General features: G+C 68.3%; 53 protein-coding genes (2 of these 53 running past the window's edge). 27 read left to right on the top strand and 26 right to left on the bottom strand.

Annotation, left to right across the window (positions count from 1 at the left end):
- From J2X20_RS26950 to J2X20_RS26905, 10 genes are all read right to left on the bottom strand, one after another.
- Window positions 1–940, bottom strand: the 5' portion of a protein-coding gene (locus tag J2X20_RS26950; protein WP_310272379.1) for a tripartite tricarboxylate transporter substrate-binding protein. Its footprint begins 29 nt before the window's first position; 940 of the gene's 969 nt are visible here — the first part of the coding sequence; the start codon lies at window positions 938–940; the stop codon falls past the left edge of the window.
- Window positions 941–1082: 142 nt separating this feature from the next.
- Window positions 1083–3494: a CehA/McbA family metallohydrolase gene (locus J2X20_RS26945; RefSeq protein ID WP_310272376.1), complete on the bottom strand. Its 2412-nt coding sequence runs from the start codon at window positions 3492–3494 to the stop codon at window positions 1083–1085.
- A gap of 142 nt (window positions 3495–3636) precedes the next feature.
- Window positions 3637–4872 carry a phenylacetate--CoA ligase family protein gene (locus tag J2X20_RS26940; RefSeq protein WP_310272373.1) on the bottom strand — a complete coding sequence of 412 codons (1236 nt, stop codon included), beginning with the start codon at window positions 4870–4872 and terminating at the stop codon, window positions 3637–3639.
- The gene (locus J2X20_RS26935) at window positions 4869–5168 is read right to left on the bottom strand and encodes a hypothetical protein (protein ID WP_310272370.1); all 300 of its coding nucleotides are present in this window, start codon (window positions 5166–5168) and stop codon (window positions 4869–4871) included. The genes J2X20_RS26940 and J2X20_RS26935 overlap by 4 nt, the downstream gene beginning before the upstream one ends.
- Window positions 5165–5971, bottom strand: a complete 807-nt coding sequence (locus J2X20_RS26930) for an ABC transporter ATP-binding protein (protein WP_310272367.1) — start codon at window positions 5969–5971, stop codon at window positions 5165–5167. Before J2X20_RS26930 ends, J2X20_RS26935 begins: the two co-directional genes overlap by 4 nt.
- 6 nt (window positions 5972–5977) lie before the next feature.
- On the bottom strand, window positions 5978–7294 hold the full coding sequence (locus J2X20_RS26925) for an ABC transporter substrate-binding protein (protein ID WP_310272364.1): 1317 nt from the start codon (window positions 7292–7294) through the stop codon (window positions 5978–5980).
- Between the two features lie 29 nt (window positions 7295–7323).
- The gene (locus tag J2X20_RS26920) at window positions 7324–8388 is read right to left on the bottom strand and encodes a branched-chain amino acid ABC transporter permease (RefSeq protein ID WP_310272362.1); all 1065 of its coding nucleotides are present in this window, start codon (window positions 8386–8388) and stop codon (window positions 7324–7326) included.
- 3 nt (window positions 8389–8391) lie between these two features.
- Window positions 8392–9321, bottom strand: a complete 930-nt coding sequence (locus J2X20_RS26915; protein WP_310272359.1) for a branched-chain amino acid ABC transporter permease — start codon at window positions 9319–9321, stop codon at window positions 8392–8394.
- A complete protein-coding gene (locus J2X20_RS26910; protein WP_310272355.1) occupies window positions 9321–10100 on the bottom strand; it encodes an ABC transporter ATP-binding protein in 780 nt (259 codons plus the stop codon). Before J2X20_RS26910 ends, J2X20_RS26915 begins: the two co-directional genes overlap by 1 nt.
- Window positions 10097–12046: an AMP-dependent synthetase/ligase gene (locus J2X20_RS26905; RefSeq protein WP_310272352.1), complete on the bottom strand. Its 1950-nt coding sequence runs from the start codon at window positions 12044–12046 to the stop codon at window positions 10097–10099. The genes J2X20_RS26910 and J2X20_RS26905 overlap by 4 nt, the downstream gene beginning before the upstream one ends.
- Before the next feature lie 123 nt (window positions 12047–12169).
- On the opposite strand from J2X20_RS26905, the gene J2X20_RS26900 reads away from it, so the two are divergent.
- Window positions 12170–12889 (top strand): Crp/Fnr family transcriptional regulator, encoded by a 720-nt coding sequence (locus tag J2X20_RS26900; RefSeq protein WP_310272350.1) that lies wholly within the window; start codon window positions 12170–12172, stop codon window positions 12887–12889.
- Here the strand turns inward: J2X20_RS26900 and J2X20_RS26895 are convergent.
- Window positions 12876–14021: an NAD(P)/FAD-dependent oxidoreductase gene (locus J2X20_RS26895; RefSeq protein WP_310272347.1), complete on the bottom strand. Its 1146-nt coding sequence runs from the start codon at window positions 14019–14021 to the stop codon at window positions 12876–12878. The genes J2X20_RS26900 and J2X20_RS26895 overlap by 14 nt on opposite strands.
- Before the next feature lie 114 nt (window positions 14022–14135).
- Between J2X20_RS26895 and J2X20_RS26890 the strand changes: the two genes are divergently transcribed.
- Entirely contained in the window at window positions 14136–15431 is a 1296-nt protein-coding gene (locus J2X20_RS26890; protein ID WP_310272344.1) for a peptide MFS transporter, read from the top strand.
- Here J2X20_RS26890 and J2X20_RS26885 read toward each other — a convergent pair.
- Entirely contained in the window at window positions 15418–16137 is a 720-nt protein-coding gene (locus J2X20_RS26885; RefSeq protein ID WP_310272341.1) for a helix-turn-helix domain-containing protein, read from the bottom strand. The genes J2X20_RS26890 and J2X20_RS26885 overlap by 14 nt on opposite strands.
- A 169-nt stretch (window positions 16138–16306) precedes the next feature.
- Between J2X20_RS26885 and J2X20_RS26880 the strand changes: the two genes are divergently transcribed.
- Genes J2X20_RS26880 through J2X20_RS26870 form a run of 3 tightly spaced genes read left to right on the top strand, consistent with a single transcriptional unit; the run spans window position 16307 to window position 21934 of the window.
- Complete coding sequence (locus J2X20_RS26880) at window positions 16307–18532, top strand: TonB-dependent receptor (protein WP_310272337.1); 2226 nt, start codon at window positions 16307–16309, stop codon at window positions 18530–18532.
- 14 nt (window positions 18533–18546) lie between these two features.
- Window positions 18547–20445, top strand: coding sequence for a serine hydrolase domain-containing protein (locus J2X20_RS26875; protein WP_310272335.1), 1899 nt, complete (start codon window positions 18547–18549; stop codon window positions 20443–20445).
- Between the two features lies 1 nt (window position 20446).
- Window positions 20447–21934 carry a M81 family metallopeptidase gene (locus J2X20_RS26870; RefSeq protein ID WP_310272333.1) on the top strand — a complete coding sequence of 496 codons (1488 nt, stop codon included), beginning with the start codon at window positions 20447–20449 and terminating at the stop codon, window positions 21932–21934.
- Here J2X20_RS26870 and J2X20_RS26865 read toward each other — a convergent pair.
- Together J2X20_RS26865 and J2X20_RS26860 are read right to left on the bottom strand one after the other, a co-directional pair.
- Window positions 21931–22491 (bottom strand): GNAT family N-acetyltransferase, encoded by a 561-nt coding sequence (locus J2X20_RS26865; protein WP_310272330.1) that lies wholly within the window; start codon window positions 22489–22491, stop codon window positions 21931–21933. The genes J2X20_RS26870 and J2X20_RS26865 overlap by 4 nt on opposite strands.
- 173 nt (window positions 22492–22664) lie before the next feature.
- The gene (locus J2X20_RS26860; RefSeq protein WP_310272327.1) at window positions 22665–23561 is read right to left on the bottom strand and encodes an AraC family transcriptional regulator; all 897 of its coding nucleotides are present in this window, start codon (window positions 23559–23561) and stop codon (window positions 22665–22667) included.
- Between the two features lie 118 nt (window positions 23562–23679).
- Between J2X20_RS26860 and J2X20_RS26855 the strand changes: the two genes are divergently transcribed.
- Window positions 23680–24423, top strand: coding sequence for an SDR family oxidoreductase (locus J2X20_RS26855; RefSeq protein WP_310272324.1), 744 nt, complete (start codon window positions 23680–23682; stop codon window positions 24421–24423).
- A 22-nt stretch (window positions 24424–24445) separates the two neighbouring features.
- On the opposite strand, the gene htpG is transcribed toward J2X20_RS26855, so the two are convergent.
- A complete protein-coding gene (htpG, locus tag J2X20_RS26850; RefSeq protein WP_310272321.1) occupies window positions 24446–26326 on the bottom strand; it encodes a molecular chaperone HtpG in 1881 nt (626 codons plus the stop codon).
- A gap of 246 nt (window positions 26327–26572) precedes the next feature.
- On the opposite strand from htpG, the gene J2X20_RS26845 reads away from it, so the two are divergent.
- Window positions 26573–27556 (top strand): hypothetical protein, encoded by a 984-nt coding sequence (locus J2X20_RS26845; RefSeq protein ID WP_310272318.1) that lies wholly within the window; start codon window positions 26573–26575, stop codon window positions 27554–27556.
- On the opposite strand, the gene J2X20_RS26840 is transcribed toward J2X20_RS26845, so the two are convergent.
- Both J2X20_RS26840 and J2X20_RS26835 read right to left on the bottom strand, forming a co-directional pair.
- Window positions 27519–27830: a hypothetical protein gene (locus J2X20_RS26840; RefSeq protein WP_310272315.1), complete on the bottom strand. Its 312-nt coding sequence runs from the start codon at window positions 27828–27830 to the stop codon at window positions 27519–27521. The two genes, J2X20_RS26845 and J2X20_RS26840, sit on opposite strands and share 38 nt — an antisense overlap.
- A 14-nt stretch (window positions 27831–27844) precedes the next feature.
- Window positions 27845–28969, bottom strand: coding sequence for a 3-deoxy-7-phosphoheptulonate synthase (locus J2X20_RS26835; protein ID WP_310272312.1), 1125 nt, complete (start codon window positions 28967–28969; stop codon window positions 27845–27847).
- Window positions 28970–29228: 259 nt separating this feature from the next.
- Between J2X20_RS26835 and J2X20_RS26830 the strand changes: the two genes are divergently transcribed.
- Entirely contained in the window at window positions 29229–29999 is a 771-nt protein-coding gene (locus tag J2X20_RS26830) for a fumarylacetoacetate hydrolase family protein (protein WP_310272308.1), read from the top strand.
- On the opposite strand, the gene tldD is transcribed toward J2X20_RS26830, so the two are convergent.
- Window positions 30000–31463, bottom strand: a complete 1464-nt coding sequence (gene tldD / locus J2X20_RS26825; RefSeq protein WP_310272304.1) for a metalloprotease TldD — start codon at window positions 31461–31463, stop codon at window positions 30000–30002.
- A 135-nt stretch (window positions 31464–31598) separates the two neighbouring features.
- On the opposite strand from tldD, the gene J2X20_RS26820 reads away from it, so the two are divergent.
- Window positions 31599–31916 (top strand): hypothetical protein, encoded by a 318-nt coding sequence (locus J2X20_RS26820; RefSeq protein ID WP_310272301.1) that lies wholly within the window; start codon window positions 31599–31601, stop codon window positions 31914–31916.
- 206 nt (window positions 31917–32122) lie between these two features.
- Window positions 32123–33301 (top strand): PQQ-dependent sugar dehydrogenase, encoded by a 1179-nt coding sequence (locus J2X20_RS26815; RefSeq protein ID WP_310272300.1) that lies wholly within the window; start codon window positions 32123–32125, stop codon window positions 33299–33301.
- On the opposite strand, the gene rsmI is transcribed toward J2X20_RS26815, so the two are convergent.
- Complete coding sequence (rsmI, locus tag J2X20_RS26810) at window positions 33279–34199, bottom strand: 16S rRNA (cytidine(1402)-2'-O)-methyltransferase (protein WP_310272297.1); 921 nt, start codon at window positions 34197–34199, stop codon at window positions 33279–33281. The two genes, J2X20_RS26815 and rsmI, sit on opposite strands and share 23 nt — an antisense overlap.
- Here rsmI and J2X20_RS26805 point away from each other — a divergent pair.
- The 3 genes from J2X20_RS26805 to J2X20_RS26795 are packed head-to-tail and all read left to right on the top strand — an operon-like array spanning window position 34192 to window position 35807.
- Window positions 34192–34584, top strand: coding sequence for a YraN family protein (locus J2X20_RS26805; protein ID WP_310272293.1), 393 nt, complete (start codon window positions 34192–34194; stop codon window positions 34582–34584). The genes rsmI and J2X20_RS26805 overlap by 8 nt on opposite strands.
- A 16-nt stretch (window positions 34585–34600) precedes the next feature.
- A complete protein-coding gene (locus J2X20_RS26800) occupies window positions 34601–35179 on the top strand; it encodes an SIS domain-containing protein (RefSeq protein ID WP_310272290.1) in 579 nt (192 codons plus the stop codon).
- Between the two features lie 19 nt (window positions 35180–35198).
- A complete protein-coding gene (locus J2X20_RS26795; protein ID WP_310272287.1) occupies window positions 35199–35807 on the top strand; it encodes a BON domain-containing protein in 609 nt (202 codons plus the stop codon).
- Window positions 35808–36031: 224 nt separating this feature from the next.
- On the opposite strand, the gene J2X20_RS26790 is transcribed toward J2X20_RS26795, so the two are convergent.
- The 3 genes from J2X20_RS26790 to J2X20_RS26780 all read right to left on the bottom strand — a co-directional run bounded on the left by J2X20_RS26790 (window position 36032) and on the right by J2X20_RS26780 (window position 39297).
- A complete protein-coding gene (locus tag J2X20_RS26790; RefSeq protein WP_310272283.1) occupies window positions 36032–36922 on the bottom strand; it encodes an NAD(P)-dependent oxidoreductase in 891 nt (296 codons plus the stop codon).
- A 118-nt stretch (window positions 36923–37040) separates the two neighbouring features.
- Complete coding sequence (locus tag J2X20_RS26785; RefSeq protein WP_310272281.1) at window positions 37041–38177, bottom strand: PilT/PilU family type 4a pilus ATPase; 1137 nt, start codon at window positions 38175–38177, stop codon at window positions 37041–37043.
- Between the two features lie 76 nt (window positions 38178–38253).
- Window positions 38254–39297, bottom strand: a complete 1044-nt coding sequence (locus J2X20_RS26780; RefSeq protein ID WP_310272278.1) for a type IV pilus twitching motility protein PilT — start codon at window positions 39295–39297, stop codon at window positions 38254–38256.
- A 24-nt stretch (window positions 39298–39321) separates the two neighbouring features.
- On the opposite strand from J2X20_RS26780, the gene J2X20_RS26775 reads away from it, so the two are divergent.
- From J2X20_RS26775 to J2X20_RS26755, 5 genes are all read left to right on the top strand, one after another.
- The gene (locus J2X20_RS26775) at window positions 39322–39999 is read left to right on the top strand and encodes a YggS family pyridoxal phosphate-dependent enzyme (RefSeq protein WP_310272567.1); all 678 of its coding nucleotides are present in this window, start codon (window positions 39322–39324) and stop codon (window positions 39997–39999) included.
- The gene (locus tag J2X20_RS26770) at window positions 39996–40685 is read left to right on the top strand and encodes a c-type cytochrome (protein WP_409034207.1); all 690 of its coding nucleotides are present in this window, start codon (window positions 39996–39998) and stop codon (window positions 40683–40685) included. Before J2X20_RS26775 ends, J2X20_RS26770 begins: the two co-directional genes overlap by 4 nt.
- Complete coding sequence (locus J2X20_RS26765) at window positions 40682–41962, top strand: c-type cytochrome (RefSeq protein WP_310272273.1); 1281 nt, start codon at window positions 40682–40684, stop codon at window positions 41960–41962. The genes J2X20_RS26770 and J2X20_RS26765 overlap by 4 nt, the downstream gene beginning before the upstream one ends.
- 211 nt (window positions 41963–42173) lie before the next feature.
- Complete coding sequence (locus J2X20_RS26760) at window positions 42174–43721, top strand: methyl-accepting chemotaxis protein (protein WP_310272271.1); 1548 nt, start codon at window positions 42174–42176, stop codon at window positions 43719–43721.
- A gap of 29 nt (window positions 43722–43750) precedes the next feature.
- Window positions 43751–44068, top strand: coding sequence for an energy transducer TonB (locus tag J2X20_RS26755; RefSeq protein WP_310272268.1), 318 nt, complete (start codon window positions 43751–43753; stop codon window positions 44066–44068).
- A gap of 163 nt (window positions 44069–44231) precedes the next feature.
- Here the strand turns inward: J2X20_RS26755 and J2X20_RS26750 are convergent, their stop codons facing one another.
- Window positions 44232–44630, bottom strand: coding sequence for a cold-shock protein (locus J2X20_RS26750; protein ID WP_310272265.1), 399 nt, complete (start codon window positions 44628–44630; stop codon window positions 44232–44234).
- Between the two features lie 109 nt (window positions 44631–44739).
- On the opposite strand from J2X20_RS26750, the gene ylqF reads away from it, so the two are divergent.
- The 7 genes from ylqF to J2X20_RS26715 all read left to right on the top strand — a co-directional run bounded on the left by ylqF (window position 44740) and on the right by J2X20_RS26715 (window position 51779).
- On the top strand, window positions 44740–45693 hold the full coding sequence (gene ylqF / locus J2X20_RS26745) for a ribosome biogenesis GTPase YlqF (RefSeq protein ID WP_310272263.1): 954 nt from the start codon (window positions 44740–44742) through the stop codon (window positions 45691–45693).
- 65 nt (window positions 45694–45758) lie between these two features.
- Window positions 45759–47150, top strand: a complete 1392-nt coding sequence (locus tag J2X20_RS26740; RefSeq protein ID WP_310272260.1) for a wax ester/triacylglycerol synthase domain-containing protein — start codon at window positions 45759–45761, stop codon at window positions 47148–47150.
- A 9-nt stretch (window positions 47151–47159) separates the two neighbouring features.
- On the top strand, window positions 47160–47711 hold the full coding sequence (locus J2X20_RS26735) for a HutD/Ves family protein (RefSeq protein WP_310272257.1): 552 nt from the start codon (window positions 47160–47162) through the stop codon (window positions 47709–47711).
- Between the two features lie 9 nt (window positions 47712–47720).
- Complete coding sequence (locus tag J2X20_RS26730; RefSeq protein WP_310272255.1) at window positions 47721–48875, top strand: acyl-CoA dehydrogenase family protein; 1155 nt, start codon at window positions 47721–47723, stop codon at window positions 48873–48875.
- A 96-nt stretch (window positions 48876–48971) separates the two neighbouring features.
- Window positions 48972–49319: a YciI family protein gene (locus J2X20_RS26725; protein ID WP_310272253.1), complete on the top strand. Its 348-nt coding sequence runs from the start codon at window positions 48972–48974 to the stop codon at window positions 49317–49319.
- Window positions 49265–50533 (top strand): RNA polymerase sigma factor, encoded by a 1269-nt coding sequence (locus J2X20_RS26720; RefSeq protein WP_310272251.1) that lies wholly within the window; start codon window positions 49265–49267, stop codon window positions 50531–50533. The genes J2X20_RS26725 and J2X20_RS26720 overlap by 55 nt, the downstream gene beginning before the upstream one ends.
- 43 nt (window positions 50534–50576) lie before the next feature.
- Window positions 50577–51779, top strand: coding sequence for an acetyl-CoA C-acetyltransferase (locus tag J2X20_RS26715; RefSeq protein ID WP_310272249.1), 1203 nt, complete (start codon window positions 50577–50579; stop codon window positions 51777–51779).
- On the opposite strand, the gene J2X20_RS26710 is transcribed toward J2X20_RS26715, so the two are convergent.
- Complete coding sequence (locus J2X20_RS26710; RefSeq protein WP_310272248.1) at window positions 51780–52112, bottom strand: hypothetical protein; 333 nt, start codon at window positions 52110–52112, stop codon at window positions 51780–51782. It lies immediately after the preceding gene.
- A 40-nt stretch (window positions 52113–52152) separates the two neighbouring features.
- Entirely contained in the window at window positions 52153–52332 is a 180-nt protein-coding gene (locus J2X20_RS26705; protein WP_310272247.1) for a hypothetical protein, read from the bottom strand.
- Between the two features lie 237 nt (window positions 52333–52569).
- Between J2X20_RS26705 and J2X20_RS26700 the strand changes: the two genes are divergently transcribed.
- Window positions 52570–52821: a hypothetical protein gene (locus J2X20_RS26700; RefSeq protein WP_310272244.1), complete on the top strand. Its 252-nt coding sequence runs from the start codon at window positions 52570–52572 to the stop codon at window positions 52819–52821.
- A 63-nt stretch (window positions 52822–52884) separates the two neighbouring features.
- On the opposite strand, the gene J2X20_RS26695 is transcribed toward J2X20_RS26700, so the two are convergent.
- Window positions 52885–54060: a YbfB/YjiJ family MFS transporter gene (locus J2X20_RS26695; protein WP_310272242.1), complete on the bottom strand. Its 1176-nt coding sequence runs from the start codon at window positions 54058–54060 to the stop codon at window positions 52885–52887.
- A 79-nt stretch (window positions 54061–54139) separates the two neighbouring features.
- On the opposite strand from J2X20_RS26695, the gene J2X20_RS26690 reads away from it, so the two are divergent.
- On the top strand, window positions 54140–54792 hold the 5' portion of the coding sequence (locus J2X20_RS26690) for a M90 family metallopeptidase (RefSeq protein ID WP_310272239.1). 169 nt of this gene lie beyond the right edge of the window; 653 of the gene's 822 nt are visible here — the first part of the coding sequence; it begins with the start codon at window positions 54140–54142; its stop codon lies off the right edge, out of view.

The following is a 54792-nucleotide window of genomic DNA, read 5'->3' as shown; positions in this document are numbered from 1 at the left end:
TGACGGGACTGAGCTTGTTGATCTCCGCCTCGACGAACTTCTTGTGCTCGGCCGGCGCCAGGCGGGCGTCGTTGATGATGACGGCGCCCAGGGCCTCCTCGCGCTTGTGGAAATCGGCGTCCTTCAGCGCCACGCGCAGGGCCGCGTTGACCTTGTCGATGACGGCCTTGGGCGTTCCCTTGGGCGCGTACAGGCCGTGCCAGACCGCCAGGTTGAAGCCCTTCAGGCCGGATTCGTCGGCCGTCGGCAGCTTGGCCAGGGCACCGCTGCTCAGGCGCTTGGACGACATCACCGCATAGGCCTTGACCTTGCCGGCCTCGATCTGGCCGGTGGTGTTGGTGGTCTGGTCGCACATGATGTCGACCTGGCCGCCGAGCAGGTCGTTCATGGCCGGCGCCGTGCCCTTGTAAGGCACGGTCGTCATGTCGATCTTGATGGCTGACTGATAGAGCAGGCCGCACAGATGCGAGGCCGAACCGACGCCGGCGTGGGCCAGGTTGATGTTGCCCTTGTTGGACTCCAGCCACTTGCTGAGTTCGGCGTAGTTGTTGGCCGGCAGGTTGGGCCGGCCGATCAGTGTCATCGGCACCTCGTTGATCATGCCGAGGTACTCGAAGTCCTCCAGCGTCTTGTAAGGCAGGGTGCGATACAGGGCCGTGGCGCTGGCGATGCCGATGTGGTGCAGCAGCAGGGTGTAGCCATCGGGCGCGGCCTTGGCCACCTTGTTGGCGCCCAGGGTGCCGCCGACGCCGCCGACGTTCTCGATGATGATGGTGGCGCCCAGCGGTTTGCGCAGGGCTTCGGCCAGGTCGCGAGCGACCTTGTCGGTGGGGCCGCCGGCTGCAAACGGCACGATCACCGTGACGGGCTTCTCGGGATAGTCGGCGGCAGCGGTGCTGGCGGCGAGCAGGGCCGCCAGGGTGATCAGGGTCGTGCGCATGGGCTTGTCTCCAGGGTGCGTGTGCGCGCGATCTTAGGCAAAGCGCCACACACGGCATCCCCGGGATGGCCCCAGGCCGATTCGATCCAGTTCCGGCGCGCGCGGGGCATGTCGGGTGGTCTGGACGAGGTCCTGCTTCAGCTCAGGGGTAGCTCAGCGTCAGCGTGTAGGTCTGGGTGCTGCTGCTGCCCGAGTAGGCGCCCACGCGGATGTAGACGGCCAGGGCCGAGCTGCCGGTGTTCTTGTAGCTCATGGACTCGGTGCAGGTCGCGCTCTCCGACGAGGTCAGCGTCGTGCCGCTGGCGTTGTGCAGATAGATGTCGTAGTCGAACGCGGCCGGGCAGGCCATGTCCACGCGCAGCGTCTTGCCCGCGGCCAGCGTGACCTTGAAGTAGTCCTTGTCGGTCGTGCTGCCCATGGTGCCGATGAGGGTCGTCTGGTTGGTGACGACATTGGCCGTGGCGATGGTGCCGTTGGACTCGGTCTCGTTCAGCGTCGCGCTGGCATTGCTGATGCTGAAGTTGACCGCCGACGAGGCGCCCGAGTTGCCGGCCGCGTCATAGGCGCGGGCCACCAGGCTGTGGCTGCCGTTGGCAAGCGTCGTCGAGTCCAGCGTCATCGAATAGGGCGAGCTGGTGTCGCTGCCCTTGATGACGCCATCGACGACGAAGTCCACGCGAGCCACGCCGACGTTGTCGCTGGCCGTGGCCGACAGCGTGATGGCGCCAGCCGTGCCGGCCTCGCTGGCCGTCGCGGTGGGGGGCGTGGTGTCGACCTGGCTGTTGGACTGCGTGACCCACACGGGCGCAGTCCATAGCATCTTGCCGTCGTTCTGCGTGATCTTGGCGTAGTAGAAATGCTCGCCGACGGCGGGCGTCGTGCTAACCGTGCCGCTGCTGGCCAGCAGGGTGACGGTGCCATTGCGCTTGGGAACGCCCTCGTAGATCTGCACGCTGGCAGCCGTCTTGCCGCTGGTGCTGGCATAGCCGACGCTGAGGTTGAGCACGCCGCTGTTGCTGAAGCGCTCGCCCATCACATGGCCGTTGGCCGTCAGCGCGATCTGGCCGGTCTTGTCCATGGTGGCGAAGACGCGGCGGGCCTTGATGGCGTCGATGAAGCTGGTCTTGCTCAGGGCCGTGCCATTGGGGATGAGGACGCCGGTACGGTTGGTGTAGGACTTGCCCCAGTTGGCGCAGTGGTTGTCCTGGTTGCTTGCGGGCGCCACGTGGAATCCGCGCTCCAGCAGCTTGTTGAAGGCATCCTCGAAGTTGGACAGGCCCGTCTCGGTCTCGGTGGTGTTGGACGAGAAGGCCGAGCTGTTGAGGATCTCGGTCAGCACCATGACCTCGTCGCCATCGGCGCTGTAGCCGAGGTCGGTGCCGCCGACGAGGAACTGGCCCGTCGTGTCGGGGTGGTTGAACTGGCCGACCAGGCCGAGGGAGCGCATGGTGGCGTAGAGGGCCGCGTAGTCGCTCTTGGCCGTGAAGCGGTCGCCGAAGAGCTGGTTGCTGCTGTTGTATTCCCAGGCGAACAGCTCCGTGCTGTTGAAGATGTTCATGTGGCCGCCATTGCTGATGACGCCCCATTCCATGCCGTAGAGGGCGAGATAGTTGGACGTCGTCGCGGCGGTGGCGGCGGAAAGGCCGGCCTGGTAGCGGCTTTTGGCCGTGGCGGCGCTGCCGCCGGCGTTGGTGCTGGAGGAGCCGTCGAAGTAATGGTTGTGCTCGGAGGACATCAGGATGTCCAGGCCGGCCGTCTTGCCATAGGCAAAGGCATCGGCCGGGCCGTAGGCACCGGTCTGCGCCGGCTGGGACGACGAGCAGCTGCCGATGGCGCCGCCGCCATCGGAGTCATTGGTCTGGCTGTGCAGATTGGCGAAGTAGACCGTGTAGGGCAGGCTGTTGATGGCCGGTGCCGACTGGGTCCTGGCCATGCCGCGATCGGCGGCCGTGGGCATGGCCTTGAAGGGCGGCAATGCGACGGCCGCGGGCTGGCCCAGAGCGATGGGCCAGCGCTGCTCGGCGTGGTCCAGCGCCGCTGCGGCGGCCAGCAGGCGTTCGGCTCGGCCCGTCGTCGCGCCCTGGCTCAGCGCCGTCCCGGCGTCCAGGCTCGCGGCTTCGAGCTTGAGCTGGTAGAGGCCATCGGCCAGCGCCGTGCCGCCCGTGCCGCGGCCGGCCCAGCGCACGCTGGCCGTCACCGGCGCGCCGGCGTAGCGGGATTCACCGCTCCAGCGCTGCAGCACCTGGCCTCGCTCATCGACCAGGCTCAAGATCCAGGCAAAGACCTGGCCATCGGCGCTGCCGGGGTGGTCCATCTGCACCGTGAAGACGCGCTCACCGCTGGCCGCCGTGACGGCGAAGGGGGCGGACAGCGTGGCCGAGAACTCGTGGTGGTCGGGGTCCTTGGCACGCGGGCGGGCGGCCGCGGTCTTGGTCAGGTCGCCACCCTCGGCCTGGGCCTGGGGCGTGGCCTGGGGGTCGTTGCCGTTGCCACCGCCGCAGGCGGCGAGCAGCAGCGTGAGCAGGGCGGGCGGAAGATGGCGGGCAAGGGTCATGACGCGTCCTCGGCTGACGCCGGCGGTGGCCGGCTGTCCTGGCGAAAGGGGCGGACTGTGGTGGCCTCGCCCGGACGAGTCCATGCGGGGCTTCCTGTCACCAATTCAGGTTCAGGTCGGCCCCGATGTTTTCAAACCCGCGTCACACGCTACGGCGATCCTCGATGACCCGGCCGTCGTTGGGCAGGCTGCCCGGCGCGACGAGCTCGACGTCGCCACGCAGCTTGGTGATGTCGCGCAATGCCGACCGCAACTGCTCGCCCAGGCCGGCCGGCTGGCCTTCGACCTCGAGCTGCAGGCTCATGCGGTCATTGGCCAGCTCGCCATCGACGATGAGGCGGGCCCGGCCGCGCTGGCCGCAGCGCGCCAGCACCTCGGCCACCTGGCCGGCATGCACGAACATGCCGCGCACCTTGGCCGACTGATCGGCCCGGCCCAGCCAGCCGCGCAGGCGCTGGTTGCTGCGACCGCAGGGGCTGGGGCCCGGCAGCACGGCGGAGAGGTCGCCGGTGGCGAAGCGGATCAGCGGGTAGCCCGGCGACAAGGTCGTCACGACGACCTCGCCGACCTCGCCATCGGGCAGCGGATCTCCGGTACCCGGCCGCACGATCTCGACGATGACGCCCTCGTCGACGACCAGGCCTTCGCGCGCCGGGGTCTGGTAGGCGATCAGGCCGAGGTCGGCCGTCGCATAGCACTGGTAGGCGTCGACGCCGCGCTCGGCGAACCAGCCGACCAGGGCCGGCGGGCAGGCCTCGCCGCTGACCAGGGCGCGCTGCAGATAGGGCAGCGCATGGCCACCCTCGGCCGCCTTCTCGAGCAGGATGCGCAGAAAGCTGGGCGTGCCGACATAGGCCTCGGGCTGCAGATCGAGCAGGGCCTGCAATTGCAGCTCGGTGTTGCCGACACCCCCAGGGAAGCTCGCCGCGCCGAGGGCCCGCAGGCCCGCTTCCATCATGGCGCCGGCGGGCGTCAGGTGGTAGCTGAAGCTCACATGAGCGAGTTGGCCGGCACGGATGCCGGCCGCATGCAGGGCCCGGGCCGCGCGCCAGGGGTCGACGCCATCGGCATCGGGCTCGGGCTCGTACAGCGGTCCCGGAGACTGGAAGACGCGCCGCGGCATGCCGGCGGCGAAGCCACCCAGGCGCAGCGCGCGCCGCGCGGCCTGGGCTGCGGCCAGGCTGCTCTTGCGCGTCAGCGGCAAAGCGGCGAGCGACGCTCGCGACGTGATGCTGGCGGCGTCAACGCCAGTCAGCAGCTCGGTATAGGCCAGGCTGCTGGACTGCGCGTGGGCGATCTGCTCGGGCAGGGCCGCCATCAGCGCGGCCTCGCGCTGCGCGGGAACGCGCGTTTCGAGCGCGTCGTAGAACTCCGTCACTCGTCGTCCTTCCAGCGCGTCAGCCGGCGCTTGATCTCGTCCTGAAGCTTGCGCAGCTCGGTGGCCGACTTCAGCGTGAACGTGTCCCACTCGGGCGTACGCGCGGGCCGCTTGGCCAGCTGCACCTTGACTGTCGCGCCGTCAATGGCGAGCTTGAGCACCACATCGGCACCCATCAGCCAGCCCTCGCTGCGCTCGGCCAGTACACGCTGGTCGCGGGCAAAGCGCTTCATGGTCTGCAGGGCCGAATCCGCGTTGAAGGGTGGCGGGGCGATGTCCCAGCTGTCGTCACTCATGCCAACCACCTCTTTCTGCGCTTGTAGGACTTGACGTCCTTGAAACTGCGCCGCCCTTCCCCACCGACGCCGAGATAGAACTCCTTGACGTCCTCGTTCTCGCGCAGCTCGGCCGCGGCGCCGTCCATGACGACGCGGCCGTTCTCGAGGATGTAGCCATAGTCGGCATAGCGCAGGGCCATGCTGGTGTTCTGCTCGGCCAGCAAAAAGGTCGTCCTCTCCTTGGCGTTGAGGTCGCGCACGATCTCGAACACCTCCTCGACGATCTGCGGCGCCAGGCCCATGGACGGTTCGTCCAGCAGCACCATCTTCGGGTTGGCCATCAGCGCGCGGCCGATGGCGCACATCTGCTGCTCGCCGCCCGAGGTGTAGGCCGCCTGGCTGCCGCGGCGCGTCTTCAGGCGCGGGAAGTAGTTGTAGACCTTGTCCAGGGTGTCGCGCACCGCGGCCTTGCCATCCTTGCGCGTGTAGGCGCCGGTCATCAGGTTCTCTTCGATGGTCAGGTGGGCGAAGCAGTGCCGGCCCTCCATGACCTGCACGACGCCGCGCTCCACCATGGCCGCCGTCGACAGTTTCTCGATGCGCTCGCCACGCAGCTCGATGCTGCCCTTGGTGACCTCGCCGCGCTCGCCTTCCAGCAGGTTGGAGACGGCGCGCAGCGTGGTGGTCTTGCCAGCGCCGTTGCCGCCCAGCAAGGCCACCACCTGGCCCTCGGCCACGCGCAGGCTCACACCCTTGAGCACGAGGATGACGTGGTTGTAGATGACCTCGATGCCGTTCACATCGAGCAGCGGCTTGTCCATGTCAGATCAGCTCTGGCAATCGGCCGACGTGCGGCGGGTGAGTTTCTTCTCGCCGGCGTACTTGTCGGCCGCCGCCTTGACCATGGGCTTGATGATCTGCTCGTCCGCCTGGTACCAATCGCTGCTGAAGTTCCATTTCGCGCCGTCCCAGGTGTGCACGCGCACCGAGGTCGAGCCCTGGTGGTCGAAGCAGCTGGTGCTGATGGGGCGGATGACGCCGGTCAGGCCCAGGGCGGCGAGCTTCTTGTCGTCCAGCGCCAGGTTCTCCAGGCCCCAGCGCACCTGCTCGCCGGTCATGACCTTGCCCTTGCCGAAGCGCTCCTGCGCGCGGCGCACCGCCTCGACGGCCAGCGCCTGGATGACCAGGCCACGGGTGTAGAGCACCGAGCCGACCTCGTCCTTGGGCCCCGTACCCTGGCCCTTGTCGTGCACATGCTTGAGGATGTCCTGGATGACCTTGGGCGACTGGCCCGAGGTGTTGAGGTTCAGCGCGTTGTAGCCCTTGGCGCCCTCGCCCACGTCCTTCACGTCGGGCTCGGCGCCCGACCACCAGACGCCGTACATCTTCTCGCGCGGATAGCCGGTGGCCTGGGCCTCCTTCAGCGCGGTGGAGTTCATGACACCCCAGCCCCACAGCAGCACATAGTCGGGCCGCTGCTTGCGCACTTCCAGCCAGGCCGACTTCTGCTCCACGCCGGGCGCCGTCACCGGGATCTTGATGAGCTCGAAGCCATGCATCTTCTGGCGCTCCTCCAGCATGGGAATGGGCTCCTTGCCGAAGGGGCTGTCGTGATAGACCAGGGCGATCTTCTTGCCCTTGAGCTTGTCCAGGCCGCCTTCCTTCTTGCCCAGGTGCTGGATGAGGGCGTCGGCCGCCGTCCAGTAGCTGCCCATCAGCGGGAAGTTCCAGGCGAACACGCCACCGTCGGCCGAGGCCGACAGGCCATAGCCCAGGGTGATCAGCGGGATCTTGTCGTTGGGCACCTTGTCGGTCAGCGCGAAGGTGATGCCGGTGGCTTGCGGGTCGAAGACGCTGGCGCCCTTGCCCTTCAGGCGCTCGTAGCACTCCACGCCCTTGTCGGTCGCGTAGCCGGTCTCGCATTCCTCGAAGGTCAGCTTGACGCCGTTGACGCCGCCGTCACGGGCATTGATGAGCTTGATGTAGTCCTGCTTGCCATTGGCCCAGGGCGTGCCGTTGGGCGAATAGGGCCCGGTGCGATAGACCAGCAACGGGAAGAACTGCTCCTTGGCCTGGGCCACGGCGGCAGGGGCCGCGAAGAGTTGCAGGGCGGCGAGGGCCGCGCAGGTGATGAGAGTCTTCATGGGGCTGTCTCCTGTCGTCGTTGTGGGTATCAGTGAGGGAAGGGCCAGAGTCTGAGCTTTTCCTTGGCGGTCGCCCAGAGTCGCGCAAGTCCGTGTGGTTCCTTGATGAGGAAGAACACGATAAGGGCGCCGAAGATCATCAGTGCCAGATGCGAGGCGGTGGCCGTGTCCATGGGCAGGCCGGTCCAGTAGGGCAGCTTGTCCAGCACCAACGGCAGCACGACGATGAAGGCCGCGCCGAAGAAGGCGCCCGAGATCGAACCCAGGCCGCCGATGATGACCATGAAGAGCAGGTCGAAGCTGCGTGTGATGCCGAAGGCCGCCGGCTCCCAGGAGCCCAGGTGCACGAAGCCCCACAGCGCCCCGGCCACGCCGATGATGAAGCTCGACACGGCAAAGGCGCTGAGCTTGGCCTGCATGGGCCGGATGCCGATCACGCTGGCCGCCACGTCCATGTCGCGCATGGCCATCCACGAGCGGCCGATATGGCCGCGCACCAGGTTCTTGGTGCCCAGCGCGAACACGACGACAAAGGCGAGGCACAGCAGATAACGCGACGCCGGCGACTCGACGCTGAAGCCTGCGAGGCTCAACCCCGCCACGCTGACCGAGCCCGACGATGAGCCGTTGGTGACCCAGGGCAGGCGCAGGCAGGCCCAGTCGACAAAGAACTGCGCCGCCAGCGTGGCGACGGCAAGATACAGGCCCTTGATGCGCAGCGACGGCAGCCCAAAGGCCACGCCCAGGACTGTGGCACCCAGGCCGCCCGCCAGCAGCGACACGATCAGCGGCATGCCTTCGAAGCGAGCCTGGCAGTTGTAGGCCACGTAGGCGCCCACGGCCATGAAGGCGCCCGAGCCCAGTGAGATCTGGCCGCAATAGCCGACCAGCACGTTCAGGCCCAGCGCGGCCAGGGACAGGATCAGGAAGGGGATGAAGATGGCGCGCAGCAGGTACTCGCTACTCAACAACGGGATGACGACAAAGGCGGCGATCAGCATCAACGCCATCGCGATGCGGTCCTGGCGGATGGGCAGGATCTGGCTGTCCGCCGGGTACGAGGTTTTGAACTGACCGTTCTCTCTGTACAGCATGGTTCAAACCCGATCAATGATCTTCTCGCCGAAGAGCCCTTGGGGCCTCACCAGCAATACGACAAGCACAAGCACGTAGCCGAACCAGTACTCGATCCCGCCCCCGAGCATCGGCCCGAGGTAGGCCTCCGACAGCTTCTCCCCCACGCCGATCAGCAGCCCACCGACGATGGCACCCGGCACGCTGGTCAGCCCACCCAGGATGACCACCGGCAGCGCCTTCAGCGCCACCAGCGACAGCGAGAACTGCACGCCCAGCTTGCTGCCCCAGATCATCCCGGCGACGAGTGCGACAAAGCCGGCGACGCTCCAGACGATGACCCAGATGCGCGACAGCGGGATGCCGATGCTTTGCGCGGCCTGGTGGTCGTCGGCGACCGCGCGCAGGGCGCGGCCGGTCGCGGTCTTCTGGAAGAACAGGCTCAGGCCGGCGACCAGGGCCGCGGCGATCAGCGCCGCATAGAGGTCTTCCTTGCTGACGAGGATGCCGCCTTCAAAGGTCTGCTCAAACAGGAACATCGGGTCCTTGGGCAGGCCGATGTCGATCTTGTAGATGTCGTTGCCGAACAGCATCTGGCCCGCGCCTTCGAGCAGATAGGCGATGCCCAGCGTGGCCATCAGCAGCGTGATGCCTTCCTGGTTGACGAGCTTGGACAGCGCCAGCCGTTCGACCAGCCAGGCCACGACCACCATGACGGCCAGCGCACCCACAAAGGCCAGCACATTGACCAGCACCTTGCTGTCCATGCCCGTGAACTTGGGCAGCCACTCGGCAAAGCGCGCCATCGCCAGCGCCGCGAACAGCACCATGGCGCCTTGCGCGAAATTGAACACGCCACTGGCCTTGAAGATCAGTACAAAGCCCAGCGCAATCAGGGAATAGAGCATCCCCGCCATCAGGCCGCCGATCAGGGTTTCGAGAAACGGGCCCATCAGTGTCCTGCCCCCAGGTAAGCCTTGATCACGTCTTCGTTGCTGCGCACCTCGTCCGGCACGCCGTCGCCGATCTTCTTGCCGTAGTCCAGCACGACGACGCGATCGGAGATGTCCATGACGACGCCCATGTCGTGCTCGATCAGCACGATGGTGGTGCCGAACTCGTCATTGACGTCGAGGATGAAGCGGCACATGTCCTGCTTCTCTTCCACATTCATGCCGGCCATGGGCTCGTCCAGCAGCAAGAGGCTGGGCTCCATGGCCAGCGCCCGGCCGAGATCCACGCGCTTTTGCAGGCCATAGGGCAGGCGGCCGACCGGCGTCTTGCGGTAGGCCTGGATCTCGAGGAAATCGATGATGCGCTCCACCGCCGCGCGCTGCTCGGTCTCCTCGCGCCGCGCCGGGCCGACATGCAGGGCCTGCCAGAACAGGCCGCGCTGCATGCGCAGGTTGCGGCCGGTCATGATGTTGTCCAGCACGCTCATGCCCTTGAACAGGGCCAGGTTCTGGAAAGTGCGGGCCACGCCCATCTCGGCAACCTGGCGCGGGCTCATGCCGTGATAGGTCTTGCCGCGCAGCGTGATGAGGCCTTGCTGGGGCTGGTAGACGCCGTTGATGCAGTTCAGCATCGAGCTCTTGCCCGCGCCATTGGGGCCGATGATGGCGCGGATCTCATGCTCGCGGACATCGAAGCTGATGTCGGTCAGCGCCTTCACGCCGCCAAAGGCCAGCGAGATGTTCTTCACGTCGAGGACGACGTCGCCGATCTTCTTCATGCGGCAGCCCCCTTCACTGACGGGAAGGTGCGGGCCTCCACGATGCGCAGATCGGCCGCGATCATGGACGTGCGGCCATCCTCGAACTTGACCTGGGTCTGGATGTACTGCGAGACCTTGCCTTCGTAGAGAGCCTCGATGAGCACGCCGTATTTGTCGGCGATGGCACCGCGCCTGACCTTGCGCGTGCGGGTCAGCTCGCCATCGTCGGCATCCAGCTCCTTGTGCAGGATGAGGAAGCGGCTGATCTGGCTGCCGGCCAGCAACTCGTCCTGGGCCAGGTCGGCGTTGACCTTCTCCACGCAGTCGAGGATGAGGTCGTAGACCTCGGCGCGCTGGGCCAGGTCGGTATAGCCGGCATAGGGCAGGTTGCGGCGCTCGGCCCAGTTGCCGACGGCCTCGAAGTCGATGTTGATGAAGGCGCAGACCTTGTCGCGCTTGTCGCCGAAGCAGACCGCCTCCTTGATGTGCGGAAAGAACTTCAGCTTGTTCTCGACGTACTTCGGCGCAAACATCGCACCGTCAAAGGTACCGCCCATCAGGCGGCCGACATCCTTGGCGCGGTCGATGATCTTCAGGTGGCCGCCGGGCGTCAGGAAGCCCGCGTCGCCGGTGTGGAACCAGCCGTCGGCCGTCAGCGCCTCGGCCGTGGCCGCATCGTTCTTGTAATAGCCCTTGAGCAGGCCAGGCGAGCGCACCAGCAGCTCGCCGCTGTCGGTCAGCTTGATCTCCACACCCTCGATGGGCACACCCACCGTGTCCGAGCGGGCCTCGTGGTCGGGCTGCAGGCAGACGAAGACGGCCGTCTCCGTCGAGCCGTAGAGCTGCTTCAAGTTGATGCCGATGGCACGATAGAAGCTGAACAGGTCGGGGCCGATGGCCTCGCCCGCCGTGTAGGCGACACGCACGCGCGAGAAGCCCAGGGTGTTGCGCAGCGGCCCATAGATCAGCACATCACCCAGCGCATAGGCCAAGCGGTCCAGCAGGCCGACGGGCTGCTTGTCCATCAAGCGCGGGCCGACGCGGCGCGCCAGGCTCATGCAGCGCTCGAACAGCCAGCGCTTGATCGCCGAGGCATCCTCCATGCGGATCATCACCGTCGTCAGCAGACCCTCGAAGACGCGAGGCGGCGCGAAGTAGTAGGTCGGGCCGACCTCCTTCAGGTCGATGCTGACGGTGGAGGCCGACTCCGGGCAGTTGACGACATAGCCCACGGCCAGCCACTGGGCATAGCTGAAGATGTTCTGGCCCACCCAGGCCGGCGGCAGATAGGCCAGCACCTCTTCATGGTCGCTCAGCTTGTCGAAGCGCTGGCCGGCCTGGGCGCGATCGATCAGCGTCGCATGCGTATGCATGACGCCCTTGGGGTTGCCCGTCGTGCCGGAGGTGAAGAACAGCGCCGCGACGTCGCCGGGCTGGCCGGCGGCCACCTCGGCGGCAAAGAAGTCGGGCCGTTGGGCGCGGGCCGCGTGGCCCTGCTCGATCAGTGCATCCAGCGAAACCAGGCCCGGCTCGTCATAGTTGCGCAGGCCGCGCGGGTCGTCGAACCAGATGCTTTTCAACTGTGGGCATTGCTCGCGCAGCTCCAGCAGCTTGTCGACCTGCTCCTGGTCCTCGACGACGGCAAAGGCGATCTCGGCGTTGTTCAGCGGGAAGACGAATTCGGCGGCAACAGCGTCCTGATACAGCGGCACCGGCACGGCGCCGAGGGACTGTGCGGCCAGCATGGTCGCGTAAAGGCGCGGGCGGTTCTCGCCCACGACAACCAGGTGCTCGCCACGGCGCAGGCCGGCCGCGGCCAGACCCAGGGCCAGGTCTTGCACCAGGGCGGCGAGCTGCGCCCACGACAGCGTCTGCCAGACGCCAAAGGCCTTCTCGCGCAAAGCGGGCGCGTCGGGCCGTTGGGCGGCATGGTCGAGCAAGAGCCGAGGGAAGGTCGCGGTCAAGCCAGTCTCCGTTGCAGGGACTCAAGCCCCTGTCTGTGAGCGCATTCTGGTCAGGACTTTGACGCCCATCTGTCGGTACGACGACAATTTAGGGGCTTTCACGACCCAGACTTTCCCGCCCCCATGGTCGACACGTCCCTGCCGCTCAGACAGCGCACCCGACGGCCGACGCCGGCCGAGCTGGACGCCATTCCCTGGCTGAAGCTACTGGATGGTCCCATGCGGGAACGCGCCGTCACGACGCTGGAAGTGGGCGACGCCGAGCCCGGCGAGCGGCTGTGCCGCATCGGTCGGCCGGCAACGCTGTGGTTCGGCGTCGTCGATGGCCTCCTCAAGATGAACAACGACGACTCGCTCGGCCAGGCCGTCACGTTCACCGGCATCCCGCCGGGCGGCTGGTTCGGCGAGGGGACGTTGCTCAAGCGCGAGGTCTACCGCTACAACATCCAGGCCCTGCGCCCCAGCGTCGTCGCCGGCCTGCCCATCGACAGCTTCCATGCGCTGCTGGACGGCAGCATCGCCTTCAACCGCTTCGTGCTGGACCAGCTGAACGAGCGCCTGGGCCAGTTCATCGCCGCCCGGGAGACCGACCGCATCCACGACCCCGACGTGCGCGTGGCCCGCAACCTGGCCGCCCTCTTCCACCCGACGCTCTACCCGGGTGTAGGCAACTGGCTGCGCATCACGCAGCAGGAGCTGGGCTATCTGGTGGGCCTGTCGCGTCAGCGTGTGAACCAGGCCCTGCATTGCCTCAGCGAGGCCAAGCTGATTCGCATTGAATACGGCGGGCTGAGGGTGCTGGACCTGCAGGGGCTGAGGCGCTTCGAACCTAGCCCGGCCTGAAGCGCTGCGGCGACAGCTGCTGGGCTGTGACGCCCATGTCGGCGAGGTCTTGTGGCAACGCGTGCCCCAGCACCAGTGCAGCGGCCACACGTCCCAGGGCCGGCGAGGTCTGGATGCCGTAACCGCCCTGCCCTGCGCACCAGAAGAATCCCGGCGCTGAAAGCTCGAAGCCGACGACGGGCGAGCGATCGGGGCTGAAGACGCGCAACCCCGCCCAGCGATGGCGCACGCGGCGCACCGGCTGGCCGGTCAGGGTCTCGAAGCGGTCCACGGCGATGGCCACATCCAGCTCCTCGGGCTGGGCGTCGCAGGGCGGGCTGGGCGTCTCGTCGGCGGCCGAGATCAGCAGCAGGCCGGCATCAGGCTTGAAGTACTGGCTCTCGTCGATGGCGACGACGGCCGGCCACAAGCTGGCGTCGACGCCTGCGGGCAGATCGATGAGGACGGCGGTGCGGCGCAGCGGCTGCAGCGGCACGGGCGCGATGCCGGCGAGTGCCGCCACATCGTCGGCCCAGGCCCCGGCCGCATTGATGACGACGCCGGCGCGAAAGCTGCCAGCGGCCGTGTGGGCCAGCCAGTTTGAGCCTTCGCGCTCCAAGCCCAGCAACCCGCTACCCAGATGCAGGTCCGCACCCGCTGCGCGCGCCTGGCGCAGAAAGCCCTGGTGCAACAGGTCGACATCGATGTCGGCCGAGGTCGAGTCCAGCAGGGCGCCGGCAATGCGGTCGCGCTGCAGCACGGGCACGCGTGCCAGCACCTCATCAACGCTCAGCGTGGTCGTGCGTTCGCGCACATCCGCATCGGCCGTGAAGCTGGCGACGAGATCGAGCTGACCGGCGCCAACCAGGAAGAGGGTGTGCCGTTCTCGCAGCAACGCCTCCTTGACCATGCCCTGGGACGGCGTCAGCAAGTAGTCATGGCTGGCCCGCGTCAGCGCGCGGATGGTGGCGTTGCCGTAGAGGGCCGAGTACAGGGCCGCCGAGCGGCCGGTGGAGTGGTAACCCGCATGGGGCTCGGCCTCCAGCACGGCCACACTCGCGCCGCCAGCCAGCGAGGCCGCCACCGAGGCCCCCGCGATGCCGGCACCGATGACGATGCAATCCACTTTCTTCGTCGTTGTCTGTTGGCCCATGGCTCGCTGCATGCAATTTTCCAATTTGGAAAATAACTGTACCATCACGAAAATCGTTGGGCAATGCTGAAATCAGCCCGTCCGACGCCCATTGGAAGGTTCTGAGGAGGTCGAGTGGACGTTTCCCTGCAAGCCCGCGCTCCCGCGCAGTGGTTCGGCCAGCCGCGTGGCCTGGTGGTGCTCTTCCTGACCGAGATGTGGGAGAAGTTCTCCTTCTACGGCATGAAGGCCCTGCTGATCTATTACATGATCCGCCACTTGCAGTTCCCGCAGGCCGACGCCTCGCTCATCTACGGCGCCTACACGGGCGGCGTGTATCTCACGCCCATCTTCGGCGGCTATCTCGCCGATCGCTGGCTCGGCCGGCGGCGCGCCATCCTCATCGGCGGCTCGCTGATGGCCCTGGGCCATTTCACGCTGGCCTTCGAATCGGCCTTCTTCCCCGCCCTGCTGCTGATCGCGCTGGGCAACGGTCTCTTCCTGCCCAACCTGCCCAGCCAGGTCGGTGACCTCTACGAAGAGAACGACCCGCGCCGCGGCGGTTCGTACAACATCTACTACGTCGGCGTGAACCTGGGCGCCCTGCTGGCGCCGCTGGTCTGCGGCACCTTGGGCGAGGTCTACGGTTGGCATTTCGGCTTCGGCGCCGCGGGCATCGGCATGTGCGTGGGCCTGGCCATCTATGTGCTCGGCGCCCGCCATCTGCCGCCCGACCGGCCGCGCTCCGCCGAGCCTGCCATGGCCACCTCCAGCGGCTTCTCGGCCGCGAGCATCGTGCCGTTGCTGCTGGTGGGCCTGGCTGTCGTCGTCTTCCGCAGCGGCTACGAGCAGAGCGGCAACACCCTGGCGGTCTGGGCCGAGGCCGGCGTGGATCGTGCCCTTGGCAGCTCGACGGTGCCCGTCACGTGGATGCAGTCGCTGAACCCCCTCTTCGTCTTCCTGTTCACGCCCTTCGTCGTGGCCGGCTGGCGGCGGGCGGCCGAGCGCGGCAACGAGCCCTCGTCACTGGCCAAGATGTCGATGGGCGCGGCCGGCGTGGCCCTGTCCTATCTGATGCTGGCCCTGCTCGCCTCCACGCATGGCAGCACACCGGTCAGCATGTTGTGGGTGGTGGCCTTTTTCGTCGTCTACACGGTGGCCGAGCTCTACATCCTGCCGGTCGGCCTGGGCCTGTTCGCGCGGCTGGCGCCCAAGGGCATGGGCGGCACTTTTGTCGCGGCCTGGTTCCTCGCCTCCTTTGGCGGCAACCTGCTGTCGGGCGTGGTGGGGCGCCACCTGGGATCGATGGGGCCGGCCAACTTCTTTGTGCTGCTGGGCGTGATCACCGGCCTCGCCGCGGCGGCGCTGTTCGCGCTGCGGCCACAACTCAAGCGCGTGGAGGACGCCAGAAAGGCGGCTAGCGCCGCGTAGCTTTTGCCTTGGGCTTGGCGGCAACCTTTGCCGCCTTGGCCGGCGCGGCCGGCTCCGGCGCCGCGAGGCGCTGCGACGCCTCGACAAAGTGCTGCGTCATCACGTCGCCGTGCCCGTTGCGCGGCGCGCAGGTGGCCACCAGCCGGCAGGTGCCTTCTGAAGCCTTCAGGTAGGCGTGGCCCATCTCGCTGTCGAAGAAGATCGAGTCGCCGGGCTTCAGGATAACGGGCGCGTACAGCTCGGAATGGAAGGCCACCTCGCCCTCGATGACGAAGGCGAACTCCTCGCCGGGATGGCGGATCAGGTCGCCAAACTCGGCCTTGAACTCGTCCAGCGTGCGTGCGCGCACCTCGGCGATCAGCGGCGTGAAGCGCTTGTTCAGCAGCTCGGCCGCCAGATAGGTCTGCTTGTAGCTCTGGGTGTCGACCACCTGGCCGTCGCCGGCGCGGTGCACCACGCGCCGCCCGCCGCCACTGGCCGCGGGGCGCGCGCCTTGCGCGTCGTGCAGCAGCTCGGCCATGTCCACGCCCAGGCCGCGGCTGAGCAGCATCAGCTTGTCGTAGGACAGCGAGACATTGCCTTTTTCCAGTTTGGACAACGTGGACACCGCCATGCCGGTGCGCTCACCCACCTGGGCCAGGGTCAGGCCCAGGCGCTTGCGCACGCTGCGGATGTGGTCGCCGGGAGAGGTGCTGGAAGGGGCCATGTCTCTGGGGAGGGAGTCGTTTCATCTTAGGCCATGCCTGCCTGCGGGCCGCCTGCTCGCTTGCCCTGAGTTGCATTCGGCCTTTCATCTAAGGTTTACACCAATGGGAAAGATTTTTCCAAATTGGAAACTTCATGGATCAAACAACCTTCCCGATCCTGGAGCTGCCATGAGCCGGTCTTCCCGCTGTTCCTCTCCTCTCGGCGCACACCACAGGCCCGCCAAGCTCGCGGCGCTGCTGGTGCCCGGTCTGGCCGCGCTGTGCGCCTCGCCGCTGTGGGCGCAGACCCAGGCCGCTGCGGAAGGCAGGGCCGAGGTCGAGAAGCTCGACGTCGTGACCGTCACGGCCACGCGCCGCCGCGAGCCGGTGCGCGACGTGCCGCTGCGCGTCGAGACCCTGGGCGCCGAGCCCATGGAGCGCGCCGGTGCCACGTCGCTGAGCGACTACGTGGGTGGCCTGCCCGGCATCGACGTGAAGACCTCGGGCGGCCCGGGCCGCAACGCCGTCACGATGCGCGGCGTCAGCGTCGGCGAGCAGCAGATCGCCACCGTCGGCATGTATGTCGATGAGGTGGCCTTCGGCTCCAGCAGTGCCTTCGTCGGCGGCGCCAACACGGCGCTGGACCTGGCGCTGCTGGATCTGAAGCACATCGAGGTGCTGCGCGGCCCGCAGGGCACGCTGTACGGCGCCGGCGCCATGGGCGGCCTGCTGAAGTACGTCACCAACGAACCCGACAGCTCGCAGTTTTCCGGCAAGGTCGGCGTTAGCGCACGCCAGAGCCGCGGCGGCGCCATGGGCCACACCGAGAACGCGGTCCTGAACGTGCCACTGAGCCAGGACGTGGCCGCCCTGCGCGTGGCGGCCTTCAACGACCATGAAGGCGGCTATATCGATGCGGTGGGCAAGGCCGCCGGCGAGCACATCAACGACGGCAACACGCGCGGCGCGCGGGTGTCCCTGCTGGTCGAGCCCATGTCCAAGATGAAGATCCGCCTGGCCCACACCCAGCAGGACATCCAGCGCAACGGCCTCAACGTCATCGAGTACGACGCCGCCAAGGGTCAGCCCATCTATGGCGACCTGACCCGGCATCTGGACACTGGCGAGGCCTACAAGCTCAAGACCCGACTGACGTCGGGCGACTTCGAATACGACTTCGGCTGGGCACGCCTCAACGCGATCGCTTCCTCGCAGCGCCTGGACAGCGCCACCGGCCAGGACGCCACGGCCCTGCTGGGCGGCAACCCGGCCTTCGACTTCGTCTCGCTGGACAACGCCTTCGGCCTGCGCAAGCAGACCCAGGAGTTGCGCCTGACCTCGCAGCGCGGCAGCGTCGAATGGCTGCTGGGCTACTACCACACCAAGGAGACCGGCCACGTCGGCCAGCGCCTGTGGGCCCAGGTGGCGGGCGGCGGCGGCGACATGACGCTGACGACCACCGGCCAGCCCTCCGAGTACCGCGAGCGCGCCCTCTATGGCGATCTGACCTGGAACATCGGCCCGACCTGGTCGTTGACCCTGGGCGCCCGCGTGGCCAAGAACGAACAGGTCTACACCGTCTTCGTCAACGAACAGCTGAACTCGTCGGCGCCCAGCGACGACACGGCCAAGACCTATCTGGCCACGCTGCGCTATGCGCTGGACAAGACCAGCAACGTCTACTTCCGCGCCGCCAGCGGCTACCGGCCCGGCGGCCCCAACTCGCCGGCCATCGACGCCAACGGCCAGGTCATCCCCGGCACACCCGCCACCTTCGGCCACGACACGCTGTGGAGCTATGAGCTGGGCTACAAGGCCGATCTGCTGGACAAGCGCCTGAACTTCGAGGCCGCCGTCTTCAACATCGACTGGAAGGACCTGCAGCAGCCCAAGGCCGTAGGTGCCAGCACCATCGTCGTCAACGCCGGCAAGGCGCGCGTGCGTGGCCTGGAGCTGGCGGCGCACTACAAGGTCGACGCCCACTGGCACCTGGACGGCAGCCTGGCCTGGACGGACCCCAAGCTGACCGAGGGCTCCACGGCCCTCGGCCCCTCGGGCTCGCGCCTGCCCAACACCGCCAAGCTGGCCTTCACCCTGGGCGCTCGCTATGCCTTCAATCTGGCCGGCAACCCCTCCTATGCCGGCCTGAATGTGCGCCGCGTCGGCCAGCGTAATGCCGGCTATGACTCGGTCGGCAGCTCGGTGCCCAACTTCAGCCAGCCCAGCTACACGCTGGTGGATGCGCAATGGGGCGTGGAGATGGGCCGCTGGCAGCTGGCCACCTTCGTGCGCAACCTGACCGACAAGCGCGCCATCCTAGGCGCCGATACCGCGCTGACGGCCTTTGGCCTGCCGCTCAACGTCACGACGGTGGCCCCGCGCACCGTGGGTGCCAACCTGACCTTCAATTTCTGACCCTGGAAGACTTCATGAAGCAGTTGCTCAATCGCCTGCGCGTCGCCGCGCTGGCCCTGTGCGTCGGCGCGCTGCCGGCCGCCTTCGCCCAACCCAAGCCGGCCGCGCCGCTGACAGCCGTCGACGCCGAGGCCTTCATCGACGGCCTGATGCCCAGCGCCCTGCGAGCCGCGCGCGTGCCGGGCGCTGTCGTCGTCATCGTCAAGGACGGCCAGCCCCTGCTGCAAAAAGGCTATGGCCTGGCAGACTGGGACAAGAACATCCCGGTCGACCCGCACAAGACGCTGTTCCGGCCCGGCTCGGTGTCCAAGCTGTTCACGTGGACGGCCGTCATGCAGCTGGTCGAGCAGGGCAAGCTCGACCTCGATGCCGACCTCAACAAATACCTGGACTTCAGCATCCCGGGCCGCAACGGCAAGGCGCTGACGCTGCGCCATGTGATGACGCACACGACGGGCTTCGAGGAGACGGCGCGCGACCTGCTGACCTACGACAGCGCCGGCCCCGACCTCGGCAAGGTGCTCAAGGCCTATATCCCGCCCTATGTCTACGACCCCGGCACGACACCCGGCTATTCCAACTACGCGACCTCGCTCGCCGGCTACATCGTGCAGCGTGTCAGCGGCAAGTCCTTCGACGACTACATGGATCAGAACGTCTTCGGCCCCTTGGGCATGAAGCAGTCGACCTTCCGCCAGCCCCTGCCCGAGGCGCTGAAGGGCCAGATGTCGCAGGGCTATATGAGCTGGGACGACAAGCCCAAGGGCTTCGAGGTCATCAGCATGCCGCCGGCCGGCAGCATGTCGGCCCCCGGTGCGGATATGGGCCGCTTCATGTTGGCCTTCCTGCAGCAGGGCACATTGGATGGCGTGCAGATCCTCAAGCCCGAGACGGTCAAGCTGATGCACACCCAGCTCACGCGGCCCCTGCCTGGCCTGTCGGGCATAGGCCTGGGCTTCTACGAGCAGAACATCAACGGCCACCGCGTGCTCGCGCATGGCGGCGACACCGTGCTCTTCCACAGCGACCTGCTGCTCTTCGTCGACGACGGCATCGGCCTGTATGTGTCGGTCAATGCCGCTGGCCACGAGCGCCAGGGCGCCTGGCTGCGCGACAAGCTCTTCGAGTCCTTCGCCGACCGCTATCTGCCCGACCCGCGCCCGGCCACCAAGCCGGAAGTGGACGAAGCCACCGCCAAGCAGCATGCCCAGCAGATGGCCGGCAACTACCGCAACACCCGCCGCGAGGACTCGACCTGGCTGTCGGTGCTGCAGCTGCTGAGCCCGGTCAAGGTCCAGGCCCTGGAGGACGGGCGCCTGTCCATCGAGCTGGCCGGGTCGCGCAGCAACTACCGCGAGGTCAAGCCCTATTTCTGGGAAGAGGAACACGGCAAGCGCCGGCTGCAGGCCGTGGTCGAGAACGGCAAGGTCAAGCACTGGGGGCTGGAGCCCTATGTCTTCGCCTTCATCTTCGAGCCCGTGCCCTTCATGGCCAGCACGACGGTGCTGGTGCTGATGGGCGGGGCCATCGCCACGCTGCTGCTGACCACGCTGCTCTGGCCCATCGCCGCCGTGCTGCGCCGACGCCACCATGTGGCCGTGCCGCCACCCAGGCAGGTGACGTGGGTACGCGGCGCCAGCGTGGGCGTGATGGTGGCCCTGGGCCTGTGGGGCGTGGTGGTGTCGCTGCTGGAAAGCCTGGGCGACACGACGCTGCTGCTGCCGCTGGCTCAGCTGGCGCTGGCGCTGTCGGCCATCGGCGGCCTGGTAGTGTCAGGGCTGCATGCGCGCAGCGTGTTGAAGGTGGGCGACCAATGGAGCAAGGCGCTGGCTATCGTCTGGGTTCTGGCGTTCGCCATCCTGCTCATCGTCAGCCTGAACCACCACCTGATCAGCTTCAACCAGTGGTACTGACATGAGCACCAGGCCCATGCGGCTCTTCCTCGGCGGGCTGGTGCACGAGACCAGCAGCTTCTCGCCCCTGCCCACCAGCGTGCAGTCCTTTCGCGAGGGCGTGCTGATCCACCGCAGCGACCCGCGGGCCTTGCAGCAGGTGACCTCCCAGCCGAACCTGATGGGCGTCATCGCGGCCGCAGCGCGCCATGGCGACACGCTGCTGCCGGGGCTGTATGCCGAGGCCCAGCCGTCCGGACCACTGTCACGAACCGACTACGAGGCGCTGCGCGACGAGCTGCTGGCCGACCTGCGGGCCTCGGGGCCCGTGGACGCCGTGCTGTTGGTGCTACATGGCGCCATGCTGGCCGAGGGCTATCACGACTGCGAGGGCGACCTCTTGACGCGAGTCCGTGAAGTCATCGGCCCTGACGTGCCGCTGGGCGCCCTGCTGGACCTGCACTGCAATCTCAGCCCCGCCATGCTGGAGTCGGGGGCTGCACTGGTCGCCTGCAAGGAGTACCCGCACATCGACTACGCCGCGCGCGGCGAGGAGTTGCACGCCATGCTGGGTGCGATGGTGCGCGGCGACCTCGCGATCAAGGCCCACTGGAAGCGCGTGCCGCTGCTGGGCATCTTCGGCACCACCGTCGCGCCGATGAGCGACTTCGTCGCACGGTTGAAGGACAGCGAAGAGCGGCTGCCGGGCATCCTGTCGGTGTCGGTGCTGCATGGCTTCCCCTGGGCCGACACGCCTCACACCTGCGCGGCCGTGCTGGTGCTGGCCGAGGACTCGCCGGCCGCGGCGGGCGTGGCCTCAGGCCTGCTGGAGGAACTGGCCGAAGCCTTCTACGGCATCCGCGAGACGGCCGCCGCCAAGCGACTGCCGCTGGAGGAAGCGCTGGATCTGGCCGAGACCGAAATGCGCCTGGCCAAATCCGGTCCCGTGGTGCTGGCCGACACGGCCGACAACGCCGGCGGCGGCGCGGCGGGCGACAGCACCTTCGTGCTGCGCGAGCTGCTGGCGCGCGGCATCCGCGATGTCGCCTTGGGGCTTATCTGGGACCCGCAAGCCGTGGCCATCGCGACCTCGGCCGGCATCGGTGCGCGGCTGCCGCTGCGCATCGGCGGCAAGGTGGGGCCGATGTCGGGCGATCCGGTGGACCTGGAGGTCGAAGTGCTGGCCTGCCGCGACGACGCCCGCCAGCGCAGCCTGACGCCCGGTGGCAGCGACCCCCTCGGTCCTTCAGTGGCGGTTCGGGCAAACGGCATCGACATCGTGCTGAACAGCATCCGCCAGCAGGTGTTCTCGGCCGAATGCTTCACCCAGCTGGGTATCGACCCGGCGGCCAAGCGGCTGGTGGTCGTCAAGTCGACCCAACATTTCCGCTCGGGTTTTGATGCGATGGCAGCGGCGGTCGTCTATGCCGACTCGCCGGGCAGCCTGCAGGCCAATATCGGCAGCCTGCCGTTCAAGCACCTGCCGCGGCCGGTCTGGCCGCTGGATTAAGCGGCGAAGGCGATCGCTTCGGGTTCGCCGCGCGGCAGCGTCGCCCAGCGGTCGGCGCTCAGCTCGTAGAGTAGGGCCGCGGCGCTGCCGGGGCCGTCGGCCAGGGTGCCCTTGAGGCGCAGGCCCAGGCATTCCAGCGTCTTGCGCGTGGGGGCATTGCTGGGCAGCACGGCGGCGACGACGGCGCCTTCATGGTGCTGCTCGAAGGCCTGGCTCATGGCGTACTGCGCCATCTCGGACGCCAGCCCACGGCCCCAGGCCTGGGGCGTGATGCGGTAGTAGAGGTAGAGGCCCGAGTGACCGGCGACGCTGCGATGCATGAGGCCGCCAAAGCCGATCAGCGTATCGGGCTGGTCGCGCTCGGCGATGGCCCAGTGGCCGAAGCCGCGTGTCTGCCAGTGGTTGATCCAGGCTTGCAACTGTGCCTGGATCGCCTCGCGGCCATGCGGCGTGGCGGCAGCACAGAAGCGATTCACGGCCGGGTCGGCGTGCAGCGCCGTCAGGGTGTCCAGATCGCTGCCCCGGGGTGGGCGCAACATCAGACGTCGGGTGACCATGGCTGCCGGAACAGGTGCAACAGGCTCGCTGAACTCAAACTGGACCATCTAGTCAGAAACTCGGTAAAAACCCGTAGGAGAGTAGCGGCGAGCCGGCCTGGACGGAAGTCCCGCGATGGCGGGTGTTGTCGCAAAACCGTCACAAAACCACGTAAAGACGGACGCCGGCTCGCCTAAGCGGCATGCGCCCAGCGGCTGGGCGACTGGCCGACATGCCGCGAAAAGGCTGTGCTGAAGGTGCTGGTCGACCCATAGCCCACGCGCTCGGCCACCTCGGCCACGGCCAGGCCCTCATGGCGCAGCAGGCCCTTGGCAATCTCCATGCGCCAGCTCAGCAGATAGGCCATCGGCGTGGCGCCGACCGTGCGGGTGAAGCGGTCAAAGAAGGCCGAGCGGGACAGCGCCGCCACGCCGGCCAGCTGCCCCACCGTCCACGCATGGTCCACCCGGGCATGCAGCTGCTTGAGCGCCGGAGCCAACCGCTCGTCGCCCAGCCCGCGCAGGAGCCCGGGCGGCGCGCTGCCGGCCGTCGTCCAGCGCATGGCCTCGATGAGCAGCATGCCGACCAGGCGCGACAGCATGTATTCATTGCCCGGAAGCTGGGCTTCGTACTCTTCGCCCACCAGGCGCACGAGTTGGGCCAGCCGCCCGGAACCCTGCACATGGACGACGCGCGGCAGCAGCGAGATCAGCAGACCCGGGTCGGCACCGTCGAACAGGAATGCCCCGCCAAGGGAGCGCATGTCCGGCTCGCCGTCCATGTCGCCGTGGCGCCGCTCGCCGTTGCCGCCGGGCACCAGCTTGGGGTCGATATGGATGGCCGGCGCGGGGCCGAAGCTGGAGATGGTGAACGGCGGCGTGCTGGGCAGCAGCACGAAGTCGCCGGCACTCAGCGTCACCGGCTCGTGGCCGTCGACGGCCAGCAGGCAGCTGCCCTCCAACATGATGCAAAAGCTGGGCTGCCCGTACTCGGCATAGCGGACCGCCCAATCGCCTTTGCCGCTGATGAGATTGGCGAAGACAGCCCGCGGCTGCATCAGACGGACAACTTCGGTGAGCGGGTCACTCAAGGCCTGATCCCCTTGCGGATTGGACTTTGGCAAAACAAATGTGGACTATCTATTATTCATAGTCCTACCTCCGCTCGATATCGTGAGGTCCTCTCTAGCTACCTTGAAAGGACTCCTCATGAAAACCGTGCTCATCACCGGCTGCTCCTCGGGCTACGGCCTGGAAACCGCGCGCCACTTCCTGGCCCGGGGCTGGAAGGTCATCGCCACCATGCGCACACCGCGCGAAGACCTGCTGCCCCGCTCGGACCGGCTGCGCGTGCTGGCCCTGGACGTGACCCGGCCTGACAGTATCGCCGCGGCGCTCTGGGCTGCCGGACCCATCGACGTGCTGGTCAACAACGCCGGCATCGGCGTCGTCGGCGCCTTCGAGGCGACCTCCATGGACACGGCGCGCGAGGTCTTCGAGACCAACACCTTCGGCGTCATGGCCATGATGCAGGCCGTCGTGCCGCAGTTCCGCGAGCGCCACTCGGGCGTCATCGTCAACGTGACGTCCAGCGTGACGCTGGCGGCCATGCCGCTGGCCGGCGTCTACACGGCCAGCAAGATGGCCATCACCGGCCTGACCGGCTCGGTGGCCCACGAACTCGCCGCCTTCAACATCCGCGTCAAGCTCGTCGAGCCGGGCTATGCGCCCACGACGCGCTTTGCCGAGAACGGCGCGGCGCGCATCCAGGGCCTGATCCCCGAGGCCTATCTGCCCTTTGCCCAGCCCATCTTCGCGGCCTTCGCCCAGCCGGCTCTGGTGACCACGGAGCAGGATGTGGCCGAAGTGGTCTGGCAGGCCGCCAACGATCGCTCGGAGCGGCTGCGCTTTGCAGCCGGGCCTGACGCCGTGGCCCTGGCCAAGGCCGCATGAGCCAGGCCTGAGGCTTGCGGCGTCAGCCCGTCAGCAGGGCGTTGACGCGCTTCACATAGGCCGCCGGGTCTTCCAGGTGGCCGCCCTCGGCCAGCACGGCTTGGTCGAACAGCACCTGGGCCAGGTCGTCGAAATGGGCGCTGCCATCGAGCTTCTTGACCAGGGCATGCTCGGCGTTGATCTCCAGCGTCGGCTTCGCCTCAGGCGCGTTCTGGCCGGCCTGCTTCAAGAGTCGCGCCAGATGGCCGCTCATGTCGCCCTCTTCGACGACGATGCAGGCCGGCGAGTCGACCAGGCGGGTCGTCACGCGCACGTCCTTGGCACGGTCCTTCAGCGCCTCCTTGAGCTTGTCGATCAGCGGCTTGAGGTTCTCGGCGGTTTCCTCGGCCTTCTTCTTCTCGTCCTCGTCCTGCAGCTTGCCCAGATCGACGGCGCCCTTGGCGACGGACTGCAGCTGCTTGCCCTCGAACTCGTAGAGGTGGCTGAGCATCCACTCGTCGACGCGATCCACCAGCAGCAGCACCTCGATGCCCTTCTTGCGGAAGATCTCCAGCTGCGGGCTGTGCTTGGCGGCGGCCAGCGAGTCGGCGGTGATGTAGTAGATGACGTCCTGGCCTTCCTTCATGCGGCCGACATAGTCCGCCAGGCTGACGCCGCTGTCGGCGTGCGTGGAGGCGAAACGGAACAGCTTGGCCAGGCGCTCCTGGTTGGCGTGGTCCTCGCCGATGCCTTCCTTCAGCACCTGGCCGAAGTCGGTCCAGAAGGCGGCGTACTTGGCACGCTCGGCTTCGTCTTCGCTGTTGGCCAGGCTCTCCAGCATGCCCAGCACGCGCTTGGTGGAGCCCTCGCGGATGGCCTTCACGTCGCGGCTTTCCTGCAGCAGCTCGCGGCTGACGTTCAGCGGCAGGTCGGCCGAGTCGATGACGCCCTTGACGAAACGCAGATAGACCGGCATCAGCGCCTCGGCGTCGTCCATGATGAAGACGCGCTTCACGTAGAGCTTCACGCCGCCGCGCTTGTCGCGGTTCCACAGGTCGAAGGGCGCCTTGGCCGGGATGTAGAGCAGCTGGGTGTACTCGCTGCGGCCTTCCACGCGGTTGTGGGTGTAGGCCAGCGGCGCGTCGCTGTCGTGGCTGATCTGCTTGTAGAACTCCTCGTACTGCTCCTGGGTGATCTCGCTCTTGCTGCGGCTCCACAGGGCCGAGGCCTTGTTGACGGACTCCCAGTCGTCCTTGATGACCTGCTTGGCGTTGTCGGCGTCCCACTCCTCCTTCTTCATCAGGATGGGCAGGGAGATGTGGTCGCTGTACTTGGCAATGGTGGAGCGCACGCGCCAGGTCTTCAGGAACTCCTCCTCGCCGTCGCGCAGATGCAGGATGACGTCGGTGCCGCGGCCCGGCTTGGTGATGGTCTCGATCTCGTACTCGCCCGTGCCTTCGCTGCTCCAGCGCACGCCCTGGTCAGCCGGCAATCCGGCGCGGCGGGTCTCGACGGTGATGCGGTCGGCGACGATGAAGCCCGAGTAGAAGCCCACGCCGAACTGGCCGATGAGCTGGGCGTCCTTCTTCTGGTCTCCATCCAGCTTGGACAGAAATTCGCGCGTGCCGCTCTTGGCGATGGTGCCCAGGTGCGAGGCCGCTTCCTCGGCACTCATGCCGATGCCGTTGTCGCTGATGGTCAGCGTCTTGGCTTCCTCGTCAAAGCTGACGCGGACTTCCAGGCTGGTCTGGTCTTCCCAGAGGGCGGCGTTGTCCAGGGCCTCGAAGCGCAGCTTGTCGCAGGCGTCGCTGGCGTTGGACACCAACTCGCGCAGGAAGATCTCCTTGTTGGAGTACAGCGAGTGGGTGACGAGGTGCAGGATCTGCTTGACTTCGGCCTGGAAGGCGTGGGTTTGCTTGGTCATGGCTTTGGAAATCTCAAGGAATCTGGGGGCTGAACCGCCCGACGGGCGGCCAGTTGGGGCCGGACCGGCGGGATTCAAGGCCTCCAGCGTAAACCCCATCCCCGCCCTCCCCCGGGAGGGCCGTTTTCGGAAAACCGGACATCGATTCCAGCCTCGTCACCGCTACAGAGGACGAGGCCGCACAGGGGCCCGCTGCCTGCCTACCATCGCCAGCGCCGTGTGATGAGAACACGTAGGGAGAGCGCAATGGCTGGTCTGCAAAACCGCCTGCTGGCGGGTCTGGGTCTGTCGCTTCTGGTGAGCATCGCAGCGGCGGCGCCGCATTACTCCGCCACGGCACAGGCCACCAGCGGGACCATGAATATCCCCGGCACGACCGACTACAAGTCCGACGCCGGCGCGGTCCCGCTGACCTTTTCGGCCGTTTCGGCGCAGCGGGAGAACTTCGGGCCAGGCGGCATGGCGCAGGCCGAGGGGACGTCCTCCGGCTTCGCATCCGCCACACCGGGCGGGGTGCGCGTGTTCGCCATCGCCAACGGTGTGGTCCAAGGCGTCGGCAGCTCCAACATGAACGCCCAGGGCGGCAGCGGTGCCAATGCCAGCCTGGACGACGCCTTCACCATCGTGGCCAACCAGTGCGGCAACCCGGCCCTGTGCGGCAACGGCGCCTTCGGCACCCTGAGCTTCTCCATCGTCGCGCACGGCAGCATCGGCGGGGGCGGCGGTCCGGCCTATGGCGTCGGCGGCCAATGGACGGCGGACTTCTCGATGACGACCGGCTATCTGCCGGGTGCGCCGCTGGACACCTATGTCGCCTGGCACGGCGATCACGCCATCAGCGAATACAACGGCGCCCCGCCCTACGAGGACTCTCACGACTCCTTCGGCACCAAGACCTTCACCGTCAGCTTTGCCTTCGGCACGCCCATCAACCTGCACATGGCGGCCAGCGCGACGGCCCAGGCGGGTGCCAGCTTCATCTACGGCCCAAGCTCGGCCGGCTTTGTCACCGACCTGTCCCACACCCTGGGCTGGGGCGGCATCAGCAGCGTCACCGATGCAGGGGGCCATGCCATCAGCTATTCAGCCCTGGGCGCGAGCGGTTTCGACTTTGCCCAGGCTTTCACCAGCCCCGTGCCCGAGCCAGCCTCCCCGTTGATGATGGGCGTGGGCCTGCTGGCCCTGCTGTCCCTCAGTAGGACACGGCCAGGCGCGGCACGTCGACCTTGATGAGGGCCTTGGACAGCGAGCCGGCCGCGGCGCGGGCATAGTCCAGCGCCCAGGCGGCGTCGGCAAACGCAGCCGGCCCGGCGGCCAGCGCGATGCCGACGAGCTTGTCGGCCAGCAGCACCTTGCCCGAGCCGCGCAGGGGCTCGCATTCCATGCGCACGAAGTTCTCGTCCAGCCAGCGGCGCGCGGCCTCGAAGCTCAGCACCTCGGCGCCGTCGAGTTGGATGTCGACCGGCGCGCCGGTGGCGAAGACAACGGTGATGCGGGCTTGCATGGCCGCCGATTGTGTCAGCGCCGCGCCAGCACGGCCTGGGACAGCACGTCCAGCACGGCCAGGGAGTCGTCCCAGCCCAGGCAGGCGTCGGTGATGCTCTTGCCGTATTCCAGCGCGGCGGGGTCGTCCTTGCCCGGGGTGAACTTCTGGGCGCCGTCGTTCAGATGGCTCTCGACCATGACGCCGAAGATGGCATTGCTGCCCTCGCGCATCTGGCCGGCGATGTCTCGGGCCACGTCGAGCTGGCGCTGGTGCTGCTTGCTGGAGTTGGCGTGCGAGCAGTCCACCATCAGGCGCCGCGGCAGCTTGGACTTCTCCAGATCGGCGCAGGCCTCGGCCACGCTCTTGGCGTCGTAGTTGGGCGCCTTGCCGCCGCGCAGGATGACGTGGCAGTCGGCATTGCCGCGCGTCTCGACGATGGCGACCTGGCCGTTCTTGTGCACCGACAGGAAGTGGTGGCCGCGGGCCGCAGCCTGGATGGCGTCGGTGGCGATCTTGATGTTGCCGTCGGTGCCGTTCTTGAAGCCGATCGGGGCTGAGAGGCCCGAGGCCAGTTCGCGGTGCACCTGGCTCTCGGTGGTGCGCGCGCCGATGGCGCCCCAGGCGATCAGGTCGCCGATGTACTGTGGCGAGATCACGTCCAGGAACTCGCTGCCGGCCGGCATGCCCAGGCGGTTGATCTCCAGCAGCAGCTGGCGGGCGATGCGCAGGCCCTCGTCGATGCGGTAGCTCTCGTCGAGGTAGGGGTCGTTGATGAGGCCCTTCCAGCCGACGGTGGTGCGCGGCTTCTCGAAGTAGACGCGCATGACGATCTCCAGCGTGTCGGCGTACTTCTCGCGCTCGACCTTGAGGCGGCGCGCGTACTCGATGGCGGCCGTCGGGTCGTGGATGGAGCAGGGGCCGATGACGACGAGCAGGCGGTCGTCCTCGCCGCTCATGATCTTGCGGATGCGCTGGCGCGTCTGGCCGATCAGGTTCTCCATGGCCGTGCCGCGGATGGGGAAGAAGCGGATCAGGTGCTCCGGCGGCGGCAGCGGCGTGACGTCGACGATGCGCTCGTCATCGGTGGCGCTGGTCTTGTCGTCCTGGGAGTACCAGCGCTGGGCTTCGGGTTCGACGGAGGAGACTTTGGCGTTCACGGCAAGGGCCTTTCAGAAACAAAAAACCGCCGGGCTTGGCGGCCTCGGCGGTTTTTGGGGAGTTCTGTGTTCAGCACGCGCGCTCAGGACTCTCCACCGCCAGGGCGGGGAAAAAACCAAAAGCTAAAGTAAGCGGCGCGGGACATGGGAACGGAATCTAGCACGGCCGCCGCGGCGAGCTTTCGGCAGCGGGCAAGCCCCGCTTGACCCCGGCAGGCGCTTGGCCGTCAATCGATCTCTCGCTCCCTGGAGACAAGCCATGCAAAGACGCCACGCCCTCGGTGCCGCGGTCACGGGTCTTGCTGCGGCCGGCTGCGCCAGCACCGCAGCGCCCGCCTCGCCCTTCACGGTCGCCCGGCCCGTCGTGCCCATAGCTGGCAGCCAAGAGGTCTTCCCGGTGCGGCGCATCTACTGCATAGGCCGCAACTACGCGGCCCATGCCCGCGAGATGGGCTCGGACCCGACGCGCGAGCCGCCCTTCTTCTTCCAGAAGCCCAGCGACGCGGTGCAGTTCGTGGCTCCGGGCAAGACGACCGATCACCCCTACCCGACGCTGACCAAGAACTACCACTACGAGCTGGAATTGGTCGCAGCCCTGCACAAGGGCGGCAGGAACATCGCCGTCGACAAGGCCCTGGACCTGGTCTACGGCTACGCCGTCGGCCTGGACATGACGCGCCGCGACCTGCAGCGCGGCATGGGCGACCAGAAAAAGCCCTGGGAGATCGGCAAGAGCTTTGACCGCTCCGCGCCCATCGGCCCCATCCACCGCGTCGCCCAGGTCGGCCACTTCACCCAGGGCGCCATCACGCTGAAGGTCAACGGCCAGGTCAAGCAGGACGCCAACCTCAACCAGATGATCTGGAACGTCGCCGAGCAGATCGCCCAGCTGTCCCAGGCCTTCGAGCTGATGCCGGGGGACATCATCTTCAGCGGCACACCGGAAAACGTCGGGCCGGTGCTGCCGGGGGATCTGATGGAGGGCTCGATTGCGGGGTTGCCGCCGCTCAGCGTGCGCGTGACGGCCTGATCAGGCCGTCCCACCTACCGTCAAGCCATCGATGCGCAGCGTCGGCTGGCCCACCCCCACCGGCACGCTCTGGCCTTCCTTGCCGCAGACACCCACGCCGGTGTCCAGGCTCATGTCGTTGCCGATCATGCTGACGCGGGTCAGCGCATCCGGGCCGTTGCCGATGATGGTGGCGCCCTTGACCGGGTACTGGATCTTGCCGTTCTCGACCCAGAAAGCCTCGCTGGCCGAGAACACGAACTTGCCGCTGGTGATGTCGACCTGGCCGCCGCCGAAGTTGGTGGCGTAGAGGCCCTTCTTGATGGATGCGACGATCTCCTTGGGATCGTCCTTGCCGCCCAACATATAGGTGTTGGTCATGCGCGGCATGGGCACATGGGCATAGCTCTCGCGGCGGCCGTTGCCGGTGGGCGCAACCTTCATCAGCCGGGCGTTCATCGCGTCCTGGATATAGCCCTTCAGGATGCCGTCCTCGATGAGCACATTGCGCTGGCTGGCACAGCCCTCGTCGTCGACGTTCAGCGAGCCGCGGCGATCGGGAATGGTGCCGTCGTCCAGCACCGTCACGCCCTTGGCGGCCACGCGCTGGCCGATGCGGCCGGAGAAGGCGCTCGAGCCCTTGCGGTTGAAGTCGCCCTCCAGGCCATGGCCGACGGCCTCGTGCAGCAGCACGCCGGGCCAGCCGGGGCCGACGACGACGGTCATCTCGCCGGCCGGCGCGGGGCGGCTCTCGAGATTGGTCAGCGCGGCGTTGACGGCCTGGTCGACATAGCTGGCGATCATCTCGTCGGTGAAATAGGCCAGGCCGAAGCGGCCGCCGCCACCACCCGAGCCCACCTCGCGGCGGCCATTGCTCTCGGCGATGACGGTGATGGACAGGCGCACCAGCGGACGCACGTCGGCCGCCAGCGTGCCGTCGGCACGGGCGATCAGCACCACCTCGTGCTCGGCGGCGAGGCCGGCCATCACTTGCGCGACGCGCGGGTCCTTGGCGCGGGCCATCTTCTCGGTGCGCTCCAGCAGGGCGACCTTGGTGGCGCTGTCGAGGCTGGCGATGGGGTCGGCCACGCCATACAGCTCACGGCTGCCGGCCACGCGGCCCTGGGCGGGCACCTGCACCTTCTTGCTCTGGCCGGCCGCCGCAATCGTGCGCACGGTGCGGGCCGCGTCCAGCAGCGACTCCAGCGAGATGTCGTCCGAGTAGGCAAAGGCCGTCTTCTCGCCGGCCACGGCGCGTACGCCCACACCCTGGTCGATGCTGAAGGACCCGCTCTTGACGATGCCCTCCTCCAGGCTCCAGCCCTCGGCGCGCGTGGTCTGGAAATAGAGGTCGGCATCGTCGACGCGGTGCTCGGTGATGAGGCGCAAGGCCTGCGACAGCGAGGCCTCGGTCAGGCCGAAGGGCTCCAGCAGTTGCGAGCGGGCGGTGGCCAGGCGGGCCAGGGTGGGTTCGACGGCGATCATGGGCTGATTCTAGGAAGTCCTTCGTCAGGGCTTGCAAGACAAGGACATGCTTCTTTACGCCAGTCATGTCGGCCGCGGTTACAAAGGCGTCGTTGTGGACGGGCCTCGCCAACCAACACCCACAAGGAGCCCCCGATGAAGATCTCCCACCAAGCCCTGATCGCCCTGCTGGCCCTCGCCGGTGCCAGCGCCTTTGCCCAGACCAGCACGCCTCGCGTCGACCAGCGCGAAGCCAACCAGCAGGCCCGCATTGCCCAGGGCGCCGCCAGCGGCACCCTGACGGCCCACGAGACCCAGCGCCTGGAAAAGGAACAGGCCCACATCAACAACGCCGAGGCCAAGGCCAAGGCCGATGGCACCGTCACTGCCAAGGAGCGCCGCCGCCTGCACGCCATGCAGGACGGCGCCAGCCGCGACATCCACCGCAAGAAGCACAACGCCCGCGAGCAATAAGCCCACCCCCTACCGGCTGCGCCGGCCCCCTCGAGGGGGCACTGCCAGCGGCCCCAGCAAAGCCGCTTCCGCGGCAGTCGCGCGGTCATTCAAATGACCACCTTACCGCCGCTAACAATTCCGTTCCCGGCAGTCCCCTGCTAGGGATGTCAGCGGGCCTTGCGCCCGGCCAGCATGCGACGCATCGGTTCGAACCGGAGCGCCGCATGAAGTCCTTGCTGATCGCCACGCTGGCCCTTGCCAGCAGTACCGTGGCCATTGCCTACACCCAGGTCGGCTCGGGCTACAGCCAGCCGGTCTTCCTGACCGCCCCCGTCGGCGACTCGCGCCTCTTCATCGTCGAGAAGGGCGGCCTGATCAAGACCCAGGACAGCGGCGGCGCGGTCTCGACCTGGCTCAATCTGTCGGCCCAGGTCGACACCGGCGGCGAGCGCGGCCTGCTGGGCCTGGCCTTCGATCCCGGATTTGCCAGCAACGGCCGCTTCTATGTCGACTACATCGACAAGACGACGCTGAACACCGTGGTGGCCAGCTACACGGTCAATGGCACCGGTGCCGTCGACCTCGCCAGCGCCAAGACCATCATCACGGTGGCCCAGCCGGCCGGCCGCGACAACCACAAGGCGGGCTGGATAGGCTTCAACGCCGCCGACCCCGGCCACCTCTACATCGCCACCGGTGACGGCGGCAGCGGCAATGACCCCGACAACAATGCCCAGAACCTGAACAGCAATCTCGGCAAGCTGCTGCGCATCACGCCCAACGCCGCGGGCGGCTACACGGTGCCCACGGACAACCCCTTTGTCGGCGTGGCCGGCAATGACGAGATCTGGGCCTATGGCCTGCGCAACCCCTATCGCAACAGCTTCGACCGGCAGACGGGCGACCTGTGGATAGGCGATGTGGGCCAGGGCGCGCGCGAGGAGGTGGACTTCGCCTCGGCGGCCTCCGGCCTGGGGCGCGGCGCCAACTATGGCTGGCGGGTGCGCGAGGGCAACATCGCCACGCCCGGCATCGGCGATCCGACACCTCCCAACCTGACCAGCCCGCTGTTCGACTACGACCGCAATGTCGGCGCCACCGTCATCGGCGGCTATGTCTATCACGGCGTGGATGCCAGCCTGGATGGCAAATACATCTACGGCGACTACGTCGCGGGTAAGATCTGGAGCTACAGCAACGGCGCACACACGGAGCTGGCCGATCCCTTCTCTGGCTTCCAGTTGAGCAGCTTTGGCGAGGGCGGTGACGGCTCGCTCTACGCGGTGGGCCTGAACGGCAACATCTATCTGCTCGCCGCCGCCGTGCCCGAGCCTGCACCCGCCCTGCTGCTGGCCCTGGGCCTGGCCGCGGGGAGCCTGCTCACTCGTCGCCGCCGCGCTTGAGCCTGAGGCCGGCGTCGTAGAGCTGGTTGCGCGGCGCGCCGGTGATCTGCGCCGCCAGCGCCACCGCCTGCTTCAGCGGCAGCTCGGCCGTCAGCAGCGCCAGCACGCGCAGGGTCTCGGCCGGCAGTTCGTCGTCCGCGGCGGCCTGCGGTGCCTGGGCGTGCAGCACCAGGACGAATTCGCCGCGCTGGCGCTGGGGGTCGGCGGCCAGCCAGGCGGGCAGCGCCTCGGCGGGCGCCGTGTGGATGCTCTCGAACTGCTTGGTCAGCTCGCGGCAGACCGTCACGCGCCGTGCCGGCGCCAGCTCGGCCAGCAGGGCGATCAACTCGATGATGCGATGCGGCGCCTCGAAGACGACCTGGCTCTGGCCCTCGGTGGCCAGCACGGCCTGCAGCGCCGTGCGTCGCTCGCCCGCCTTGGTAGGCAGGAAGCCGACAAAGGCAAAGCCCTGGGCGGCCGTGTCGCCGGCCACGCTCAGCGCCGTCGCGGCGCTGCTCGGGCCCGGCAGCGGCAACACGCGATAGCCGGCGGCCACCACCTCCTGCACCAGCACGGCCCCCGGGTCCGAGATGGCCGGCGTGCCGGCGTCCGACGCATAGGCCACGCGCTCTCCCGCAGCAAGCCGCGCGATGACGCCGGCGCTGCCCTCGCGCTCGTTGTGCTGGTGCACGGCGATCAGCGGCTTGTGCAGGCCGAGATGGCGCAGCAGGCCGCCGCCCTGGCGGGTGTCCTCGCAGGCCAAGGCGTCCACCAGGCCCAGCAGGTGGATGGCGCGCAGGCTCAGGTCAGCGAGATTGCCGATGGGCGTCGCGACGAGATAGAGGGTGGCGGCCGGATACTGCTGGCCGCCGGCCGCGGCCTGGGCGGCCTGGCGAAGCAGGGAGGCGTCAATGTTCAACTGGGGCTCTCGATCAAAACCGGATACCAAGACGCGCGGGGACGCGGCGGAAGACGCCGCGCTGGCGCATCTGCAAGGCGCCGGCCTGCGCCTGCTGGAGAGGAATTATCGAGTCGGCGCCGGCCCCCGCCGCCGCGCGGGCGAAGTGGACCTCATCATGACCGACCGCGACGGCACCCTGGTCTTCGTCGAAGTGCGGGCCCGCGCCACCGACTCTCATGGCGGCGCAGCCGCCAGCGTGACGGCCAGGAAGCAGCAGCGCCTCATCTACGCCGCCCAGCACTATCTGCTGCGCCATGCCAGCCCGCCGCCCTGCCGTTTCGATGTTGTCGCCATCGACGGCGCCGAGCTCAACTGGTTACAGGGGGCCTTCGACGCAGGCTGACTATGATTCGGCTGGAATGATTGAACAAAGAATCCAACAGCAGTTCTTCGAAAGCGCCGACCTGCTCTACCAAGCCGCCGAGCAGCTGGCCCGGCCCCTGGCGATGGCCGCACAGATGGTGGTGGACGCCATCACCGGCGGCAACCGCATCCTCTGCGCCGGCCAGGGCCTGGCCAGCATGGACGCCGACTACCTGGCCGCCCGCCTGGCCGGCCGCTTCGAGCAGGAGCGCCCGGGCCTGGCGGCCTGGAGCCTGGCCGCCCAGGCCCGCGAGGCCGCCGGCCTGGATCTGGCGCGCCTGCTGCAGGCCCATGGCCATCCGGGCGACGTGCTGGTGATGATCGAGCCGCTGCGCGAGCAGCGCGACGCCTGGCAGCCGGCCCTGGCCGTGGCTCATGCCCAGGAGATGAGCATCATCGCCCTGACCGCCCAGCCGCCCGGCGCAAACGACGAGTGGCGGGGCCTGCTGCAGGACACCGACATCCAGATCCGTGTCAGCCACGGCCGCGAGCCACGCGTTGTCGAGGCCCAGCGCGTGCTGCTGCACGCCCTGGCCGACGCCGTCGACCTGCAACTGCTCGGCAGCGACGAATAACCCTCTCGATGGAAGCCCGATGAAGAAACTCACCCTCGCCTTGACCGCCGCCGTCCTTGCCAGCACCTTGGCCACCGGCTGCGCGCCACTGCTGATCGGCGGTGCCATGGTGGGCGGCGTCAGCGTCGCCACCGACCGCCGCACCTCGGCCACCCAGCTCGAGGACGAGACGATCGAGATCAAGGCCGGCGCCCGCATCCGCGAACAGCTCGGCGACAAGGTCCACATCAACGTCAACAGCTACAACCGCGTCGCGCTGATCACCGGCGAGGCCCGCAACGAGGCCGACCGCGCCGAAGTCGAGCGCATCGTCGGCAGCGTCGAGAACGTCACCCGCGTGGTGAACGAGACCGCCGTCACCATGCTCAGCGCCCTGAGCGGCCGTTCCAACGACGTCGTCATCCAGGGCAAGGTCAAGGCCTCGCTCATCGACGCCCGCGACTTGCTCAGCAACGCCTTCTACATCGTCGTCGAGCGCGGCGAGGTCTTCCTGATGGGCCGCGTGACGGAGCGCGAAGCCAACCGCGCCACCGAGATCGCGCGCGGCATCAACGGCGTCAAGAAGGTCGTCCGGGTGTTCGAAGTCATCAGCGAGGAAGAACTCGCGCGCATCACGCCGAAGAAGTGAGCCCCTCGCCCAGCCCCGCGCCGCTGAACGCGGGCGAGCCTGGTCGGTCTTGCAGACCGCGCTGTGGCAGTGCCACAGCTCTTCGGCAGGCACATGCTGCCCACTGGGCACCATGTGTCCGGCCGAAGCCCCCGAGGGGACGCCGATGCTCGCGGGCGATGGCCCACGAGCACATCGGCTCAAGCGCGCCTAGGGAGCGGCCCGGCGGCGCGCTTGACTCCAATTCAAAGGCGTTTGATCAGCGACGAGGTGTCCCAGCGCCTCCCGCCCATGGCCTGCACGTCCGCATAGAACTGGTCCACCAGGGCTGTCAGCGGCAGGCGCGAGCCGTTGCGGCGGGCCTCGTCCAGCACCAGCCCGAGGTCCTTGCGCATCCAGTCGACGGCGAAGCCGAAGTCGAACTTGTCCTCGACCATGGTCTTGCCGCGGTTGTCCATCTGCCAGCTCTGGGCAGCGCCCTTGCCGATGACCTCGAGCACCTGGGCCATGTCCAGGCCCGCGTTCTGGCCGAAGCGCACGGCCTCGGACAGCCCCTGCACGACACCGGCGATGCAGATCTGGTTGACCATCTTGGCCAGCTGACCCGAGCCCGGGCCGCCCAGCAGGGTCACGGCCTTGGCGAAGGCCATGGCCACGGGCTTGACCGTGTCGAAAGGCGCCGCGTCACCGCCGCACATCACCGTCAGCGCGCCATTCACGGCACCGGCCTGGCCGCCGGAGACCGGCGCATCGATGAAGGCGACGCCGCGCTTGGCGGCCTCGGCATGCAGCTCGCGGGCCACGGCCGCCGAGGCGGTGGTGTGGTCGACAAAGATGGCGCCCGAAGTCATTCCCGCGAGAGCACCGGCTTCACCCAGCACGACCGAGCGCAGGTCGTCGTCATTACCGACGCAGCAGAACACGAACTCGGCCCCCTTGACCGCTTCGGCCGGCGTAGCCGCGAAGCTGCCGCCGTACTCCCGGGTCCAGGCCTCGGCCTTGGTCGTCGTGCGGTTGTAGACCGTGACCTGGTGGCCGGCGCGCGCCAGATGGCCGGCCATGGGGTGTCCCATGACGCCCAGGCCCAGAAAGGCGACGCGGCGCGGTGAAATGGGGTCGTAAGTGCGGGGGCTCATGTGCTGATGCGTCCTGATTCCCGGTGCCGCGATTGACTCAGCGGCCGCCGCGGAACCGGCTTTGCCGGGCCGCCAGCGGCGCCCCCTTGAGGGGGCCGGCGAAGCCGGTAGGGGGTGGTCAAAGTATCGTTAGGTGTTCGGTGCCGGTGGACAGGTCGCCCGAACGGGCGCGCTCGCTGTTGAGCTTGATCTGCAGGCGCAGGTCGTTGACCGAGTCGGCATTGCGCAGCGCGTCTTCGTAGGTGACCTTGCCGGCCTCGTAGAGATCGAACAGCGCCTGGTCGAAGGTCTGCATGCCCTGCTCGCGGGAGCGCTTCATCAGCTCCTTGATCTCGCTGATCTCGCCCTTGAAGATCAGGTCGGAGATCAGCGGCGAGTTCAGCAGGATCTCGACGGCGGCGACGCGGCCCTTGCCTTCGCGGCGCGGCAGCAGGCGCTGCGAGATCAGCGCGCGCAGGTTCAGCGACAGGTCCATCAGCAGCTGCTGGCGGCGGTCTTCGGGGAAGAAATTGATGATGCGGTCCAGGGCCTGGTTGGCGCTGTTGGCGTGCAGGGTGGCCATGCACAGGTGGCCGGTCTCGGCGAAGGCGACGGCGTGCTCCATGGTCTCGCGGTCGCGCAGCTCACCCATCAGGATGACGTCGGGCGCCTGGCGCAGCGAATTCTTCAGCGCCGCTTCCCAGCTGTCGGTGTCCAGGCCCAGCTCACGCTGGGTGACGATGCAGTTCTTGTGCGGATGCACGAACTCGATCGGATCCTCGATGGTCACGATGTGGCCATAGGTCGTCTCGTTGCGCTCGTCGATCATGGCGGCCAGCGAGGTGCTCTTGCCCGAGCCGGTGGCGCCGACGACGATGACCAGGCCGCGCTTGTGCTGCACCACCTCGCGCAGCACCGGCGGCAGGTCCAGCGACTGGATGGTCGGCAGCTGCGACGGAATCGTCCGCAGCACCAGGCCGACCTGGCTCTGCTGGATGAAGGCATTGACGCGGAAGCGTCCGATGCCATGCGGCGAGATCGCGAAGTTGCATTCCTTGGTGCGCTCGAACTCGGCCGCCTGCTTGTCGTTCATGATGGAACGCGCCAGCTGCAGCGTGTGCTGGCCGGTTAGCGGCTGGGGCGAGACCTTGGTCAGCTTGCCGTCCACCTTGATGGCCGGCGGGAACTCGGCCGTCAGAAAGAGGTCGGAGCCCTTGCGCGACAGCATCAGCCGCAGCAGGTCGTTGATGAATTTCGAGGCCTGATCGCGTTCCATAACTGTCTTTCTGTCCGGAAAATTTTGCCGTCACTCACATGGCCTTGCCATATGAGTGACGTCAAACTTCCCTGGCTTAGCCAGGGAAGTTTTCGGGGAACTTCGCCTTCGCACGAGCTTCGGCCGGCGAAATGATGTTGCGCCTCACCAGGTCGGTGAGGTTCTGGTCCAGCGTCTGCATGCCCTGGGAATTGCCGGTCTGGATGGACGAGTACATCTGCGCCACCTTGTTCTCGCGGATCAGGTTGCGGATGGCCGAGGTGCCCAGCATGATCTCGTGGGCCGCGACGCGACCGGTGCCGTCCTTGAGCTTGCACAGGCTCTGCGAGATGACGGCCTGCAGGGATTCGGACACCATCGCCCGCACCATTTCCTTTTCGGCAGCCGGGAAGACGTCGACGATACGGTCGACCGTCTTGGCGGCCGACGAGGTGTGCAGGGTACCGAACACCAGGTGGCCCGTTTCCGCGGCGGTCAGCGCCAGGCGGATGGTTTCCAGGTCGCGCATTTCGCCGACGAGCACGCAGTCCGGGTCTTCGCGCAGCGCCGAGCGCAGGGCGTTCGCAAACGAATGGGTGTGGGGGCCGACTTCCCGCTGGTTGATCAGGCTCTTCTTGGACTCATGAACGAATTCGATCGGGTCCTCGATGGTGAGGATGTGGCCGTACTCGTTCTCGTTGAGGTGGTTGACCATGGCCGCCAGCGTCGTGCTCTTGCCCGAACCGGTCGGGCCGGTCACCAGCACCATGCCTCGCGGCTTCAGCGCCAGCTCGGCGAAGACCTTGGGCGCGGCCAGCTGCTCCAGCGACAGGATCTTGCTCGGAATGGTGCGGAACACGGCGCCGGCGCCGCGGTTCTGGTTGAAGGCGTTGACGCGGAAACGCGCCAGGCCCTGGATCTCGAAGGAGAAGTCGACTTCCAGCGTCTCCTCGTACACCTTGCGCTGGGAGTCGTTCATGATGTCGTAGACCATGTCATGGACCGCACGATGGTCCAGGGCCTCGACATTGATGCGGCGCACGTCGCCGTGCACGCGGATCATCGGCGGCAGCCCGGCCGAGAGGTGCAGGTCGGAGGCCTTGTTCTTGACCGAGAATGCCAGCAGCTGAGTGATGTCCATGATGTTCCGTGGAGTGCTCGGACCATTATGGCGATCTCCGACTCCCTGAAATCCGTCAAAAACCGCATCGCTGCGGCATGTGTCGCAGCCGGCCGTCCACCCAACGAGGTACAGCTCCTCGTCGTCAGCAAGACTTTCCCGGGTTCCGCCGTGCGCGAAGCGTTTGCCGCCGGCGCCCGCGCCTTCGGTGAAAACTATGTCCAGGAAGGCCTGGCCAAGGTGCAGGAGCTGATCGACCTGCGCGGCCAGATCGAATGGCATCTGATCGGCCCGCTGCAGTCCAACAAGACCAAGGCCGTGGCCGAACAGTTCGACTGGGTGCACAGCGTGGACCGGCTCAAGATCGCCGAGCGCCTGTCGGAGCAGCGCCCGGCCGCATTGCCGCCGCTGAACATCTGCCTGCAGGTCAATATCAGCGAGGAAGCCAGCAAGAGCGGCCTCGTGCCGGCCGACGTCGCCGCGCTGGCCGCCCAGGTCGCCGCCCTGCCCCGGCTGAAGCTGCGCGGCCTGATGGCCATCCCCGAGCCCGGCCCCGGCGCCCTGGCCCAGCACCAGGCCATGGCGGCCCTGTTCAAGGCCCTCCAGGCCGAGGGCCTGGCCTTGGACACCCTGTCCCTGGGCATGAGCGCCGACCTGGAGGACGCCATCCGGGCCGGCTCGACCATGGTGAGGGTGGGCAGCGCCATCTTCGGAGCCCGATGATGAAAGCTTGGCTGCTGGCGCTGGCGTCGCTCGCCGCCCAGGCCCAGCCCGTGCCCGTGCCCGTGCCTGACACGCTCGCGCAGCGCGCCCTGGCCTGCACCGGCTGCCATGGCAAGGAGGGCCGCGCCGCGCCCGACGGCTACTACCCCCGCCTGGCGGGCAAGCCGGCCGGCTATCTCTACAACCAGTTGCTGAACTTCCGCGACGGGCGGCGCGACTACGGCCTGATGAGCGAGCTGATCGCCCCCTTGTCCGACGCCTATCTGAGGGAGCTGGCCGGCCATTTCGCGTCCCTGGATCTGCCATACCCGCCACCGCAGAAGCCCGCCCTGCCGGCTCCCGAGCTGGCGCGGGCCGAGGCGTTGATCCGCAACGGCGACGCAGCACGCAAGCTGCCCGCCTGCACCGCCTGCCATGGCGAGCGCCTGACCGGCAGCCAACCCGCCATTCCCGGACTGCTCGGCCTGTCGCGCGACTATCTGAATGGCCAGCTCGGTGCCTGGCGCAGCGGCCAGCGGCGTGCACAAGCACCCGACTGCATGGCCCAGATCGCCAAGGCGCTGACCGAGGGCGAGATCAACGCCGTCACGCAATTCCTGGCCGGACGCCCCCTGCCGGCCGATCCGCATCCGGCGCCCGCCCTGGCTGCGCCAGCGCCGCTGCGCTGCGGCGGGCTGCAGCCATGAGGCGGCTGCTCACCGTCCTCGCCGTGCTGGCCGGCCTGCTGATGGCCGCCGGCGGGGCCCTGCTCGCCTGGCAACGCGGCCTGGGCGATGCCACGCCGCCGTCAAAGGCAGCGATCCAGCTCGACCGCGGCGCCTATCTGGCCGCCATCGGCAACTGCGCCGGCTGCCACACGGCCCGCGGCGGCGAGCGCCTGGCCGGCGGCCGCGCCATCCCGACACCCTTCGGCACCGTCTTCTCATCGAATCTGACGCCCGATGCCAGCGGCCTGGCCGGCTGGAGCGCCGACGACTTCTGGCGCGCCCTGCACTTCGGCCAGAGTCGCGACGGCCGGCTGCTGGTGCCGGCCCACCCCATCGTCAACACCACCCTGGTCACCCGCGATGACGCCGACGCCCTGCATGCCTGGCTGCAGGCCCAGGCGCCGGTTGCTGCACCACGCCGCGAGCACGAACTGCGCTGGCCCTTCGGCAGCCAGCTCGCCATCGCGGCCTGGCGGGCCCTCTATTTCAAGCCCGGCAGCTATCGGCCCGAGTCACAGCAGGACGCCGCCTGGAACCGTGGCGCCTATCTGAGCCAGGGCCTGGCGCATTGCAGCGCCTGCCATGCCGGCCGCAATGCCCTGGGCGGCGACCGCGGCGCGGCCGATTTCCGCGGTGGCGCGCTGGCCGGGCTGGGCTGGGTGGCACCCTCACTCCATGACCCGGCCGAAGCCGGTGTGCAGCGCTGGCCTGCCGAGACGCTGCAACGCTGGCTGCGCGACGGCCATGTCGAAGGTCATGCGGCCCTCGGCCCCATGGGCGAAGTCGTCCTTGGCAGCACGGCGGCGCTGAACGATGCCGACCTGGCTGCCATGAGCGTCTATCTGCGCGCCCTGCCCGAGGCGGCCGTGGCCCGGCCCGAGCCGGCCAACCCCAGCCCGCGCCGCCGCGAGCACGGTGCCGGTCTCTACCGCGAGCATTGCGCCGCTTGCCATGGCCAGCGCGGCGAAGGCCGGCGCGATGACAGCGGCGCCCTGGCCTACCCAGCCCTGGCCGGCAGCCGTACCGTCACCCAGGCCAGCGCGGCCAACCTGATCCGCGTCATCGAGCGCGGCGGCTTCGCGCCGGCCACGCCCGGCCATCCGCGCCCCCATGGCATGCCGCCCTTTGCCGGCGTGCTGGGCGCCGAGGACCTGGCCGCCCTGGCCAGCCATCTGCGCCAGTCCTGGGGCCATCGCGCCGGCGAGGTCGATGCCGTCGAAGTGCTGCGCCTGCGCGCTGTCGCAACCCAGCATTGATCCAGGCAAGCCCCGAGGCCGGGGGCCGACGTGAACGTTTTCACGCAAGCCTGCCGCAGGCGTGAAGCAAATGGTCACAGGTCGCGACACACTGCGCGCCGGCCCCCGGGTAGGGCCGCAAAAACAAGGCCGAGAGGCCTACAGTCGTCGTTGATTCAAGAGCGGCAGCCCGCCGCCGATACCCGAAGACCATCGCAAGGACCACAACCGCATGAACTTCCTGACGCAACTGCGCATCGGCCACCGCCTGGCCGTGAGCTTCGGCTTGCTGATCCTGCTGCTGGTGGGTATTGGCTTCTACGGCGCCAACAACGCCAAGCGTCTGGCCAACGACCTGGACCGCACCGCCAACTCCAGCCTCGTCAAGATCGGCGCGGCCAACGGTCTGGAAAGCCAGGTCAACATCATTGCGCGCGCCGTTCGCGACCTCCTGCTGCTGGACACCGCCGGTGCCATCAAGAAGCAGAAGAAGGCGATTGCCGACGCGCTGGAAGAGGGCGAGAAGCAGCTGTCCAGCCTCGAGAGCGCTGTTTCTGGCGACGCCGAGAAGGCCGCCGTCGCCGAGGTGCGTGGCCACAAGACCAAGTTCCTGGCTGCGCTCGAGAAGTTCCAGAAGATCCAGGCCGACGGCACCCCCGACGAGGCCCGCGAGAGCCTGATCACCGACCTGCGCCCCGCCCAGGCGGCTCTGCAGGACGGCCTGAAGAAGCTGGTCGACATGCAATTCGAGAACGGCAAGGCGCTGGCCACGTCCGGCGTCGCGCTGGCCACCTCGTCGGTCGTGGTGACCCTGGTGCTCATGGCCGTGGCCGCCGTCATCGGCATCGGCGGCGGCGTCGTCATCGCCCGCTCCATCGTCGGCCCGGCCCGCAAGGCCCAGATGGCCGCCGAAGCCATCGCTGCCGGCGACCTGACCCAGGACATCCAGGTCGAAGGCCGCGACGAACTGAGCCAGATGCTGCAGGCCATGAAGGACATGCAGACCGCCCTCTCCGGCGTCGTGCGCGACGTGTCCACCGCCGCCAGCGAAGTGGCCCAGAACTCCGGCTCCATCGCCGACAGCAACTCCAACCTGGCCGAGCGCACCACGCGTTCCGCCGCCAGCCTGCAGAACACCGCTGCCTCGGTGGAAGAGATCGCCTCCACGCTGAAGGGCGCCAGCGACCTGACCCGCCGCGCCGCCGGCATCGCCGTGACGGCCCGCCAGGCCGCCAGCAACGGTGGCGCCGTCGTCTCCAAGGTCGTCGAGACCATGGAAGAGATCAGCGCCAGCTCCAAGAAGATCGGCGACATCATCGGCGTCATCGACGGCATCGCCTTCCAGACCAATATCCTGGCCCTGAACGCCGCGGTGGAAGCCGCGCGTGCCGGCGAACACGGCCGCGGCTTCGCCGTCGTGGCCGCCGAGGTGCGCGCCCTGGCCCAGCGTTCGGCCGGTGCCGCCAAGGAAATCAAGGTGCTGATCCAGGAATCGACCGTCAAGGTCGAGAACGGCACCACCCTGGTCAACAACGCCGGCGTGACCATCCGCAGCGTCGTCGACGAAGTCAACAACATGGGTCAGCTGATCGAGGAAATCTCGCACTCGGCCCAGGAACAGGCCACCGGCGTGGGCGTCGTCAACGGCGCCATGAACGAACTCGACAAGGCCACGCAGCAGAACACCAGCCTGGTCGGCGACCTCAGCCGCTCGGCCGACGCGCTGCGCGACAGCTCGACCCGCCTGATCGAAGCCGTCGGCTTCTTCCGCGCCGCCTGAACCCCTTCATCCATCCTCCGAGGTTCGCCATGTCATTCCTGCGTTCCGCCACCGTCCTCGCCGCCAGCCTGATGCTGGCCCTGGCCGCGCACGCCACGCCCAAGGTCATCAAGAAGGTGCCGCCGGAGTTCCCGGCCGAAGCCTCCAAGAAGGGCATCTCCACCGGCTCGGTCAAGGCCAAGATGACCATCGAAGCCGACGGCAAGGTCAGCGACGTCGAGATCGTCGAAGCCGAACCCAAGCGCGTCTTCGACCGCGCCGTGAAGGCCGCCCTGATGGAGTGGAAGTTCGAGCCGGGCGAAAAAGGCACCCACGAAGTCAAGCTCGTCTTTAAAAACGAAGACTGAGTAGCGACCGAGAACAGCGCCTGCGCGCTGTTCGACGCGCTACTCAGGACAGCCGGCTTGCAAGCCGGCTGGCATGACACTGGACAGGAAGCCCGCCTAGGCGGGCTTTCTCGCCTATGTCAGGACTTGCGCCACGCAGGGCGCAAGGCATGAGGAGCTCGTTTTACCGCTTCATCACCGGCAACTCGCCGGTCCGGTCCGTCGGCTGCCACCAGTGCATGCCGCCCACGATCAGCATCACCGTCACCACGGCGCCACCGGCCATCAGGCCCAGGCGCCGTTTCTTTTGCGCCTGGCGGGCGCGGATGCGGGCACCGCCGTTGGCTTCGCGCAGCGCCGGGCTGAGATGGCTGCGCGACAGGCGCTTGAGGTTCACGGCCTGCTTGCGGCCGTCACGCCCCGTCACAATTTCAAAGCTCAAAGGCTCGTCGGGCCGTGGCCCTTCGCCATCCGTCGGGAAGGCGGCCAGGCTGACAAACACTTCCTCGCCTCCACCGCTGGGCCGGATCGCGCCGTAGCCGGCGTCCTGGTTCCAGGCACTCAGTACTCCTTCGAATCTCATATTCACCTCAACGACTACCCCCAGATCTTGGGGGATGCCGGCGGAGGGGCCGCAACCGGATGTAAGCCCCCGACAATCCGCGCTTTCCGTATTTCCACCCTGTCAGCGCATGCCCATCAACTGGTTTCCCGGCCACATGAATTCCACCCGCCAGGCGATCAAGGATCGCGTCAAGGCGGGGCTGGACGTGGTCATCGAGCTGCTGGACGCGCGCCTGCCCGGATCCAGCAGCAACCCGCTGCTGGCGGCGCTGACGACGGGACGGCCGTCGCTGAAGGTGCTGAACAAGCAGGACCTCGCCGACCCCGCCCAGACCGCCGCCTGGCTGGACTTCTACAACGCCCAGGCCCATACCCGCGCCATCGCGCTGGATGCCGGCGAGAAGGCGCCGGCGCGCGCCCTCGTCAAGGCCTGCCGCGAACTCGCGCCGCTGCGCGGCGACATGCACAAGCCGCTGCGCGTGCTGATCTGCGGCATTCCCAACGTCGGCAAGAGCACGCTGATCAACACCCTGGTCGGCAAGCGCGCCGCCAAGACCGGCGATGAACCGGGCATCACCAAGCTCGAGCAGAAGTTCGTGCTGGAGAACGGCTTCTACCTGTTCGACACGCCCGGCATGCTGTGGCCGCGCATCGCCATCGAGCAGAGCGGCTACCACCTCGCGGCCAGCGGCGCCATCGGCCGCAATGCCTTCGACGAAGAAGAGGTGGCGCTGGAACTGATCGTGGTGCTGAAACGCCACTACCCCGAGCGGCTCAAGGAGCGCTATGGCCTGGCCGAACTCGGCGCCGACGACGCCGTGCTGGAAGCCATCGGCGTCAAGCGCGGTGCCAAGATCCGCGGTGGCGCGGTGCAGATGCACAAGGCCGCCGAGGCCCTGCTGATGGACTTCCGCGGCGGGTCGCTGGGCCGCATCACGCTGGAGACGCCCGAGGAGATGAGCGCCTGGCGGCGGGCCGCGGCCGAGGAAGAGGAGCGCAAGGCTGCCGCGGCAGAAGCGGCGCGCCTGGCCGACAAGGAAAGGCGCAGCGGCAAGCGGGCGTCGTCCAGCGGCGACGCGTGATTCCCCGGCCTTGACCGGCGCGGACGCCCGCCTATGCTGGGCCGCAACAGAACGACGGAGACACCATGAGCCGACTCTCCCTGCTCGACCTCGCCTTCTTCATCGCCGAGAGCGAGGCCAGTCCCAAGCATGTGGCGGGCCTGCACATCCACCAGATACCCAAGGGCGGCGGCGCCAACTTCGCCAAGCAGCTCTACGAGGAGTTCCTGACCCACACCGACGTGCAGCCGCCCTTCGACGCCGTCATCAACTTCGTCTCGCCGACGCTGATGCCGAGCTGGGGCCAGGCCGAGTCCGTCGACCTGACGCAGCATGTCTTCTTCCACAAGATGAAGGCCGGCCACAACGACCGCGAGGCGCTCTACGCCCTGGTGTCGGAGCTGCACGAACCGGTGCTCGACCGCAGCCGCCCGCTGTGGGAGGTGCATGTCATCGCCGGCCTGTGGGACAAGCAGTTCGCCATCTACTACAAGATGCACCACGCGGTGGCCGACGGCATCACGATGACGCGCTGGGGCGTCGAGTCGCTGCGCACCACGCCCGAAGACGACACCGTCACGCCGGTCTGGACCTTTGACCACACCCGCCGCAGCGGCGGCCTCAAAGGCAAGAAGCGCCTGGACCAGGCCGTCGCCGGCACGGTCTGGAAGCAGCTCACCGCCAACAGCAAGCGTGCCATCGGCATCGGGCGGCTGACGGCCATGCTGGCCCTGGAAGCCGTCAAGCTGACCAAGAACGCCATCGCCCTGCCCTTCATGGCCAGCGGCAACACGCCCTTCACGGGCAATGCCACGCCGGGCCGCCAGTTCGCCACCGCCGCCGTGCCCATGGCCCGCATCGACGCCATCCGCAAGGTCTCGCGCGCCACGCTCAATCACGTTGCCCTGACCTGCCTGGACGGCGCCATGCACCGCTACCTGGCCGACGAGGGCATAGAGCTGGACCGCCCCATCACCATCCAGATGCCGGTCAATCTGCGCCGCGAGGGCGAGAAGAGTGGCGGCAACAAGATCGGCATCATCCTCGTCGACCTGTCGCCGCCCACCGACGACGCCTATGTGCGGCTGCGCAATGTCGGCTATTCGCTGCGCAATGTGCGCTCCATGATCGACGCGGTGGCGCCCGAGGCGGTCGAGACCTACACCATCCTGACCGGCCTGCTCGGCCAGATCGCCGGCATGCTGAAGCTGGCCGACATGGTCACGCCCATGGGCAATACCCTGGTGTCCAATGTGCCGGGGCCGGCCGAGCGCCTGTATCTGAAGGGCGCGCCGCTGCTGGAGATGCATCCGGTCTCGACGCTGCCGGCCACGCATCTGCTCAACATCACGCTGTTCAGCTATGCCGGCACCCTCTACTTCGGCCTGATCGCGACCGACGCCCTGCCCAATCTCGGCCGGCTGTCGGCCTATATCGAGGAAGAGATCGCGACGCTGGAGGAAGCGGTCGGCATCTAGGCCGTCACGATGCGCCTCATCGACCCCGACGCGATCGCGCCGACCGCCTGGAAGAACGGCGGCGGCAGCACGCGCACCCTGCTGGCGCTGCCCGCCGAGGACGCCTGGCAGCTGCGGATTTCAATGGCCGACGTTGCAACCGACGGCCCCTTCTCCCCCTACCCCGGCGTCGAGCGATGGCTGAGCCTCGTCGAGGGCGCGGGCATGCAGCTCGAATTCGCCCACCAGACCGTGACGCTGACACCCCTGGATCCGCCGCTGAGGTTCGATGGCGCCACAGCGCCTTTCGGCCGCCTGCTGCAAGGCGCCGCACGCGACCTGAACCTGATGAACCGGGGCGGGCAGGCGGCGATGCAGTCTGCGCTGCCGGGCCGCCGCTGGCAGGCACGCCAGCAGTCCTGTGGCCTGTTCGCGCTGCAGGCCGGCCACTGGTCCTGTGCCGATGGCCGCAGCGCCGCCCTGGGCCGCCACACCCTGCTCTGGCTGGACGCCGCGCCGCAGGCCGGGATGACCTTCGACCAGCCCGGCCTGTGGCTGGAATTCAGTGCTCCCGCAACCTAGACAGCCCAGATGCCCCTGCCCCTCTTCCCCTCGACGTGGATGCGCGAAGAACATCGCCTGCTGCGGGACGGCGCGGCGCGCTTCTTCGCCGAGCGATGGGTGCCGCGCGCGGCCGGCTGGCGTGATGCCGGCCTGATGGAGCGCGACACCTGGCGCGAGGCCGGCGCCCAGGGCCTGCTGTGCGCGGCCATGCCCGAGGAATTCGGCGGCAGCGGTGGCGACTTCGGCCACGAGGCCGTCATCGTCATGGAGGCCGCGCGGGCCAATCTCGGTGGCTTTGGCGGCAGCGTGCACTCGGCCATCGTCGCGCCCTATCTGCTGCACCATGGCAGCGAGGCGCAACAACGCCGCTGGCTGCCGGCCCTCGCAACAGGCGAACGTGTCGGCGCCATCGCCATGACGGAGCCGGGCACGGGCTCTGACCTGCAGGCCATCCGCACCCGCGCGCGCCTGGACGGCGACCATTACGTCATCAGCGGCCAGAAGACCTTCATCACCAACGGCCAGAACGCCGACCTCATCGTCATCGTCTGCCGCACCGGCGACGCAGCGGGCGCCAAAGGCCTGTCGCTCATCGTCGCCGAGATCTATGCCGACACCCGCGGCCTGACGCGCCGGCGCCTGGACAAGATCGGCCTGAAGGCCCAGGACACCAGCGAACTCTTCTTCGACGCGCTGCGCGTGCCGGCCGCGAACCTGCTTGGCGGGCGCGAAGGCCTGGCCTTTGGCCAGCTGATGGGCGAACTGCCGCAGGAGCGCCTGGTCATCGCGTGCCAAGCCGTCGCGATGATGGAGAGGGCGCTGGACGACACCGTCACCTATGCCAAACAGCGCGAAGCCTTTGGCCAGCCGATCTGGACCTTCCAGAACACCCGCTTCGTGCTGGCCCAGGCGCAGAGCGATGTGCTGGCGGCCCGCGCCCTGGTCGACGCTGCCATCTCGGCCCATCTGAAGGGCGAGCTCGACGCCGCCCGCGCCGCCCTCGTGAAGGCCTGGTGCAGCGACCTCGCCTCCCAGCTCACCGACGCCTGCCTGCAGCTCTTCGGCGGCTATGGCTACATGCTCGAGACACCGATCGCCGAGCTGTGGGCCGACGCCCGCGTGACGCGCATCTACGGCGGCACCAACGAGATCATGAAGGAGCTGGCGTCGCGCTCGATGTGAGTTTTTTTGGGGTGCCGATGTCGAAATGGCGGGGCGGCCGAGCGTCATTGTCAGACGGCGCATGTCGCGCCGCCTGACCCCTTCAAGGAGATTCCCATGGAATACATGCTGTTGATCCACGCCGACCCAGCCGGCTTCGCGGCCCTCAGCGAGGCCGAGAGTTCCGCCGCGATGGCAGCCTATGGCGCCTACGCCGAAGCCCTGGCCAAGGCGGGCATCGTCCGCGGCAGCCACCGGCTGCGGCCCGCGGACATGTCCACCACGGTGCGCGTGCGTGCCGGCAAGACCGAAGTGCTGGACGGCCCCTTCATCGAAACGCGCGAGCAGCTCGGTGGCTATTTCCTCATCGACGTGCCCGACCTCGACGCCGCGCTGAGCTGGGCCGCGCGTTGCCCCGGCGCCCACCATGGAACCGTCGAAGTGAGGCCGGTCTGGCCGACCTGAGCCCGGCCGCGGCCGCCGAGCAGGCGGCCCGGCGCAGTTATGGCCGGCTGGTCGCCTTTCTCGCGGCCCGCTCGCGCGACGTCGCCGGCGCCGAGGACGCGCTGGCCGATGCCTTCGAGACGGCGCTGAGGCGCTGGCCCGTGGACGGCATTCCCGCCAACCCGGAAGCCTGGCTGTTGACCGTCGCGCGCCGCAAGACCATCGACGGCCTGCGCGGCCGCCGCCGCGACGAAGAGGCCGCGGCCTGGCTCGAATGGCTGGCCGAGCTCGAGACACCGTCCGATGCGCATGCCCTGCCGGATCGACGCCTGGAGCTGATGTTCGCCTGCGCCCATCCGGCCATCGACGCGTCAGCCCGCGCGCCGCTGATGCTGCAGGCCGTGCTGGGCTTCGACGCCGCCACGATCGCGGCGGCCTTCCTCGTCGCGCCGGCCGCCATGAGCCAGCGCCTGGTGCGCGCCAAGGCCAAGATCCGCCAGGCCGGCATCGGCCTGCAGGTGCCGCAGAGGGCCGAGCTGGGCGAGCGCCTGGCGGCCGTGCTGTCGGCCATCTATGCCGTCTATGCCGATGCCTGGACCGACGCGGCCGGCACCGATCCGCGCCGGCGCGACCTCGCGGCGGAAGCGATCTGGCTGGCCCGCCTGGTCGCCTCGCTGCTGCCGCAGGAGCCCGAGGCCCTGGGCCTGCTCGCGCTGATGCTGTACTCGCACGCCCGCCGCGCCGCACGACGTGACGCGCAAGGCGTCTACGTACCGCTGGACGAACAGGACGCGGCGCTGTGGGAGCACGCGCTGATCAACGAGGCCGAAGGCCTGCTCCACCTGGCCGCCAGCCATGGCCGGCCGGGCCGCTACCAACTCGAGGCGGCCGTGCAATCGGCCCATCTCGAAGGCCGGCGCCGCGGCCAGGCCAACTGGACAGCCATCGAGAGGCTGTACGCCGGCCTGTGCGAGCTGACCGGCTCGCCGGTCGCCGCGCTGAACCACGCCGTGGCCTTGTCCAACACGGCCGGCGCCGCCGCCGGCCTGGCCGCCCTGGACGGCCTGCACACCGAACTGGGCAACTACCAGCCCTATTGGGCGGCCCGCGCCGAACTGCTGGGCCGTAGCGGCCGGGTCGCCGAGGCCCGCCAGGCCAGTGAGCGCGCCATCGAGCTGGAGAGCGACGAGGCGGTGCGGGAGTTCCTGCGCCGCCGCGCTTCGGCCTGGCGATGACGGCTCACAATGGGCGCAGCCGATACCCCTCGAAAGCTCCGCCATGTTCGACGCCTATCTCTACGACCACTGCCGCACGCCGCGCGGCAAGGGCAAGCCCGAAGGGTCGCTGCATTCGGCCACGCCGATCTGGCTGGTGCGCACGGTGCTGCAGGCCTTGCAGCAGCGCAACCAGCTTGACACGGCGCTGGTCGACGACGTCGTCCTCGGCTGCGTGACGCCGATTGCCGAGCAGGGCGGCGACATCGCCCGCATCGCCGTGCTGGATGCCGGCTGGTCACAGTCGGTCGCCGGCGTCACGCAGTCGCGCTTCTGCGCCTCGGGCCTGGAGAGCGTCAACCTGGCCGCGGCCAAGGTGGCCAGCGGCTTCGAGCAGCTCGTCGTCGCCGGCGGTGTTGAAAGCATGAGCCGCGTGCCCATGGGCAGCGACGGCGGGGCCTGGATGCTGGACGAGCGCGTCGTCAACGCCGTCGGCTTCGTGCCCCAGGGCATCAGCGCCGACCTGATCGCGACGCTGGAGGGGTTCACACGCGAGGAGCTGGACGCCTATGCGGCCCGCTCCCACCAGCGTGCCGCTGCAGCGCAAGCCGAAGGCCGGTTTGCAAAAGCCCTGGTGCCGGTGCTTGACGAAGCCGGCACCCTGCTGCTCGCGCAGGACGAGACCATCCGCCCGCAGACGAGCGCCGCGACGCTGGCCGCGCTGAACCCCTCCTTCATCAAGCTGGGCGCGAAGTTCGACCCGCTGGCCCTCAGGAAGTACCCGCAGGCCACGTCCATCGAGCATCGCCACCATGCCGGCAATTCATCGGGCATCGTCGATGGCGCCGCCGTCGTCTTGGTGGGTTCCAAGGCCGGTGGCGAGGCCGCGGGGCTCAAGCCGCGCGCCCGCATCCGCGCCGCCGCCGTGACGGGCAGCGAGCCCACCATCATGCTGACCGGCACGACGCCGGCCTGCCAGAAGGCCCTGCGCCAGGCCGGCATGCAGGCCTCGGACATCGATCTTTGGGAAATCAACGAGGCCTTCGCCGCCGTGCCGATGAAGACGGCGCGCGACCTCGGCCTGGACCTGGATCGCGTCAACGTGAATGGGGGCGCCATCGCTCTCGGTCACCCGCTGGGCGCGACCGGCGCCATGCTGCTCGGCACGTTGCTGGATGAACTCGAACGGCGCGATCTGCAGACCGGCGCCGTGACGCTGTGCGTCGGTGGCGGCATGGGCATCGCCACCCTCATCGAGAGGATGTGACTAGCCCCTCACCCAGCCGCCAATGCGCAGATGCCAGCGGCCACCGCGGTTGTCCCAGCGGTGCGGCTCGTAGCGATAGCCGGGGCGCGGGCGCTCGTAGTAGCCGGGCACCCAGTGGTGGCGGCCACCGCTCCAGCCCCAGTAGCCGCTGATCCAGACCGCGCCCGGATAGGGCATGACGGGCACGACCTCGGCATAGGGGGCCGGTGGCGGCGCATCGACCACGATGGTCGAGCCGCCATCGTAGTAATCGGCCCGGTGGGCGGGCACGACCACGCAGGCCGACAGCAGCGCGGACGAGGCCAGGGCGAAGGCCAGAGTCAGTCGTTTCATAGCAATCTCCAGGCCCCTCGTGCAGAGGCGGCCAATGCGGTTACCTCGGGCCGGATTGGATGTAGACGCTGCCGCGGTAGTAGCCGCCGTCGCGTTGATAGCCGCCATCCCGGCGGTAATCGTCCCGGTGGTAACCACCATGACGGTGAGCCGGCACGATGATGCAGCCCGACAACAGGGCGGAAGAAATCAGCGCAATGGCCAGTGCCAGTCGTTTCATGAGGATCTCCGGACCGCAAACAGCGCGGCCGTGCCCCACTAACCGCCGCGAGCCTGCGGCGGATGACGGCGTCACACAGAGTTACTCCGTGGCGGACTGTGTCTGCGGCTCCGCGAGGCCCTCCATCCGTCCATCCTCAAGGCAGAGGGCAGGGTTGTCCGCCTATGCCGGATGTCATGCATTTGGGACGTCAGCGGCACGGTATTCTGCGGCGCTTCATCTTGACCAACTTTCGCCATGAAACGACTGCTGATGCCCCTGCTGATCCTCCTGCTGGCTGCCTGCGCCTCGCAGCAGCCTGCCGCGACCCAGGCGGCCACCGACGACAAGGGCACGATCTGCGAACGTCAAACCCCCACCGGCAGCCTGATGCCAACCACGCGCTGCACCACGGCGGCCGAACGCGAGGAAGCGCGTCGCAGCGTCAACAACGTCAGCGAGAACGTGCGCAACCAGCGCGCGGCCCAGGGCGGCAAGGCTGGCAGCTGAGGGCCTGAGTCGAACGCGAGGTCCGCACCAGCTGCAGCCTGACGACGGGCCAGTGAGCCCGCGTCAACGCGATTCGAGCTGCACGCCGACGAGGGCCAGCATGCCTGCGACCAGCACGGCGGCCGTCAACCACAGCGCGGCGTCGAAGCTGCCGCTGGCCTCGACCATGCGACCGGTCAGCGCGGGAGCGCTGACCTGGGCCACGCCATAGCTCAGCGTCAGCCTGGCCATGGCCTTGCCCGGGTTGGCCGGTGAGCGCCGGCCCACCAGGGCCAATGTCAGGCTGACGATGCCGATGAAAGTGGCTCCGTAGAGCAGCGCACCGGCCAGCGCCGCCATCAATGCCCACTCGGGGCCGCGGGCCAACACCGGCAGCAGGACCCCGACGATCTGCAGGCCGAAGGCGATCAGCAGCGCGCCGACGTCGCCCGTGCGGCGCGCGATGCGGTCCCACACAAACACGGCCGGTGTCGATGCCAGGCCCACCAGCAGCCAAGCCCAGGGCCCCTGCCCCGCCAGCAGCGGCTGACCCTCGACGATGGCGACCGTGAAGGTCGCGTTGATGACGAAGCCCCAGCCAGCGCAGAAATAGGCCACCAGCATCAGGGCCATCCAGCGCCGGCTGGGTGCGGATCCCACGGCCGCCTTGGCGACCGGCGGCGGCACCGGCGGCCGCCAGACCCAGGCCGGGATCAGGAAGGCCAGGCCCAGCAGCGCAAAGCCCTGCCATTGCGCGGCCCAGTCCAGGTCCAGCCGCGTCATGCCCATGGCGCCCAGCGCCGACACGACGATGCCCAGCCCCAGGCCGATGAAATAGATGCCCAGTTCCGGCCGGCGGCCCGAGCGCATCAGCCAGCCCTGGACCAGGCCCGAGCCCAGCAGCATGCCCGCCGCGCCGCACAGCCCCCCGACGTAGCGAGACAGGGCCCAGGCAGCAAAGCTCGTGCTCCAGCCCATCCACGCCGTGATCAGCAGCGCCAGCGGCAGGGCCCAGACGTAAAGGCGCTGACGCCAGGCGGGGCTTTCGATCCAGGCCGCCAGCAGCGCACCGCTCATATAGCCGGCGTAATTGATGGCAGCCAGCAGGCCGCCATCGGCCACGCCCAGGCCGGCCTGGGCGTGCATCTGCGGCAGCAACGGCGTGTAGGCGAAGCGCGCCAGGCCTATGGTCAGCACCAGGGCGCAGATGCCGCCCAGCAGCACCTGCCAGGCCTGCAGACGGGATTCGGGTTCGGGCATGGACGCAGGTTAAGCGAGCCGGGCATACCCCAGGCAGCGGGGGGCTTGCAAACCGCCAAGGCGGGCCCAGTTGCACGGCATGCCGCTGTTCATCTGCTTCTGCCTCGTCCTGCTCGCCGCCGCTGGCATCGCGCTGTGGCCGCTGTGGGTGCGCCGCCGCCGCGAACGCATCGCGAGCCGCCCCTTCCCCCCGGCCTGGCGACGCCTGCTGCGCCGCCATGTGCCGCTGGTGTCCAGGCTGCCGGCGCGCCAGCAGCTCAGGCTCAAGGGCCTGATGCAGGTCTTCCTGGCCGAAAAGCCCATCCTCGGCTGCCGCGGCCTGCGCGTGACGGATGAGATCCGCGTGACCATCGCGGCCCTGGCCTGCCTGCCCCTGCTGGGCGCGGCGCGCGGCGTCTACCCGGAGCTGCGCCAGGTGCTGGTCTATCCCAGCGCCTTTGTCGTCGACCGGCCGGTGACGGAGTCCGGCGGCGTGCTGTCGGACCAGCGCCGCGTGCTGGCCGGCGAGAGCTGGAGCCAGGGCCAGGTGCTGCTGGCCTGGGATGAAGTCAGGCGCGGCGCCGCCACGCCCGGCGACGGCCACAACGTCGTCATCCACGAGTTCGCCCACCAGCTCGACCAGGCTGGCGGCCCGGCCAATGGCGCGCCCGCGCTGCCGTCGGCCGCGGCCTACCGGCGCTGGTCGGTGGTGATGCAGAACGAGTTCGATGCGCTGCGCTGGCGGCTGGCGCG

This window comes from Roseateles saccharophilus (assembly GCF_031458095.1).
Classification (GTDB): Bacteria; Pseudomonadota; Gammaproteobacteria; order Burkholderiales; family Burkholderiaceae_C; genus Pelomonas; species Pelomonas saccharophila_A.
This window is presented reverse-complemented; position numbering and strand designations above follow the sequence as displayed.

Excerpts from the sequence above, each read along its gene's own strand:
- J2X20_RS26945 (WP_310272376.1), bottom strand. The coding sequence starts at position 3,494 with ATGACCCTTGCCCGCCATCTTCCGCCCGCCCTGCTCACGCTGCTGCTC.
- J2X20_RS26935 (WP_310272370.1), bottom strand. The coding sequence starts at position 5,168 with ATGAGTGACGACAGCTGGGACATCGCCCCGCCACCCTTCAACGCGGAT.
- J2X20_RS26930 (WP_310272367.1), bottom strand. The coding sequence starts at position 5,971 with ATGGACAAGCCGCTGCTCGATGTGAACGGCATCGAGGTCATCTACAAC.
- J2X20_RS26925 (WP_310272364.1), bottom strand. The coding sequence starts at position 7,294 with ATGAAGACTCTCATCACCTGCGCGGCCCTCGCCGCCCTGCAACTCTTC.
- J2X20_RS26920 (WP_310272362.1), bottom strand. The coding sequence starts at position 8,388 with ATGCTGTACAGAGAGAACGGTCAGTTCAAAACCTCGTACCCGGCGGAC.
- J2X20_RS26915 (WP_310272359.1), bottom strand. The coding sequence starts at position 9,321 with ATGGGCCCGTTTCTCGAAACCCTGATCGGCGGCCTGATGGCGGGGATG.
- J2X20_RS26910 (WP_310272355.1), bottom strand. The coding sequence starts at position 10,100 with ATGAAGAAGATCGGCGACGTCGTCCTCGACGTGAAGAACATCTCGCTG.
- J2X20_RS26900 (WP_310272350.1), top strand. The coding sequence starts at position 12,170 with ATGGTCGACACGTCCCTGCCGCTCAGACAGCGCACCCGACGGCCGACG.
- J2X20_RS26895 (WP_310272347.1), bottom strand. The coding sequence starts at position 14,021 with ATGGGCCAACAGACAACGACGAAGAAAGTGGATTGCATCGTCATCGGT.
- J2X20_RS26885 (WP_310272341.1), bottom strand. The coding sequence starts at position 16,137 with ATGGCCCCTTCCAGCACCTCTCCCGGCGACCACATCCGCAGCGTGCGC.
- J2X20_RS26880 (WP_310272337.1), top strand. The coding sequence starts at position 16,307 with ATGAGCCGGTCTTCCCGCTGTTCCTCTCCTCTCGGCGCACACCACAGG.
- J2X20_RS26875 (WP_310272335.1), top strand. The coding sequence starts at position 18,547 with ATGAAGCAGTTGCTCAATCGCCTGCGCGTCGCCGCGCTGGCCCTGTGC.
- J2X20_RS26870 (WP_310272333.1), top strand. The coding sequence starts at position 20,447 with ATGAGCACCAGGCCCATGCGGCTCTTCCTCGGCGGGCTGGTGCACGAG.
- J2X20_RS26865 (WP_310272330.1), bottom strand. The coding sequence starts at position 22,491 with ATGGTCACCCGACGTCTGATGTTGCGCCCACCCCGGGGCAGCGATCTG.
- J2X20_RS26855 (WP_310272324.1), top strand. The coding sequence starts at position 23,680 with ATGAAAACCGTGCTCATCACCGGCTGCTCCTCGGGCTACGGCCTGGAA.
- htpG (WP_310272321.1), bottom strand. The coding sequence starts at position 26,326 with ATGACCAAGCAAACCCACGCCTTCCAGGCCGAAGTCAAGCAGATCCTG.
- J2X20_RS26845 (WP_310272318.1), top strand. The coding sequence starts at position 26,573 with ATGGCTGGTCTGCAAAACCGCCTGCTGGCGGGTCTGGGTCTGTCGCTT.
- J2X20_RS26840 (WP_310272315.1), bottom strand. The coding sequence starts at position 27,830 with ATGCAAGCCCGCATCACCGTTGTCTTCGCCACCGGCGCGCCGGTCGAC.
- J2X20_RS26830 (WP_310272308.1), top strand. The coding sequence starts at position 29,229 with ATGCAAAGACGCCACGCCCTCGGTGCCGCGGTCACGGGTCTTGCTGCG.
- tldD (WP_310272304.1), bottom strand. The coding sequence starts at position 31,463 with ATGATCGCCGTCGAACCCACCCTGGCCCGCCTGGCCACCGCCCGCTCG.
- J2X20_RS26820 (WP_310272301.1), top strand. The coding sequence starts at position 31,599 with ATGAAGATCTCCCACCAAGCCCTGATCGCCCTGCTGGCCCTCGCCGGT.
- J2X20_RS26815 (WP_310272300.1), top strand. The coding sequence starts at position 32,123 with ATGAAGTCCTTGCTGATCGCCACGCTGGCCCTTGCCAGCAGTACCGTG.
- J2X20_RS26805 (WP_310272293.1), top strand. The coding sequence starts at position 34,192 with ATGTTCAACTGGGGCTCTCGATCAAAACCGGATACCAAGACGCGCGGG.
- J2X20_RS26800 (WP_310272290.1), top strand. The coding sequence starts at position 34,601 with ATGATTGAACAAAGAATCCAACAGCAGTTCTTCGAAAGCGCCGACCTG.
- J2X20_RS26795 (WP_310272287.1), top strand. The coding sequence starts at position 35,199 with ATGAAGAAACTCACCCTCGCCTTGACCGCCGCCGTCCTTGCCAGCACC.
- J2X20_RS26790 (WP_310272283.1), bottom strand. The coding sequence starts at position 36,922 with ATGAGCCCCCGCACTTACGACCCCATTTCACCGCGCCGCGTCGCCTTT.
- J2X20_RS26785 (WP_310272281.1), bottom strand. The coding sequence starts at position 38,177 with ATGGAACGCGATCAGGCCTCGAAATTCATCAACGACCTGCTGCGGCTG.
- J2X20_RS26780 (WP_310272278.1), bottom strand. The coding sequence starts at position 39,297 with ATGGACATCACTCAGCTGCTGGCATTCTCGGTCAAGAACAAGGCCTCC.
- J2X20_RS26770 (WP_409034207.1), top strand. The coding sequence starts at position 39,996 with ATGATGAAAGCTTGGCTGCTGGCGCTGGCGTCGCTCGCCGCCCAGGCC.
- J2X20_RS26765 (WP_310272273.1), top strand. The coding sequence starts at position 40,682 with ATGAGGCGGCTGCTCACCGTCCTCGCCGTGCTGGCCGGCCTGCTGATG.
- J2X20_RS26760 (WP_310272271.1), top strand. The coding sequence starts at position 42,174 with ATGAACTTCCTGACGCAACTGCGCATCGGCCACCGCCTGGCCGTGAGC.
- J2X20_RS26755 (WP_310272268.1), top strand. The coding sequence starts at position 43,751 with ATGTCATTCCTGCGTTCCGCCACCGTCCTCGCCGCCAGCCTGATGCTG.
- J2X20_RS26750 (WP_310272265.1), bottom strand. The coding sequence starts at position 44,630 with ATGAGATTCGAAGGAGTACTGAGTGCCTGGAACCAGGACGCCGGCTAC.
- ylqF (WP_310272263.1), top strand. The coding sequence starts at position 44,740 with ATGCCCATCAACTGGTTTCCCGGCCACATGAATTCCACCCGCCAGGCG.
- J2X20_RS26740 (WP_310272260.1), top strand. The coding sequence starts at position 45,759 with ATGAGCCGACTCTCCCTGCTCGACCTCGCCTTCTTCATCGCCGAGAGC.
- J2X20_RS26735 (WP_310272257.1), top strand. The coding sequence starts at position 47,160 with ATGCGCCTCATCGACCCCGACGCGATCGCGCCGACCGCCTGGAAGAAC.
- J2X20_RS26730 (WP_310272255.1), top strand. The coding sequence starts at position 47,721 with ATGCCCCTGCCCCTCTTCCCCTCGACGTGGATGCGCGAAGAACATCGC.
- J2X20_RS26725 (WP_310272253.1), top strand. The coding sequence starts at position 48,972 with ATGGAATACATGCTGTTGATCCACGCCGACCCAGCCGGCTTCGCGGCC.
- J2X20_RS26715 (WP_310272249.1), top strand. The coding sequence starts at position 50,577 with ATGTTCGACGCCTATCTCTACGACCACTGCCGCACGCCGCGCGGCAAG.
- J2X20_RS26710 (WP_310272248.1), bottom strand. The coding sequence starts at position 52,112 with ATGAAACGACTGACTCTGGCCTTCGCCCTGGCCTCGTCCGCGCTGCTG.
- J2X20_RS26705 (WP_310272247.1), bottom strand. The coding sequence starts at position 52,332 with ATGAAACGACTGGCACTGGCCATTGCGCTGATTTCTTCCGCCCTGTTG.
- J2X20_RS26700 (WP_310272244.1), top strand. The coding sequence starts at position 52,570 with ATGAAACGACTGCTGATGCCCCTGCTGATCCTCCTGCTGGCTGCCTGC.
- J2X20_RS26695 (WP_310272242.1), bottom strand. The coding sequence starts at position 54,060 with ATGCCCGAACCCGAATCCCGTCTGCAGGCCTGGCAGGTGCTGCTGGGC.